This window comes from Limnobacter sp. MED105, assembly GCF_000170915.1.
Taxonomy (GTDB): Bacteria; Pseudomonadota; Gammaproteobacteria; order Burkholderiales; family Burkholderiaceae_B; genus Limnobacter.
Window position 1 is genome coordinate 1 of sequence record NZ_ABCT01000001.1, and the last position, 57296, is coordinate 57296.

Annotated in this window: 55 protein-coding genes (1 of these 55 running past the window's edge); 19 read left to right on the top strand and 36 right to left on the bottom strand. The window is 54.1% G+C overall.

What is annotated here, in order from left to right:
- Positions 1-7 precede the first annotated feature (7 nt).
- Positions 8-736, bottom strand: coding sequence for a heavy metal response regulator transcription factor (locus tag LMED105_RS00005; RefSeq protein WP_050771112.1), 729 nt, complete (start codon positions 734-736; stop codon positions 8-10).
- Positions 737-923: 187 nt separating this feature from the next.
- On the opposite strand from LMED105_RS00005, the gene LMED105_RS00010 reads away from it, so the two are divergent.
- Together LMED105_RS00010 and LMED105_RS00015 are read left to right on the top strand one after the other, a co-directional pair.
- Positions 924-1235, top strand: coding sequence for a hypothetical protein (locus LMED105_RS00010; protein ID WP_008246881.1), 312 nt, complete (start codon positions 924-926; stop codon positions 1233-1235).
- A gap of 110 nt (positions 1236-1345) precedes the next feature.
- The gene (locus LMED105_RS00015) at positions 1346-2671 is read left to right on the top strand and encodes an AarF/ABC1/UbiB kinase family protein (protein WP_008246882.1); all 1326 of its coding nucleotides are present in this window, start codon (positions 1346-1348) and stop codon (positions 2669-2671) included.
- Positions 2672-2697: 26 nt separating this feature from the next.
- On the opposite strand, the gene LMED105_RS00020 is transcribed toward LMED105_RS00015, so the two are convergent.
- The 7 genes from LMED105_RS00020 to LMED105_RS00050 form a co-directional block, all read right to left on the bottom strand.
- Positions 2698-3090, bottom strand: a complete 393-nt coding sequence (locus LMED105_RS00020) for a hypothetical protein (protein ID WP_040512093.1) — start codon at positions 3088-3090, stop codon at positions 2698-2700.
- Between the two features lie 29 nt (positions 3091-3119).
- Entirely contained in the window at positions 3120-6239 is a 3120-nt protein-coding gene (locus LMED105_RS00025) for an efflux RND transporter permease subunit (protein WP_008246884.1), read from the bottom strand.
- A 12-nt stretch (positions 6240-6251) separates the two neighbouring features.
- Positions 6252-7364 (bottom strand): efflux RND transporter periplasmic adaptor subunit, encoded by a 1113-nt coding sequence (locus LMED105_RS00030; protein ID WP_008246885.1) that lies wholly within the window; start codon positions 7362-7364, stop codon positions 6252-6254.
- Between the two features lies 1 nt (position 7365).
- Positions 7366-7941 carry a hypothetical protein gene (locus tag LMED105_RS00035; RefSeq protein WP_008246886.1) on the bottom strand — a complete coding sequence of 192 codons (576 nt, stop codon included), beginning with the start codon at positions 7939-7941 and terminating at the stop codon, positions 7366-7368.
- Complete coding sequence (locus LMED105_RS00040) at positions 7938-9185, bottom strand: TolC family protein (protein WP_232222680.1); 1248 nt, start codon at positions 9183-9185, stop codon at positions 7938-7940. Before LMED105_RS00040 ends, LMED105_RS00035 begins: the two co-directional genes overlap by 4 nt.
- A gap of 85 nt (positions 9186-9270) precedes the next feature.
- Positions 9271-9597, bottom strand: coding sequence for a hypothetical protein (locus LMED105_RS00045; RefSeq protein ID WP_008246895.1), 327 nt, complete (start codon positions 9595-9597; stop codon positions 9271-9273).
- 72 nt (positions 9598-9669) lie between these two features.
- Positions 9670-10449, bottom strand: a complete 780-nt coding sequence (locus LMED105_RS00050; RefSeq protein ID WP_008246896.1) for an MBL fold metallo-hydrolase — start codon at positions 10447-10449, stop codon at positions 9670-9672.
- A gap of 106 nt (positions 10450-10555) precedes the next feature.
- Between LMED105_RS00050 and LMED105_RS00055 the strand changes: the two genes are divergently transcribed.
- A complete protein-coding gene (locus LMED105_RS00055; RefSeq protein ID WP_008246898.1) occupies positions 10556-11512 on the top strand; it encodes a GlxA family transcriptional regulator in 957 nt (318 codons plus the stop codon).
- 12 nt (positions 11513-11524) lie between these two features.
- Here LMED105_RS00055 and LMED105_RS00060 read toward each other — a convergent pair whose 3' ends face one another.
- The 3 genes from LMED105_RS00060 to LMED105_RS00070 are packed head-to-tail and all read right to left on the bottom strand — an operon-like array spanning position 11525 to position 15403.
- Positions 11525-12187 (bottom strand): cation transporter, encoded by a 663-nt coding sequence (locus tag LMED105_RS00060; RefSeq protein WP_008246900.1) that lies wholly within the window; start codon positions 12185-12187, stop codon positions 11525-11527.
- 33 nt (positions 12188-12220) lie between these two features.
- On the bottom strand, positions 12221-13495 hold the full coding sequence (locus tag LMED105_RS00065; RefSeq protein ID WP_008246902.1) for a DsbA family protein: 1275 nt from the start codon (positions 13493-13495) through the stop codon (positions 12221-12223).
- Between the two features lie 33 nt (positions 13496-13528).
- Positions 13529-15403 (bottom strand): radical SAM protein, encoded by a 1875-nt coding sequence (locus LMED105_RS00070; protein ID WP_008246904.1) that lies wholly within the window; start codon positions 15401-15403, stop codon positions 13529-13531.
- 269 nt (positions 15404-15672) lie between these two features.
- Here LMED105_RS00070 and LMED105_RS00075 point away from each other — a divergent pair, with 269 nt between their 5' ends.
- Together LMED105_RS00075 and LMED105_RS00080 are read left to right on the top strand one after the other, a co-directional pair.
- The gene (locus tag LMED105_RS00075) at positions 15673-16050 is read left to right on the top strand and encodes a cupin domain-containing protein (RefSeq protein WP_008246909.1); all 378 of its coding nucleotides are present in this window, start codon (positions 15673-15675) and stop codon (positions 16048-16050) included.
- A 1-nt stretch (position 16051) separates the two neighbouring features.
- Positions 16052-16696 (top strand): trimeric intracellular cation channel family protein, encoded by a 645-nt coding sequence (locus LMED105_RS00080; RefSeq protein WP_008246911.1) that lies wholly within the window; start codon positions 16052-16054, stop codon positions 16694-16696.
- Between the two features lie 9 nt (positions 16697-16705).
- On the opposite strand, the gene LMED105_RS00085 is transcribed toward LMED105_RS00080, so the two are convergent.
- Positions 16706-17197, bottom strand: coding sequence for a flavodoxin family protein (locus LMED105_RS00085; protein WP_008246913.1), 492 nt, complete (start codon positions 17195-17197; stop codon positions 16706-16708).
- A gap of 55 nt (positions 17198-17252) precedes the next feature.
- Positions 17253-17666, bottom strand: a complete 414-nt coding sequence (locus LMED105_RS00090; RefSeq protein WP_008246915.1) for a MerR family transcriptional regulator — start codon at positions 17664-17666, stop codon at positions 17253-17255.
- Positions 17667-17829: 163 nt separating this feature from the next.
- Here LMED105_RS00090 and LMED105_RS00095 point away from each other — a divergent pair, with 163 nt between their 5' ends.
- A complete protein-coding gene (locus tag LMED105_RS00095; RefSeq protein WP_008246916.1) occupies positions 17830-19059 on the top strand; it encodes an NADH:flavin oxidoreductase/NADH oxidase family protein in 1230 nt (409 codons plus the stop codon).
- Between the two features lie 16 nt (positions 19060-19075).
- Here LMED105_RS00095 and LMED105_RS00100 read toward each other — a convergent pair whose 3' ends face one another.
- On the bottom strand, positions 19076-20077 hold the full coding sequence (locus LMED105_RS00100; RefSeq protein ID WP_008246919.1) for a pyridoxamine 5'-phosphate oxidase family protein: 1002 nt from the start codon (positions 20075-20077) through the stop codon (positions 19076-19078).
- An 82-nt stretch (positions 20078-20159) separates the two neighbouring features.
- Here LMED105_RS00100 and LMED105_RS00105 point away from each other — a divergent pair, with 82 nt between their 5' ends.
- Together LMED105_RS00105 and LMED105_RS00110 are read left to right on the top strand one after the other, a co-directional pair.
- Entirely contained in the window at positions 20160-20759 is a 600-nt protein-coding gene (locus LMED105_RS00105; protein WP_008246921.1) for a TetR/AcrR family transcriptional regulator, read from the top strand.
- Positions 20759-22117, top strand: a complete 1359-nt coding sequence (locus LMED105_RS00110; RefSeq protein ID WP_008246922.1) for an FAD-dependent oxidoreductase — start codon at positions 20759-20761, stop codon at positions 22115-22117. Before LMED105_RS00105 ends, LMED105_RS00110 begins: the two co-directional genes overlap by 1 nt.
- 12 nt (positions 22118-22129) lie before the next feature.
- On the opposite strand, the gene dinD is transcribed toward LMED105_RS00110, so the two are convergent.
- The 3 genes from dinD to LMED105_RS00125 form a co-directional block, all read right to left on the bottom strand.
- A complete protein-coding gene (dinD, locus tag LMED105_RS00115) occupies positions 22130-22972 on the bottom strand; it encodes a DNA damage-inducible protein D (RefSeq protein WP_008246923.1) in 843 nt (280 codons plus the stop codon).
- A gap of 17 nt (positions 22973-22989) precedes the next feature.
- Positions 22990-23382 (bottom strand): lysozyme inhibitor LprI family protein, encoded by a 393-nt coding sequence (locus tag LMED105_RS15935; protein ID WP_008246924.1) that lies wholly within the window; start codon positions 23380-23382, stop codon positions 22990-22992.
- Between the two features lie 77 nt (positions 23383-23459).
- The gene (locus LMED105_RS00125; protein ID WP_156799460.1) at positions 23460-23699 is read right to left on the bottom strand and encodes a hypothetical protein; all 240 of its coding nucleotides are present in this window, start codon (positions 23697-23699) and stop codon (positions 23460-23462) included.
- Between the two features lie 161 nt (positions 23700-23860).
- On the opposite strand from LMED105_RS00125, the gene LMED105_RS00130 reads away from it, so the two are divergent.
- Entirely contained in the window at positions 23861-24475 is a 615-nt protein-coding gene (locus LMED105_RS00130; protein ID WP_008246926.1) for an alternative oxidase, read from the top strand.
- 2 nt (positions 24476-24477) lie between these two features.
- Here the strand turns inward: LMED105_RS00130 and LMED105_RS00135 are convergent, their stop codons facing one another.
- Entirely contained in the window at positions 24478-24807 is a 330-nt protein-coding gene (locus tag LMED105_RS00135; protein ID WP_008246927.1) for a DUF2834 domain-containing protein, read from the bottom strand.
- Between the two features lie 71 nt (positions 24808-24878).
- Here LMED105_RS00135 and LMED105_RS00140 point away from each other — a divergent pair, with 71 nt between their 5' ends.
- Entirely contained in the window at positions 24879-25523 is a 645-nt protein-coding gene (locus tag LMED105_RS00140; protein WP_008246928.1) for an MBL fold metallo-hydrolase, read from the top strand.
- Positions 25524-25532: 9 nt separating this feature from the next.
- Entirely contained in the window at positions 25533-26144 is a 612-nt protein-coding gene (locus LMED105_RS00145) for an L-2-amino-thiazoline-4-carboxylic acid hydrolase (protein ID WP_008246930.1), read from the top strand.
- Here LMED105_RS00145 and LMED105_RS00150 read toward each other — a convergent pair.
- Entirely contained in the window at positions 26113-26655 is a 543-nt protein-coding gene (locus LMED105_RS00150; protein ID WP_040512101.1) for an NUDIX hydrolase, read from the bottom strand. The two genes, LMED105_RS00145 and LMED105_RS00150, sit on opposite strands and share 32 nt — an antisense overlap.
- Before the next feature lie 111 nt (positions 26656-26766).
- Here LMED105_RS00150 and LMED105_RS00155 point away from each other — a divergent pair, with 111 nt between their 5' ends.
- On the top strand, positions 26767-27987 hold the full coding sequence (locus LMED105_RS00155) for a cation:proton antiporter (RefSeq protein WP_008246933.1): 1221 nt from the start codon (positions 26767-26769) through the stop codon (positions 27985-27987).
- Positions 27988-27989: 2 nt separating this feature from the next.
- Here LMED105_RS00155 and LMED105_RS00160 read toward each other — a convergent pair whose 3' ends face one another.
- From LMED105_RS00160 to zwf, 3 genes are read right to left on the bottom strand one after another with little or no spacing between them, the layout of a single operon-like run.
- The gene (locus LMED105_RS00160) at positions 27990-28784 is read right to left on the bottom strand and encodes an FRG domain-containing protein (RefSeq protein WP_040512103.1); all 795 of its coding nucleotides are present in this window, start codon (positions 28782-28784) and stop codon (positions 27990-27992) included.
- Positions 28785-28812: 28 nt separating this feature from the next.
- On the bottom strand, positions 28813-31572 hold the full coding sequence (gene ppc, locus LMED105_RS00165; RefSeq protein WP_008246936.1) for a phosphoenolpyruvate carboxylase: 2760 nt from the start codon (positions 31570-31572) through the stop codon (positions 28813-28815).
- Positions 31569-33035, bottom strand: coding sequence for a glucose-6-phosphate dehydrogenase (zwf, locus tag LMED105_RS00170; RefSeq protein ID WP_008246938.1), 1467 nt, complete (start codon positions 33033-33035; stop codon positions 31569-31571). The genes ppc and zwf overlap by 4 nt, the downstream gene beginning before the upstream one ends.
- Before the next feature lie 107 nt (positions 33036-33142).
- Between zwf and edd the strand changes: the two genes are divergently transcribed.
- From edd to LMED105_RS00185, 3 genes are all read left to right on the top strand, one after another.
- Positions 33143-34936 carry a phosphogluconate dehydratase gene (gene edd / locus LMED105_RS00175; protein WP_008246940.1) on the top strand — a complete coding sequence of 598 codons (1794 nt, stop codon included), beginning with the start codon at positions 33143-33145 and terminating at the stop codon, positions 34934-34936.
- 14 nt (positions 34937-34950) lie between these two features.
- Complete coding sequence (locus tag LMED105_RS00180) at positions 34951-35619, top strand: bifunctional 4-hydroxy-2-oxoglutarate aldolase/2-dehydro-3-deoxy-phosphogluconate aldolase (protein ID WP_198006754.1); 669 nt, start codon at positions 34951-34953, stop codon at positions 35617-35619.
- 632 nt (positions 35620-36251) lie between these two features.
- Positions 36252-37538, top strand: coding sequence for an MFS transporter (locus tag LMED105_RS00185; RefSeq protein WP_040511982.1), 1287 nt, complete (start codon positions 36252-36254; stop codon positions 37536-37538).
- A gap of 390 nt (positions 37539-37928) precedes the next feature.
- Here the strand turns inward: LMED105_RS00185 and LMED105_RS00195 are convergent, their stop codons facing one another.
- The 11 genes from LMED105_RS00195 to def form a co-directional block, all read right to left on the bottom strand.
- The gene (locus tag LMED105_RS00195) at positions 37929-38177 is read right to left on the bottom strand and encodes a DUF3567 family protein (protein ID WP_040511986.1); all 249 of its coding nucleotides are present in this window, start codon (positions 38175-38177) and stop codon (positions 37929-37931) included.
- 83 nt (positions 38178-38260) lie between these two features.
- Positions 38261-38668 carry a cobalamin synthesis protein gene (locus tag LMED105_RS00200; RefSeq protein ID WP_008246944.1) on the bottom strand — a complete coding sequence of 136 codons (408 nt, stop codon included), beginning with the start codon at positions 38666-38668 and terminating at the stop codon, positions 38261-38263.
- Positions 38665-40125, bottom strand: coding sequence for a TrkH family potassium uptake protein (locus tag LMED105_RS00205; RefSeq protein ID WP_008246945.1), 1461 nt, complete (start codon positions 40123-40125; stop codon positions 38665-38667). Before LMED105_RS00205 ends, LMED105_RS00200 begins: the two co-directional genes overlap by 4 nt.
- A 15-nt stretch (positions 40126-40140) precedes the next feature.
- The gene (trkA, locus tag LMED105_RS00210; RefSeq protein ID WP_008246946.1) at positions 40141-41517 is read right to left on the bottom strand and encodes a Trk system potassium transporter TrkA; all 1377 of its coding nucleotides are present in this window, start codon (positions 41515-41517) and stop codon (positions 40141-40143) included.
- Positions 41514-42236, bottom strand: coding sequence for a response regulator (locus tag LMED105_RS00215; protein ID WP_008246947.1), 723 nt, complete (start codon positions 42234-42236; stop codon positions 41514-41516). The genes trkA and LMED105_RS00215 overlap by 4 nt, the downstream gene beginning before the upstream one ends.
- 18 nt (positions 42237-42254) lie before the next feature.
- Positions 42255-44528, bottom strand: coding sequence for an ATP-binding protein (locus LMED105_RS00220; RefSeq protein WP_008246948.1), 2274 nt, complete (start codon positions 44526-44528; stop codon positions 42255-42257).
- Complete coding sequence (locus LMED105_RS00225) at positions 44525-45142, bottom strand: DUF4390 domain-containing protein (protein ID WP_040511988.1); 618 nt, start codon at positions 45140-45142, stop codon at positions 44525-44527. Before LMED105_RS00225 ends, LMED105_RS00220 begins: the two co-directional genes overlap by 4 nt.
- Before the next feature lie 9 nt (positions 45143-45151).
- Positions 45152-46519, bottom strand: coding sequence for a 16S rRNA (cytosine(967)-C(5))-methyltransferase RsmB (gene rsmB / locus LMED105_RS00230; RefSeq protein ID WP_008246953.1), 1368 nt, complete (start codon positions 46517-46519; stop codon positions 45152-45154).
- Positions 46516-47373, bottom strand: a complete 858-nt coding sequence (gene htpX, locus LMED105_RS00235) for a zinc metalloprotease HtpX (protein WP_008246956.1) — start codon at positions 47371-47373, stop codon at positions 46516-46518. The genes rsmB and htpX overlap by 4 nt, the downstream gene beginning before the upstream one ends.
- Before the next feature lie 98 nt (positions 47374-47471).
- On the bottom strand, positions 47472-48443 hold the full coding sequence (fmt, locus tag LMED105_RS00240) for a methionyl-tRNA formyltransferase (protein ID WP_040512107.1): 972 nt from the start codon (positions 48441-48443) through the stop codon (positions 47472-47474).
- 26 nt (positions 48444-48469) lie between these two features.
- Entirely contained in the window at positions 48470-48979 is a 510-nt protein-coding gene (gene def / locus LMED105_RS00245) for a peptide deformylase (protein ID WP_008246959.1), read from the bottom strand.
- A 95-nt stretch (positions 48980-49074) separates the two neighbouring features.
- Between def and dprA the strand changes: the two genes are divergently transcribed.
- Together dprA and LMED105_RS00255 are read left to right on the top strand one after the other, a co-directional pair.
- On the top strand, positions 49075-50163 hold the full coding sequence (gene dprA / locus LMED105_RS00250; RefSeq protein WP_008246961.1) for a DNA-processing protein DprA: 1089 nt from the start codon (positions 49075-49077) through the stop codon (positions 50161-50163).
- 122 nt (positions 50164-50285) lie between these two features.
- Positions 50286-52844 carry a DNA topoisomerase III gene (locus LMED105_RS00255; RefSeq protein ID WP_008246963.1) on the top strand — a complete coding sequence of 853 codons (2559 nt, stop codon included), beginning with the start codon at positions 50286-50288 and terminating at the stop codon, positions 52842-52844.
- Positions 52845-52856: 12 nt separating this feature from the next.
- Here LMED105_RS00255 and mnmC read toward each other — a convergent pair whose 3' ends face one another.
- Complete coding sequence (mnmC, locus tag LMED105_RS00260) at positions 52857-53951, bottom strand: FAD-dependent 5-carboxymethylaminomethyl-2-thiouridine(34) oxidoreductase MnmC (RefSeq protein WP_008246965.1); 1095 nt, start codon at positions 53949-53951, stop codon at positions 52857-52859.
- A gap of 110 nt (positions 53952-54061) precedes the next feature.
- Between mnmC and LMED105_RS00265 the strand changes: the two genes are divergently transcribed.
- Positions 54062-54493 carry a YeeE/YedE family protein gene (locus LMED105_RS00265; RefSeq protein WP_008246969.1) on the top strand — a complete coding sequence of 144 codons (432 nt, stop codon included), beginning with the start codon at positions 54062-54064 and terminating at the stop codon, positions 54491-54493.
- 12 nt (positions 54494-54505) lie between these two features.
- Positions 54506-54931: a DUF6691 family protein gene (locus LMED105_RS00270; protein ID WP_008246972.1), complete on the top strand. Its 426-nt coding sequence runs from the start codon at positions 54506-54508 to the stop codon at positions 54929-54931.
- On the opposite strand, the gene LMED105_RS15940 is transcribed toward LMED105_RS00270, so the two are convergent.
- Together LMED105_RS15940 and LMED105_RS00280 are read right to left on the bottom strand one after the other, a co-directional pair.
- On the bottom strand, positions 54914-57121 hold the full coding sequence (locus tag LMED105_RS15940) for a CHASE domain-containing protein (RefSeq protein WP_198006755.1): 2208 nt from the start codon (positions 57119-57121) through the stop codon (positions 54914-54916). The genes LMED105_RS00270 and LMED105_RS15940 overlap by 18 nt on opposite strands.
- An 88-nt stretch (positions 57122-57209) precedes the next feature.
- On the bottom strand, positions 57210-57296 hold the final stretch of the coding sequence (locus LMED105_RS00280; protein ID WP_156799461.1) for an MBL fold metallo-hydrolase. The gene runs 918 nt beyond the window's last position; the window shows 87 of its 1005 coding nt (coding positions 919-1005); its start codon lies off the right edge, out of view — the gene reads right to left on this strand; its stop codon occupies positions 57210-57212.

Sequence of the window (57296 nt, forward strand, 5' to 3'; positions counted from 1 at the left end):
GAACGTCTCACGATGAATAGTCCCCTGCGGTCTGCTCATTGGTCTGCTCAACGGCGCGTTGCTCCAGCACATAGCCCATGCCACGCACCGTGTGCAACAAAGGCTGGTCAAAAGGTTCGTCCATCTTGCTGCGCAAGCGGCGTACCGCCACATCCACCACATTGGTTTCGCTGTCAAAGTGCATGTCCCACACCAATTCAGCCAATTCAGTGCGGGAAAGCACCTCGCCTTTGCGGCGCAGCAGCAACCACAACAGGCTGAACTCTTTCGCGGTCAGGCGCAGGTCTTGCCCGGCACGCTTGGCCTGACGTTTTACAGCATCCAGTTCAAGGTCTGCCAGGCTTAAGTGGCTGCTGTCAGCGGTGGCGCTCGGTTGACCTTGCGCACGGCGCGCCAGTGCATGCACACGGGCCACCAACTCGGAGAATGCAAAAGGCTTGGTGAGGTAATCGTCGGCACCCGCCTGCAAGCCCTTGACGCGGTCTTCAACCATGGAGCGTGCCGTCAGCATCAGTACAGGGATGTTCATGGTTTGGCGCAAGGCAGCCAGCACGCCCAAGCCATCCAGATCGGGCAGCATGCCATCCAGAATAATGAGTTCGTAATGGCCCTCGGTGGCCAGGTGCAAACCATCAATGCCATTGTGGGCAACATCCACCACAAAGCCTTCCGAGCTCAGCCCTTTCTGAAGGTAGCTGGCCAGTTTTTTTTCGTCTTCAATCACCAGAATTTTCATCGAAACTGCACCGCTGTAGCCGAGTCAACACAACCCGCAGTATAGAAGCAGGGCCCATATTTTTAAATTACAAATTTGTAATGTGCCTGTGGGCGCTTGGTAATTCGACCCTGCGTAAAGTACGACTCATGCCAACGCAATACTGCAACGGCAAAATTTGATGAAGTACCTCACAAGGAGATTTACCATGAACGCACGTCAATTGATCGCTACTTCCGTATTGGCCATTTCAGCATCTGTACCAGCCGTGGTCATGGCCAACCCCTCAACACAGCAAGGCGACGGTACCAGCCACGTGGTTGCAGTTGAAAGCCAGCGTAACCAGGCTTCTCGCCAGGCCGTGTTGAATGAATACCAGAAAGCAGTGCAAACCGGCGAATTCAGCCCAGTTGCAGGCGACCCAAGCGAAACAGCGCAAGCCGCAACTTCTACAGCAACACGCGCTGAAGTGCTGAGCAAGATCAACGGTGTAGACCTCACCGAAGGTGATGCCAGCTAATTGTTAAAAACCGGGTAGTTTTCCGGTTTTCAAAGGGCGCCTGTGATTCCCCGCACAGGCGCCTTTTGTTTTAAGATGAAGTTCATCTTTGCTTCAAAGCAGTGCCTCCCATGTCGTCCAGCCAGAAACCTCCCAAGAACAACAACGAATCTGCAGTGCCTTCGGGGCGCTTTGCGCGACTAAGCCGTTTCGGCGCGCTGGCCACCACAGTGGCAGGTTCGGTCGTGAAGAATGGCACCAAACAATTGGCACAGGGCAAACGACCCAAACTAAGCAGCTTGTTGCTAACCCCAAAAAACGCCCTGCGTGTGGCCGATCAACTGGCCCAGCTGCGCGGTGCTGCGATGAAACTGGGTCAATTGGTGTCGATGGACGCAGGCGACATGTTGCCACCGCAACTGGCCGAAATTATGGCCAAGCTGCGCCAAGACGCCAAACACATGCCGCGTAAACAACTGCTGGCTGTGCTTGAGAAAGAGTGGGGCGAGAATTGGGATGAACGCGTGCGTGAATTCAACCTGACCCCAATTGCCGCCGCATCAATTGGGCAAGTGCATGAGGCCATTTCACTCGATGGTGAAAAACTCGCCATCAAAATTCAATACCCCGGTGTTCGCGACAGCATCGACAGCGACATTGACAATGTGGCCACTATTTTGCGCTTCACAGGCTTGGTGCCCAAAACTTTTGATTTGGCTGCATTGCTGGCAGAAGCCAAAAAGCAACTGCATGAGGAGGCGGACTACCTGCGAGAAGCTGAGTACATCGCGAAGTACACCGAAGCATTGGGCGAAGACGAACGGTTCGAAATTCCCACGGTAAATACCGACCTGACCACACACGGTATTTTGGCCATGCGCTATGTGGAAGGCGTGCCGATTGAACAAATGGTCCACGCCACCCAACCAGTTCGGGACAAAATTGCCACCACCATGTTCCAGTTGTTGTTCAAGGAATTGCTGGGCATGCGCCTGATGCAAACCGACCCCAACTTTGCGAACTACCGCTACAACCCCAAAACAGGCCGAGTGGTGTTGCTTGATTTTGGCGCCACCCGTAGTTTTGATGAAGAATTGGTGAACGGATACATCGATGTCATGAAGGCGGCGCAAGCGGGAAGCCGCGAGTTAATGCAAAAAGCGGGCATGCGCATTGGTTACTTCGATTCCACCACAAAACCTTACCACCGCGACCTGGTACTGGACCTCATGGAACTGGCCTGCGAGCCCTATTGCACCGAGGGTTGTTTCGATTTTGGCAACACCGACCTGGCTGCGCGAATTCGCGACAAAGGCTTTGAGCTGGGCGAAGACCGAAAATTCTGGCATGCCCCGCCCATTGACTGCCTGTTCATACACCGCAAACTGGGTGGTCTGTTCTTGCTGGTCACCCGCTTGAAGGCGCGGGTGGATGTTTCAAAAACCGCTGAGTTTTAGACTCTGGGCTGAAGCATGATCCAAACTCAGTTTGTTTTAAATCGGACTGTGGCTTTTTTCTTGTTGGCGAATTCCACTGTAGCTACTGCGGTGTAGCCAGATCCCTTCAAATCCACACCCTCACCCGACAAAAGCGCCCCCTGGCCCGCCAGTGTTCTTTCCATTTTTTGGCCCGCCACTAAAAATACCAATTTGCCTTTGGCCTGAGTCAAATCAACCGGCTTGCCGTGATCACGCACATACAGTTCAGTGGCCTGCGGATTCAACACCAACTCAAACTCCATGTGGCTGCTTTCCACAACCACTCCACCGTGCCTGGGGTCAAGGTCATGCGGAACGCCTTCTTTTGCGTGTGCAACACCTGCGCCCAAAGCAAGGCTGAACATCACCGTCGACACCAACAATTTGGCTGATTTCATCATTGTTCTCCTTCAGTCAATTTCAAATACTAGAAAGCTTGTGCATCGGCCTGTTCCATCAATTTCTCGGCGTCTTTACGCCCAAAAACCCAAAACAATGCTGGGGTTAAAAAGGTGTCTAGCAAAGTGGAACTGATCAAGCCACTAAAAATAACCACCGCCACCGGGTGCAAAATTTCGGTGCCCGGGCGCTCTGCCTCAAACAGCAAAGGCGCCAGGGCAAAGGCAGTGACCAGTGCGGTCATCAACACAGGGCTGAGCCGTTCAAGCGAGCCGCGAAGAATCATGGACTGGGTGAACTGTTCGTGTTCAAACCGCATCAGGTTGATGTAGTGGCTCACCTTCAAAATGCCATTGCGAACTGAAATACCTGCAAGCGTAATGAAACCGATCAACGCCGCCACCGACAAAGGCTGTCCGGATAACCACAAACCAAGAACCGCGCCCACCATGGCCAAAGGAATATTGCCCATGATGATGGCCGACAGGCGAACCGATTGATAACGGCTGTAAAGCACCGCAAACATCAGCACCAGTGAAATGATCGATAGAAAACCCACCAAGCGTGTGGCTTCTTCTTGTGCCTCGAACTGGCCGCCCAAGGTAATGAAATAGCCGTCTGGCAAATTAAAGGCAGTGACTGTAGCCCGAATATCCTCAACCACCTCAGAAAGAGCCCTGCCTTGTGCATTGGCGGAAATCACGATCCGACGTTTCCCGTCGTCCCGGCTGATCTGGTTGGGACCGTCGCTGTCTTCAATCTCTGCCAACACGGACAAAGGTACAGCGCCTTGCGGGGTGGCAATCAGCAAGGTTTTCAATTGCTCAAGACTGCGGTCTTTCTCTGCCAGCTTCAGCACCAGGGCAAAGCGCCGGTTGCCCTCGACCACCTGGGTAATTTTTTCACCCTCCACCAAGGCCTGCAGAGTGTGCAAAATTTCAGAAGTGGACACGCCATATTGCGAGGCCACGTCATAATTCACACGTACTTTGATTTCTGGTGCAAGCACCTGTTTTTCTACCTCAAGGTCGACCAATCCATCAATTTTCGATAGTTGTGCACGCAGGGTTTCAGCAGTACCACGCAAAGTATCCAGGTCTTCGCCAAACACCTTGATTGCGATTTGCGAACGCACCCCAGACAACATGTGATCAATGCGATGTGAAATGGGCTGCCCCACCGCAATCGCGGCTGGCAAGTTCTTGAGTCGTTCGCGGATGTCCGCCTGCAACTCGCCCATGGGGCGAGTCATCTCGCTGGCGGGAATCAAACCAAGGTCAAGTTCTGACACATGCACACCCTCTGCATGCTCATCCAGTTCAGCACGTCCGCTTCGTCGGCCCACATGAGTAATCTCCGGAATATCCTGCAGAAGTAACTCGGCCTGCGTGGCCAACTTCGAGGTTTCTTCCAGGGTTACGCCAGGGTTCAGGCGCATGCCGATCAGCAAGGTGCCCTCGTTGAAGGGTGGAAGAAAAGTTTTTGCGAAAAAGGGTACAGATGCGCCTGCAAGCAACACCGCAATCAGCCCTGCAAACATCGCGGTTTTGGGTTTGTTCAGCACCGTGGCAAGGCTGACCTGGTAGCGCGCCTTTAGCCACTTCAGAATTCGGGTGTCGCCGTGGTCCAGATTCTTGATGCCTGGCAACAGGTAATACGACAGCACGGGCGTGACCGTAACAGACACCACCAAAGACGCCAGCGTGGACACAATAAACGCAATGCCCAAAGGCACAAACAACTTGCCTTCGATGCCGGGCAATGCAAACAATGGAATGAACACCAGCACAATAATGACCGTGGCGTACACAATGCCGGTTCGTACTTCCAGAGATGCTTTGCGTACAAGGCCCACCAGGTCGAAAGCAACACCAGGGTGTTTGGCCCTTTGCTCCTTCAAACGGCGAAGAATGTTTTCGACATCCACCACAGCGTCGTCGACCAAACCACCAATGGCAATGGCCAAACCGCCAAGCGTCATGGTGTTGATGGAAAGTCCAAAATATTCGAACACCAGTGCCGTGATAAAAATGGAAACCGGAATGGCCACCAGTGCGATTACCGTAGGTCGAACCGTGCCCAGAAAGAAGAATAGAACTGCGGCTACAAACACCGACGCACCAATCAATTTGCCTTGCAAGGTCGAAATGGACGACTCAATAAAACTGGCCTGACGAAAGGTAACACGTGGTTTTTCTATGCCCTGGGGCAAGCTGCCTGTCATTGCTTCCATGGCACTTTCAATGCGCTGGGTCAGTGCAATAGTGTCCGCACTGGGCTGCTTCTGAATTCCAAGAATGACAGCGGGTTTGCCTTCATAACCAGCATCGCCCCGCTTAACCGCTGCAGCAAAATTCACTTCAGCCACCTGCCGCAGCAGCACCGGGGTTTGCTTACTCGAGCCCACGACAATGTTGCGTAAATCGTCCAGTGAAGTGGTTCGCCCCAAATGACGAATCAAATACTCGCGACCATTGAGGGACAAAAATCCACCTGAAGTGTTGGATGCAAAACCACTCAAAGCCTGCTGAAGGTTTTCGATGGTAATACCCAGATCGACCATGCGCTGCAAGTTGGGCTGTACCTGAAACTGGCGCACTTCACCACCAATCGGAATGACTTGCGCCACACCCTGAATGGACAACAAGCGAGGGCGAAGCACCCAATCTGCATATTCGCGCACTTCCATCGGTGTGGTTTTACCCAGATCAATCGGAATGGCGATTTGCATGATTTCGCCCATGATTGAGCTGACTGGCCCCATGGTCGGTGCCACACCAGCGGGAATCGACTCCTCCATGCTCGAGAGCCGTTCCGACACCATTTGACGTGCCCGATAAATCTCAGTGTCCCAATTGAAAGTGACATAGATGAAAGACAGGCCCGCACTGGACACTGACCGTATTACCTCTACACCCGGCAAACCATTCAATGCAGTTTCCAGCGGAAAGGTAATCAGTTGCTCCACTTCTTCCGAGGCCATGCCACCCGCCTCGGTGATGACCGTGACCGTGGGCTTGTTCAAATCCGGAAAAACATCCACCGGGGTTTGGCTTAAGGTGAATGCACCGTACAGGGTCAGGATAAATGCACCCAGCAACACCAGCAGCCGGTTTTTCAGACTGCTGTCCAGCAACATTTGAAACATGTCGGCGCTCCCTTATCGAACCTGGTTGATCAAGGTTGAACCCTGAACCACCACACGTTCATCGCCGGTCAGGCCGCTTCGCACCAACACCTCAACGCCGTTCAGCGGCTCGGCCAACACCACCTTGGGCTCGAACAGTTCCGGTTCTTTCTTGACCCATACAATGGTTTGATTGGCCGCGTTTTTAACCACGGCTGCGCTCGGTATGGCAATGCCATTCACCTGGTCAGCCAACTCGCCGTACACTTTCAATAGCTGGCCGGTGGCAAAGCGAATGTTTTCAACATCGCGCGCCTCAAACACAAGGGACAGCGACTGATTTTTGACGCTGCTGGCTGCGCCCACATAATTCAGCTTCAAAGTTTGATTGCCTGCCTGAATTGTGGCGGAGGAAAACGCGGGCACTGCGCCGGGCTCAAACCAATTGGCCTGAACACGCACCACGTTTGGATTCACCACTTCAAACAGCACATCGCCTTCAGAAAAAACCTTGCCAGAAACCGCTGCCGTAGCGGCCAGAATACCTGTGGTGGGCGCACGCAGTTCTTCGCGTGAACTGATACCACTCGACAGGGCAGACACCTGCCCGGTCAAACTGTTGACCTGTGCTTCAGCGGCCTGAATTTCTTTCTTGGGGACAGTTTCAGCCAACTGATTGAGCCGCACCAAACGTTGCTCGGCCAAGGTCAATTCTGATTTCAGCTGTGCAATTTGCGCTTGCTGGCTGCTGCGTTCAAGCGGCGACTGATGCATGTGCACATAACCCAGAAGCTGGTTTTTTTTGACTGGCTCGCCAAGGCGTGGAACACCGGAACTGGCGGGTACAAAATGCCCGCCCAGTATGGTTTGCACCACACCGCCCGATTGCGGATCCATTGCAACCTGCCCGTTCAACTCAATTACTTTTGCCACAGGTTTTACTTGCACCACCTGGGTGCGCAGGCCAAGCTGGCGCTGTGCGGGTTTCGGAAGAAATACTTCACCTGTGGCTTGCCGCTTGGGCGCATCGCCCGGGCTTGCAATGGGTGCTTCATCACCATGGTCATGGCCTGGGCCTGCGACCAATGGCAACGGGCTCAACAAGCCAAGCGCCAATACCGAGAGTACCAACTGTTTGCTCAACATGTTATTTCTCTCCTTTGGACTTCAAACGCACCACGGCAAAACCAATCACGGCCAGGACCAGCAAAGCACCTGCGCCATACAGCAAAGTATCGAACTGATGGGAGTGATCATGCTCCTCGTGGCTGTGCTCGCCATGTTGGTCGAGTAACAGTTCACCCGCGAGAAGATCAATGTTCTCGCCTGCAGACACGGTCATGGCCACAGCCACTGCACCTTCTTCGACCCCCTCGGGCAACTGCGCATCAAATTCGCCTTCACTGTGCAATTCAACGGGCACTTGTTGGCCGTTCAGTTCCAGTTCCACCTTGGCGTTTTGCACGGGGGCATTGGTGGCTGCATGGTCAATGTAAATTTCAAGCATGCGGCCTTTCAAAATGCCGACCGCCTCGAACAGTTCCGATTCCATGACCACGCGGGGCGACGCTTCACCAACTGCAACCGGTGCTTCATCACCATGGTCATGACCCGGGCCTGCGTAAGCTGTCGTGAAGAGGAGCGAGCCGGCAAGCACTGCGGCTGACAATACATTGGTTAAAAATTTGCTCTGTTTCATGACGTTGATCTCAATGTTATTCATGGTAGAAGTCCCAAGGCCTGTTTGTAGGCTGAAACTTTTGCGGCATATTCAATGGCAGATTTCCGAGCCAGTTTCTCGGCCTCAAAGGCCTTTTGCTCGGCAATCAACAACGTGGGCAAATCGGTTTCACCCAGATCGAAGGAATTTTTGTACAACTCGAAGGTTTTTGTGGCCAGCCTGGCTTGCGCTTGAGCCGACGCTTTAATTTGCGCAAACAAGTCCAACTTACTTTCAGCCGCACGACCAAGAGCAACGATTTGCCGCTGGGTTTTTGTCAGTGCCGCTTCGGCAGCAATGCTTTCACTTTCTGCCTGCAATACCCGGCTTTGATATTCCGACGAGTTGCCCAAAGGAATTCGCGTGGACACCACCAAAGATTTCTCGCTGGCCGAGGTGAATGCACCACGGTCGCTGATGATGGCCAAACCCACCTCAGGATTCGCCCGCGCTTGGGTTTGCACCAAATCGATTTGTTGTTGCTGGGCCAACACCTGAAGCTGCGCCAGTTTGATCGCGGGGTGATCCAGCGGTTTCAGCCCATTGGGAATGTCGGTGCTCTCGGTTTGAATCTGTGAAAGCACTGAAACAGGCAAACCGATGGTGGCCGCATAATCTGCACTCACATCACTTAAAGCGCTTTGAGTTCGGGCAAATTCTGCTCGGGTCTGTTCATACAGTGCAGAGGCCTGATAAAAATCGGTTTGGGCCAAGTCGCCGGCCTTCACCCGCTTTTCAACATCAACCATCAACTCTTGCGCTGATTCAAGTCGTGCCTGTGCGATTTCTGCATCAAGGTTCGCCGCCAGGGTATTCCACAGCGTTTGACGAACAAGACCAGCGAGTTCGAGTTTTTTCTGTTCAAGTTGCAACTGCACCAACTCAATTTCGGTGTCTCGCAATGATTGGGTACGCGCCCGCTCATTCCAGTTCCAGATGGGTGCGGACACACCGAGCTCGATTTCTCGCAAGCCCTGGTTGTTGTAGTTCCGGTCCGATCGATACGACCCTTCCAGTGAAAGTGGTTGGGCAGTCAAGGCGCTGGCTGCACTCCTTCTCGCTTTGAATGCTTCAATGCGCTTCAGTGCCGACTGCACTTCTGGATCAATGCTCAAGGCCGATTCAAAGACATCTTGAACCGTCACAGTGGTTTCCGCAGGCATGGCTTGCTGAGTAAACGCAGCAGGAGAAGCGCTTAAAAACAATAAAGCCAGGCAAGTGGACACCACACGATGTGGTGAATTCATGGGGTATTTCTCCAAACAAAACAGCTGAACTGCCCTTTTCAGCCTGCACAAACAGGTCATCAGGGGTAGTTAATTCAAGTTTTGTTCAGACCCACTTCGGGCGTTCTATGCGGTTTGACGAGAAAGATTGAAAGCCGTTGAACTCTTCAGGTGCTTGGTCCAAGGCATTGGGAAGTGTGGCAAAAGTCAACAAACTAGGCAATACGCTCACACTGTATGCATGGCAATGGTGGTGATCACCATCGCAGTTTTGGTCTTGCTGCTTGTTGTTGTCTGGTTCGTGATGTGCGGCGTGGTGATCATGCCCATCGTGGGTATGAAGCACTGCCTCAATCGCAGATTCATGCTCTGCCCCGTGTCCATGATAGGTTTCTACCGCCGCAAGCGCTGCTTGAAGCGGTAATACCAACATGAGAAGGGCGAGAAAAAATCTTTGCATACGTATAAGAGTAGCACAGGCCCTTGAAGGTTCAATTCCATGGCTTCAGTTCAAATCCACAATCTCCCCATCTTGCGGAACTACCAGTCGCTTACTGAGCCCTGCATGCTGTGCAGCAATCAGCAATTGATCCCGAGTCACCGGGCAGTGGCTGATCGCCTCCAGGTGGTTGGCAATTACCGTGCCGCTGGCAGCCCGCGTGAACTCAAGCACATCACTGACACCCATAATAATTTCACCGCCCACATCAAATTGCGCCCCTCCGGCAGGCACCACACTAACTTCCGGCTTTCGGGTCCACAAGAACTCTTGAATGCGGGGTGTGAAAATGGTGTCCCCACTCAGGTAAAGCGAGGGCTCACCCGGAAGCTGAATGAAGTAACCCACCCCGTGTTCCATCAATGAACCCACAAAACCCCGCCCATGCACACACGGCACAGTGCTGATCAAACCGCCCAGAAAAGGGGCCTTCTTGCTGCCTGCATCGGGCGGCAAGGACTGTACATTCAAACCCTTGCCAACCAAATGTGGCGCATCGTGTGCGGTACAAATCACAGGTATTTGACGCTCTCTAAGCCAGGCTTTGCCAAAACGGTCCAGGTGATCAAAGTGGCCTTTCTGGCAATGGGTAATCAAGCAATGGGTCACTCCCAGAAGGGCCAAATCGGCTTGGGGTGGCAAATCCACCGTGGGGTTTCGCAACATGCCGCCAGAAAGTTTGAGCGGCGGCAGTGCGTTCTTCGGAGACAACATGGGATCAACCAACACCCGGTATTCTCCGAATTCCAGAATAATGGTGGCATTGCGCAGTTGCTGAATTTTCATGACTCTTCTCCGGTATGGGATGCTGAATCATGGCAAGAAAACACATTCTCCAGTTATGGCATAGAATGACAACTTTCAGTCATTTTCTGCCACACCCGGAAAACTTATGAAAATTGGACTTTTGCTGTACGACCAATGCATGCCTGCGGGCTTGATGGCATTCAATGACCTGCTACAAGCCAGCAACCGACTGTCGGGCAAACTGCTGTTTGAAACCTGCTTGGTGGGTACCGGCCTGAAACCTGTGCAATGCGCCAATCAAATGGTGTTGACTGCCAACTCACTGCTTCAAGACACGCCACTGGATGTGCTGCTGGTGCCCGGCATGTGGACTGAATCGCCCAGCCAGTTGCCGGAGCTGCTTGCCCAACACGCCAAGCTGATTGAGCAAATTCGACAACTGCCCGATCACACCAAAGTGTGGAGCTACTGCACAGGTGTGTGCTTCCTGGCCGAAAGCGGCCGGCTTCGCCGCCAACGCGCCACAGTCACTTGGTGGCTGGCCAATGCCATGCAAAAAAACTACCCCAACGTGAATTGGCTGATTGACAGCGATTGCGTGGTAACCCCAAAAACCGCCACGGCTGCAGGTGTTCACGGTTACCTGCTTCTTGCGCAGCAATTGATCGAAAAGTCGCTGAGTAAACCCGCGTTTCAGGAGTTCATCAAACTGATGGTGCTACCCAGGCCAGTGCAGCAGCACCCTGCTTTCAGATCGTTTGCCTTTATGGAGCAGGCTGACCCTTTGCTCAGAAAACTGGCAGCGATCGTGGCGCAAATGCCTGCAGAACAGATCACCGTGCAAACACTGGCGGGAAAACTAAATTTGAGCGAACGCACTTTGGCCCGAAAGGTGAGCGCTTTGACTGAAATACCCGTGGCCAGTTATGCCCGGCAGCTGAAACTTCACCAAGTGAGCGAACAACTGATTTGGTCAAGCCTTCCAGTCAACACCATTAGCGAAGAACTGGGCTACAGCGACGAATCGAATTTAAGGCGACAATTCAAACAAGCCACCGGGCTTTCACCGGTTCAATATCGCAAGAAGTACGCTCGAGCCTGACCTTGAATTGAATCAGTGAGAATGACCATGCGAATGTGCAGCACCCGCAGTGGCTTCACCCCGCAACTCAGCCCGCGCCTGTTTGATCACGCTGAACGAGGCCGTTAAACCGAGTGTGGCCATCAGCGTAGCCACCGCAAGATCGGGCCAGGCAGTTTGAGTAACACCCACCAACAATGCAGCGCCCAACACAGCCAGGTTACCGATTGCATCGTTGCGGCTGCACAACCAAACCGAACGCATATTGGAGTCGCCATTGCGGTAGCGGTACTGAATGGCAGCCACACCCACGTTTACACTCAAGGCCATCACACCCACCACACCCATGGTTGCGTAAGAGGGAACCTCGCCATGCAGGGCTGCATAGCCCGCGAAACCCAACACACCCACGCCATACAAACCCATGGACACACCCTTGAGCAAGGCTGCCTTGGCCCGGGTTTGAAGCGCCATGCCCAACACAAACAGGGACAAGGCATAGTTGGCCGCATCGCCACCAAAATCGAGTGAATCGGCAAGTAGCGACACCGAACCAGCCGACCAACTGGCGCCCACTTCAATAAAAAACATCGCGGCGTTCGCGATCAGTGCGATCCACAGCACCTTGCGAAAGCCAGGGTTGTTTGCTGCGGACTTGGCCGCTTGATCGGATGGGCAATGGTTGCAACCGGGCATGATGTGTCCTGGATTGAGTATTTCATAACTGTATTAGAAACCCTGACACAGTGGCAAGGTCAAGGCCCACAACCGGTCTTGCCCCCAAACCACCGTGTTGCCCACTTTGAATGAAGGCACGCCCCAAAGCCCGGCGGCAAACAACTCCTCCCGATTGGCTGTAGCCCGCTCGCGCCAGGCCTCGTGCTGCAAAGCCACCTGTGCGCCTTCCCAGCGCAAGCCAGCGCGTTCTACAATTTTTCTCAGGCCTTTGTCGCTGCCCGCATCAATGCCTTCAGCCCAAACACCTTGCATATAAGAAAGCACAAATTCCTGCCCTTTGCTGTGCTGTTCGGCGAACGGGATTAGGGCCAAACCCCGCTCGGTGGGTTTGCCCACGGGGTCATTCAAGCGACCAAAGGAAATGCCGCGCACATGCGCCTCTCGCGCTGTGTCGTACACAATGTATTCGCGTTTCACTTTGGGAACGGGTAGGCCGCGCATCACCATGGGCAACACAAAACGCAAATTGACTTTTGCGCCAGTCCGCCGACCCAACTCGAAAATGCGAGGGGCCACAATCGCGGAATAGGGGCTGCGAAACGAGAAGAAAAAATCAATGTCGGGCGGGTTGTTCAGCGGCTTGGCGTGCTCAAGGCCGTCGTCTGCGGGAAACAGCAGGGCAATGGCCCCATTGGTTTGCGCACCCAGTGCCTGCAAACGCTGCTCCAGGTGGTACAGGCGGTCAATACCCCAATACCATTCGCCCTCGTAATACAACATGCCGCCCAGGTAGTGCCCAAGCTTTTCTCGCAAAGCGTCGGCTTGTGCAATGTGGGTTTGTACGTCCATTTGCCCGGACGTAAGCTGGGGTTCATCGCTGCCCCACAACCATTGGCCCACCGAGGCGGCCTGCTCAACAAACTGACCGCTTTCAATGGCGGCCACCAAGCTTTGCGTGGCTTGAAGTACACGCGGTGCGGCAGGCTGCTGGCCACAATCCACAAAACTCAAACCATGACGCTGCGCCAGCAAAGCCGCATCCACGCGGCTGTAGGCCACCAGTTTTTCGCGTTCAGGCGCGGCTGAATCGGGCGGCGGGCTGACCACATAGGGCTTCAGTTCAACCTGGTAACGCGCCAGAAAACGTGGCAAAGCCTGGGCCAGCAAATGGCTGTAGGGGTCGTCAACCTGGTGAAAGTAGTAAACCTGGTGGGGGCGGCCCGAGGCCAACCGTGCCTTCTCGGCTTTGGCGCGTTGGGCCAGCAAGGTGCTGCGCGCAAAGCGGTGTTGGGTGATCATGGGCATCAACAGGGTTTTTAAACTCATGGTGCCACCTTTGAAGTTTACATACTGTCAATATTAAGCTGTTTTCACTGGTTTGCCATACAAGGCCTGCTCAATGAAGTTTTTTTGCACCGTGGCGCGGGGTACTTTTTGATCAAACCAGCTGCGCACGTTCTGGTCCAGTCCAATGCCGTGCATGTAGTTGTAAAGCGCGCGGTTCAGGCCTTCGCCCAGTGCGGCGTGATCAACCCCGGTGGGGTCGATAAAACCAATGTCGTTTTTCGCAAAAGTGCCCTGGGGCAGGGGCTTTAGCTGAATGCCGTATTCTTCCGGGTTTTTGCCCACAGGCGAATGCACCGTGCAGGCAAAGCGGTGAAAATACCCCGATTGAATGCAGCCTTCTGCAAACAGCTGGCGCACATATTCCAGCGCATCCACGGTGTCTTGCACGGTTTGGGTGGGGAAGCCATACATCAGGTAGGCATGCACCAACACACCGGCATCGGTAAAGCCTTTGGTTACGCGGGCAACCTGCTCCACCGAAACACCCTTCTTCATCAAGTTCAACAAGCGGTCAGATGCCACTTCAAGCCCACCACTGACTGCAATGCAACCGCTGTCGGCCAGCAACTGGCACAGCTCGGGTGTGAAGGATTTTTCAAACCGAATATTGCCCCACCAGGAAATGGACACATTGCGTGCAATCAATTCTTGCGCCAAGGCCTTCAAGGCTTTGGGGGGCGCGGCTTCATCCACAAAATGAAAACCGGTTTGCCCGGTTTCCGCCACAATTTGTTCAATTCGGTTTACCAGCTCGGTGGCCGTGGCGTTTTCATAGCGGGAAATGTAGTCGAGCGACACATCGCAAAAACTGCATTTTTTCCAATAACAACCATGGGCCACAGTCAGCTTGTTCCAGCGCCCGTCGCTCCACAGCCGGTGCATGGGGTTCAGCATGTCGAGCAGGCTTAGGTAACTGTTCAGGGGCAGGCCGTCCCAAGTGGGGGTGCCCACGTCGCCAAACGGCACATCGGGTTCGGCCCAACTGGTGTACTGCACTTTGCCCTCGGCATTGCGCGTGAAAGTACGCACCAGCCGCTGCGGGCCGCGCTTGCCTTGCAGGTGTTCAATCAAACACAGCAGGGGGCGCTCGCCAGAATCGAGCGTGACAAAATCAACAAAGTCGAACAATCGGGGCTCGGCGAGTTCGCGCAATTCAGTGTTCACATACCCACCGCCCAAACCAATTTTGATGGCCGGGTTTTCGGCCTTCATAGCCTGTGCCATGCGAAGCGCGGCATACACCGCGCCGGGGAAAGGCACGGATAACAACACCAACTGCGGCTGCTGGCGCTTGAATTCTTCCAGGGTCAATTCCACCAAAATTTCATCAATCAAGGTGAAGGGTTGCTGCAAGGCAGTGGCCAGCGGGTCGAAGCTGGGCTGGCTGCCGGCCAGCGATTCCGCGTAGCGCACAAACTCGAAGCGCTCGTCAATTGCGTCGGCAATGACATCGGCCAGGTCGTTCAGGTACAGCGTGGCCAGGTGGCGGGCTTTGTCTTGCGCGCCCAGGGCACCAAAAGCCCAAGCCAGCGGGTCGCCACCTTCCTCGTCCACATACACATCCAGCGATTCAAACCGCGGGCCTTCCGGCAAAAAAGCGCGGCTGTTGATGCGGTGCGCCAAGGTTGAATCACCCCCCTGCAAAAATCGAATGGTGGGGGCAATGGTGGCGCGGTAACGGCTGAACTGGTCCATGAACAGGGCCACACGCTCGGTGACTTCCTCGTACTGTTCAATTTCTGCTGCAATTCTGTCCAGCCCCTCGGGTGAAAACAGCTTCAGCACCAGGCCCAGTGCAATGTCTGCCTGCACAGCATCAATGCCCTGCTTGCGCAGAAAGCCGGTGATGTAGGCGGTTGAAGGATAGGGCGTGTTGAGCTGCGTCATCGGCGGGATGAAGGACAACACACGGAAAGGGGTAGACACGATAAAACCTCGGGCTGAACGTGCCTAGATTCTACACCTTGAAGAAGTAATCGATTCGAGGGTTTTATGCGGCAAAGACTTCGTAAAGCACCACGCTGGCCAACAAGGCCACAGACCACTGCTGAATTGCTTCCCAAAACTTTTTCATGATTCAGGCCCTCGGTTAAAAAATCCAGCAGCCAAGCAGGCTGCGATTACAATAGACACCGGTTTAAAACAAAGTTCAATACATGACCCGCAACCTGACCGTATTTGCCAAGTGCAACACGCCGCTTGAACACGACCGGCCACGCCCGGGCCGGCTGGAAAAGGGCAACCCCCTTCGCAGCACCTGGAACCACTATGAACACCATGGCGTAAGCGCAGGCGTGTGGGCCTGCGAAACCGGCGCTTGGCGAATCGCTTTTGCGCCGGGCAAAGACGAGTTTTTTCATGTGCTGGAAGGGCGCATTCAAATTACGAATGCCGAAGGGCAGGCCGAGCAGTTTGGCCCAGGTGATGCGGGGGTAATACCCGCCGAATTCACCGGTGTATTCGAAGTGCTGGAACCTGTGCGCAAACATTATGTAATCGTTGATCGCGCGGCAATGCAAGCGGTGGATCAATAAGATGGCGGCGCTCAACCCCGGCGAATTCAGCCAGAACATTCAACTGGGCATTGAAGTTGTGGCCACGCTGGCCTTTGCCCTTAGCGGCATACTGGAAGGGGCACGCAAGCGGCTGGATGCCGTGGGTGTGTGCGTGGTGGCATTTCTTGCTGCCTTTGGTGGCGGTACCCTGCGCGACCTGTTGCTCGATGTGCGGCCCTTCTTCTGGGTGAAATACATTGAACTGCTGTGGGCCGTGTTTGTGCTGTGCATTGTGGCCATGCTGTTTATGCGGCAGCGGCATTTCAGGTTCACTGAAAAAGCCATTCTGTGGCCCGATACTTTGGGGCTGGGCCTGTTCACCGCCGCAGGCGTTTTCGCGGCCATTCAGGCCGGCATGCCCAGCCTGGTTGCCGTGTTCATGGGTGTCATTACCGGCGTGTTCGGTGGCGTGCTTCGCGACATTGTGTGCAATGAAATTCCGCAAGCCTTCAAAGACCACCGCCCCTATGCCATTTGCGCTTTTTTCGGCGGCTGGGCCTACATTGGCCTGCGCGAACTGAGTAACCCGGCATATGTGAACATGCTGGGTTGCGTGCTGGTGACTGTGGGTTTGCGCGCATTTGCCGTGTGGAAAAATGTGCGGCTTCCGGAGTGGAGAAGTTAGCTTGGTGGCTTAAAACAAACCCATGGCCAGGCCACTTGCAAATGCAGCGCCCAACTCATGGCAACGCTGTAAATCGGCTCGGTTAATTGTTTTGCTTGCCAGTATTTGTTCGGGCGTTTGTGCGTGGGTGCATACAATGTGTGGCGGCGCCATTTCCGTTAAACGCCACCCCGTGGCAATGCGCTGAATTTGCTTCACAGCGCCCTGCCCGTCGCTGCCGGCGCACACCAACACGGTGTAGGGCCGCCCATTGATTTGATCCAGCGCTGCATAGTAGGTGCGGTCGAAAAAGTCTTTCATCAAACCCGCCATGCTGCCCAAGGTTTCAGGGGCAATGAACACATAGCCGTGCGCATTCAACACATGTTCAGCGGTTGTGTCACTGGCATTCAAAAGCAAGGTACTTGTGTTGGGTTCAGTGCCCGCACCTTCAGCCACCGCCTGGGCCATGGCTTTGGAACCGCCGGTGATGGAGTGATAGGTGATGAGGAGGGTTTTCATGGCTCAAGCACCCAATAGGCGACGAGCAAGATAATCATTCGATACGCTGATTAAGTTAATCAAAGTTCAAAATTCCCATATTTCGCAAAATGCGATCCGCGTTGTCATCGCAATCCATGTCTTCAGGTTTGCTCTCGATCAAATGAATCATGTTTTGCAACTGCGACTTGCCTTGGGCCAACTTCAATTCCATGGCCTCGATGTCGGCCACTTTCTTTTTCAGCATACCCACCAGCTCTTCATGCTTCCAGTGGCTTAAATTACCGGGCATCACCTGCCGTATCTCGTCCAAGGTAAAGCCTGTTTGTTGGGCGTTGGCAATGATGTTCAAGACAGCCACTGCTTCGAGTGGGTACTCACGGTAGCCATTCGACTTTCGGCTTACCGCGGTAATTAAACCCTTCGATTCGTAAAACCGGATGGTTGCCGCGGACAATCCGCTACGCCTGGCCAATTCGCCAATTTTCATGGGGATCGTGTCCTGTCAAAGATACTCGCTTCGTCAGTTTAAGGTTGTAGTGGACTTGAAGGTCAATGAACTCTGATCACCTGTCGTTTTTTTACTCCGGGGTATTGACCCTCAAGTTCACTTTAAGCTTATTGTTTGCTCCATTGCAACCCTGGAGAACAACATGAGCCTCTTCACCACCTTCACGCTACCGAACGGTTTACAGCTTCCCAACCGCTTGGCCAAAGCCGCTATGGAAGAAAATCTGGCCAACTCCGACCAAGCTCCTTCCGAACAATTGATTCGCCTTTACGGCGCGTGGGCTACGGGTGGCGTGGGCTTGATGATCACAGGCAATGTAATGGTTGATCGCCGAGCAATGACTGGCCCCGGCGGCGTGGTACTGGAAAACGACGCCCAAGCTGTGCAGTTTGAACGCTGGGCGAAGGCGGCGAAATCGAATGGTGGGCAAGTGTGGATGCAAATCAACCACCCGGGTCGCCAAATGCCGGCCAATTTGGGGCAGACCACAGTGGCCCCTTCAGAAGTTCCCATGGACTTAGGTAACTTCTCTAAGCAATTTACTCCCCCGCGAGAACTAACAGCCAATGAGATTGAAGACGTCAAAAACCGGTTCATCCATGCTGCGGCATTGGCTGAAAAGTTTGGTTTTGACGGGGTTCAGATTCACGCTGCCCATGGTTATTTGCTCAGCCAGTTCTTGTCACCTATTTCGAACAAGCGCAAAGACCAATGGGGTGGCTCAATCGAAAACCGGGCACGCTTGTTGGTTAATGTAGTGAAAGGTATTCGGGCCGCAGTGCGGCCCCAGTTTGCAGTGGCAGTAAAAATAAACTCGGCAGACTTTCAACGCGGCGGCTTTAGCGAAGACGATGCCAAGGCCGTTGTTAAAATGCTTAATCCGCTTGGGCTAGACTTGATTGAATTATCCGGCGGCAGCTACGAAGCACCCGCCATGCAGGGCAGCGCACGCGATGGTCGCACTCTGGCACGCGAGGCTTACTTTCTTGAATTTGCCAAAGATATTGCCACGGTGGCCACTGTGCCCATCATGGTGACAGGAGGTATACGCCGACAGGCGGTGGCTGAACAGGTGTTGGCCACTGAAGGCATCAGCCTGGTGGGTATCGCCACTGCATTGGCGCTGAACCCGAATTTGCCTGATGAGTGGAAACAGGGTCAAGCCAGCGTGCCCGAATTGCGCACCATTAAGTGGAACAACAAGGTGCTGGCCTCGCTGGCTTATATGGCCATGGTGAAATACCAATTGAACAGGGTCAGCCAGGGCCGTGATCCCAATGCACAGGTAAGCCCGGCATTTGCATTGCTACAACAGCAAGTTGGTACGTTCTTCAGGACCAGACAGTACAGAAAGTGGATGATGCAGGAGTAAATCCACAACCCAACAATCAATACAAATTGTGTTTGTAATCCAACTGCAGCCCCTTCTCCATAGCACCCGGCAGCGACACCGCTGCCCGCGCTATCTTGGCCTGCAAAGAACCTTCCTTGCTTTGCTTGATATGCGCTTTGAAAATTTCGGAAGGCACCAAATCCTCGGGCTTTTGTTGGGCGGGCCACAACGCAGAACTCACAATCGCCCCACTTGTAATCATCTGCATTGAAGTTGGCTTGATGCGTGTAACAAGCAGCGGCTTCTTGCCCTGCACCTCAAATTGCGCTAGCAGGGCCTCATCATCGCAAAGTTCAGCCGTGCCTTTCACCTCCAGCATGGCGGCGCAACCGGGTACCAATACCAGCAAGGAAACCTCAGGCTGCTCAAGAATATTGCGGAAGCTGTCGATTCGTCGATTGCCGGGGCGATCCGCAAAATAAACAAATCCATCGCCCTGTTGAATCAGGAAATTTTCTGGATCGCCTTTGGGGCTTACATCGGCCTGCCCATTTCGATTGATACTGCCCAGCACCAAAAAACTGGCCCGCTTGATGAACTGCGAAATTTCTCCCGGTGCTTCGCCGATGTACGTAGGCAGCCAAAAATCTGATCGCCTGAATGACTTGGCGCAGTGCAGGTAACACTCTTCCACCTGCAGGCTAAGCAGCCCACCTGCAACACCAGAAACCTTGCCATTCACGCGCAGTGTTTCTTCCATGCCGCTGACCATGAAGAGCGCGCCGAATGACACATCGGGTTTAACCAAATCACCGTTGTCCAGTGCTGCCACAGGCACTGACAATTGCCCAGATTCGATCACCGACACGAAGCCTTGTGCGCCACCAGCGGCCGTTACATGAATATCACCGGGCTGGCCAAAAGCCAGGAATCCAAAACTGGAATAAGACAACCACCGCAAGGCATGCTCGTCCACATAGTCGATCACTTTAAGGTCTCGAGGCGCGGGCAACTTGCCCACTCGCTTTTGAACCTGCTCGATGGTGGTCAGCTTCATACTCAAACCCCTTCATAAACATTTGACTTAAACGATCGTTTAACTTAATCTTTGGCCGATCATAGCAGCAAACTTCTGAATCATGCAACGAGTCGCCCTTCAAGACAAACGCGAAAATCTTCAACAGGCCTTGCTTCGTGTAATCGCCCGTGACGGCATAGAGCAAGCCACAGTTCGCAACATCGCCGCTGAAGCGAACATTAACCCGGCCGCGATCAGTTATGCGTTTGCCGGAAAAGACGAACTCATGATGTCCCTGCACCTGGCTTTGCAAGCCGACGTTCATGATGTGATTACTCAAGCAGTAAAAGCCTGCAGCACCATTGAAGAAGCCATTGCCAAAATGGCGAAAGCGTATTTTGAACACACGGTGCGCGACCCCGATCGCCAACGCGCCCACATGGAGCTGACCTTGTCTGCATTGGCCCGTGTTGAATCACGTGAGATCGCCAAAATGCAGTACGAGGGCTATATCAAACAACTGGTTGACGCAGTAAGCCAGCTCGACGACGGCTGTATTTCCAAGGCAGACATCACAGCAATTGCGCGCCTGGGCCTGGCCATCATGGACGGCGTCATTATTCAGTACCTGAGTACGCACAATCTGTCTGCCTGCAAAAAAACCCTGAATTTGGGAATCGCCCTGCTGGTCAACCATTGCAAACTGCTCAAGGAACAATAGTGGACGCAACGCTTGATGCGGTCGTGATCGGTGCTGGCTTCAGCGGTTTGAATGCAGCACGCATTCTTCGTGGCGAAGGCAAAAACATCGTGGTGCTGGAGGCGCGCGACCGGGTTGGCGGGCGCACAAAGCACGGCCAAATTGCCAGGCTTGACATTGACTTGGGCGGCATGTGGCTGGCGCCAAGCCAGGTTCGACTCGCCGAATTGGCAGACCGCATGAATGTGGGGCGCTACCCCACCTACCTTGCAGGCAAATCAGTGCTGACCATGGCAGGAAAAACAGGCTTGGTGAACGGGGAAGACTTCACCGAGTTTCTGACTATTCAGGAGAAAATTCAGGCCTACCTGCTGCTGCGAAAAATCAACCACCTGCTGTCTGCTCTGGATGAAGTCGACCCCTGGGGCAGCCCACAATCAAAGAAACTCGATTCGACTTCGGTCGAGATCTGGCTTTGTGAAGCCACACAATCCGAGCGACTTCGTTCGCTGATCCGCGTTATTTGTGCATCCCTTTTCTGCGCCGAAACCTCACAAATTTCACTGCTCTTCTTCCTGAACTACCTGAAAGGTGGTGGTGGGCTGGAATCCATGATTTCTGCGGACACCGGGGGAGGACAAAACCTGTTGTTTCACGGGGGCGTGCACCAAATAGCCAGAAACATGGCGCAGGAACTGGGTTCAGCCTTGCGCTTGAATGAACCTGTGCATTCGATTGATGTAAGCAATGGCATCGCGGTGGTGAACACACAGTCCGCTCAATTTTGGGCAAAGCGAGTGATTGTCGCAGTGCCCCCTACATTGACCAACAAAATCAATTTCAACCCACCCTTGCCCAGTGCACAAACTGCACTGCACACGCGACTCAGCATGGGCAGCGTCATCAAGTTCTGGATTGCTTACCCGACGCCGTTTTGGCGACAGCAAGGGTTCAACGGCAGCATTGTTCGCGACGACCGCCCAGCCTCCCCCTGTTTTGATGTTTCTCCTCCGAATAGTGAACTCGGCTTGATTGCAGGTTTTTTCGAGGCCGACCATGCCATACACGCAGGCGACTCAAACACATTGCATCGCCGCGAAACCGTCATCGCGATGTTGGCAGCGCATTTCGGTGAACAGGCACTCAAACCTTTGGACTACATCGATGTGGATTGGTCTCGAGAGGAATGGTCCAAAGGCTGTTATGGCGCATTTGCGCCGCCCGGGGTAATGTCGCATTACGGCAGTTCGATTCGAACACCACACCGTTCGATTCACTGGGCGGGCACAGAAACCGCCACCCAATGGGCAGGCTACATCGAAGGTGCACTTCAAGCAGGCGAACGGGCTGCGCAAGAAGTGTTGCGGGGGCTTTCTTGAAAACTTGCCATATTATTCTTCCAGCGCATCAGGATTCTCAATCGCATTCTTCTCAGCAGAGGTAAGGCGTCGTTCTACTTTCTTCACATCTTCGGCAGGCGGTAAGCTTTCAGGCCGAATACCCCGACTGAGAAGAGTTTTTCGGACTGCCTCGTTGTTGGTTACGTGTTCTTGCGAGATTTGTTGTTCATGCCCCATGGCCTGCTCACGGGCGTTATGAATGGTAATTTCGGTAGCGAAGTCTTTTGCCTTCAAAATAATGGTGGGTGCGAAATCAGCCAGTGGGCAATTATCAGGCACTTTCCATTGGGCTTTCATTGCTTTGGTATTTTTACCAAACAACGCGGTGTCTCCCTTGCTTCGTATCAGCGCAAAATTTTCGCTGCCGCCAGTTTGTTCATAAATAATGTCCGACAACTCTTTCTCTGTTGCAGATAATTTTTTGCGTGCGGTAACTCGTTCCACCTCCAACAGTCTTTGCTCTATCAACTCAGCCTTTCTGGTTTGAATTGCAAAGTAAGTTTGCGCAAACGCAATTTCCTGTTTTTGCGGATCGCCATTCTGAGCAATCAAGTAGCAGGCGTATCTTGTCAACATGATGTCACTGATCTCACGCTGGCTTCCTGAGCCAAGTTCAACCATTTTCCTGACATCGGCAAAATGGTTGATGACATCGTGACCGGACACGTCACAAGCAGTCTTAGCTTTTGAAATGACATTTAAAAAGTTATCCCACTTGCTATAACCCAATAAATGCTGAACATCTCGGGCTAACCAATACTCAACCCCATTCTCAGTTGACTGGGCATGACCTTCAAAGCTTTCTGTCAGGTTGTGAATCAAGTCGTTTTTCATTCTTTTCCCTATCTCTTTCACCGTTTACTTCCTGTGCATACATCACCCTCAACAACCGGTTCAAGCCATTGCTTCAATGTGGTGATTCGTTCCTGAGTTAAACCCAGCCGCGTGATGCATTGGCACATCGGCAAAACCGAACCATAGTCGATAAAACGCTGTGAGGGAAACTGCATGAGCGATTCGGCATCCACGTATTGCACCCACTGTTTTTGACTATTGTTCAGTGCTGTCAGAAATACCGAATCGTCGCGTTTCCTCTGCTTAATCTGAAGCAGCGTACCTTCCATCTCTGCATTTGCACTTTTGAGCTGTGTACAAAACTCCTCTTCAACGGTGCTGCTTGCGAAGGCCCAAGATGGCACCGAGAAAAATCCGAGAAAAACAAGCTTGAACATCAACTTATTCATTTACCTTTCCTTCAAACAAGTCAGCCTCTCTTAGTCTGCGTCTGGTAAGACCCGACAATATTTTCCCCCCAGCGCGGTCATATCGCTTCATACATGCAGGTAGCATGCCCAACATCGAGAAAAAATAATTCATCACCACTTGATTTGGATATTCCTTTCGCGAACTGCTTTTCGTTCTCTCTTCCATCACATAGACCGCGATGAACCAAGTGTCCCCAACCGACGGTGCAATGCCCAGCTCCATCAGTGTCATACAGTTTGGCTCGAAACTGCTCAAAATCCTGAATCAACTTTTTACCTTTATCGCCCAACTTCATAAATTCCCCCCTCAAAATTGCCAGTATCCAAATTCCTCTGTCAAAGGCAAAAATGAGGTCCCGCCTGCCATTCCGGGGGCTATCCCACACTTCCCAATCAGCGTAGACTGATTTACAAAATAATCAAAAAAGTTGTCAACACACCTCAGGAAGTAGAGCCCATGGACACAATGCCTCAAGAACCCACACCCAAAGACTTCTCGGACAAGTTCGCCAAGTCGCTGACCATGTTTTTTCGCTGGTTCGCCGACACTTTCTTTGCCAAACGCTACGGTCACCGGGCGGTCATTCTGGAAACAGTGGCGGGTGTACCGGGCATGGTGGCTGGCATGTGGATTCACCTGAAAAGCTTGCGGAAAATGAAAACCGGCTACGGCCCCACCATTCGAACCCTGCTTGAAGAGGCCGAGAACGAACGCATGCATTTGATGATTTTCATTGAAATTGCAAAGCCCAGCGTGGGCGAGCGGCTGTTGGTGTTGTTTGCCCAGCTGGTGTTTTGGCACTTCTATTTCATACTGTATGTGTTCTTCCCGAAAACTGCGCACCGCATGGTGGGCTACTTCGAGAACCAGGCAGTGGTCAGTTACACCGACTACCTGGCGGAAATTGATGCAGGGCGAATTGAAAACATTGCTGCACCAAAAATTGCAATCGACTATTACAAACTACCCGCTGACGCGAAGTTGCGCGATGTGGTCATTGCCGTGAGAAATGACGAACAAGGCCACGCCGACGTGAATCATGAAATGGCCGATCATCCGCTGCTGGTATAGCCTCAGCCAATCGCCTTCTCCTGATTCAAGCGAATCAGAAGGTACACAGCAAACCCGGTGGCAACACCGGGCACCACGCCCAGCAGCAAGGCAACCCAGCCATGGCGTATGCCTTTCACCTTCGCCTCGTACATCACCCACACGGCCAACACAGCCCAGGTGAAGAAAATGTCCATGGCATAACCTGACGCATAGGGGTTTACAAACCCACCGGCGAATGCGCCCACAATGTCGGGGTTCTCGATAAACGGCGGAATACATACCAAGGCAAAGGCCACTGCAAAAGCCACAGCCAGCACAATCAGGAATCTGCGATACGCCTGTGTTCCCATAAAATTCGAGCCCCTTTCTTAGTCATCACGATTTCACTACTATATCCCCACCGCATTCAACCACACGCCACATGCTTCGTTACCACACCATTCCCGTTACGCCATTTGCTCAAAATTGTTCAATCGTGTGGTGCAGTGAAACCAACAAGGCCGCAATTATCGACCCCGGCGGCGACCTGGACCAACTCACCAAAGCAATCGCGGACCGCAATCTTGAACTGCAGGCCATTTGGCTGACCCATGCGCACATCGACCATGCCGGTGGCGTGGCCGAGCTGGCGGCGAAATTGAACTTGCCCATCATCGGGCCGCACGAAGGCGACCAGTTCTGGATTGATCGCCTGGCCGACCAAAGTCGCATGTTCAACTTTCCATTGAGTAAACCTTTCACACCCAACCGCTGGCTGGCCGATGGCGACACAGTACAAATTGGCAATTGCACCCTGAATGTGCGCCACTGCCCTGGCCACACGCCGGGCCATGTGGTGTTTCACTCCGAGGAGGCCAAACGTGCATTTGTGGGCGATGTTTTATTCGTGGGCAGCATGGGCCGAACCGACTTTCCCGGTGGCGACCATGAAACCCTGATCGACAGCATCCGCAACCGCTTGTGGCCCATGGGCAACGACACCGTGTTTATTCCAGGCCACGGGCCAGAGGGAAGCTTTGGCCAGGAACGCCGAAGCAACCCGTATGTGCGCGACCTTCAGTTTTAAAGCATCGCCATGAGCCCGTTCAATGCGCTCTTGTTTTACCTTCCAAACCATGCCTTTGCCAGGCAAGCCAAACCTGCAGTGTCTGCCGAACTTTGGCAAACTGCGCAATGCATTCAACAAAGCATTCAACACACACGCCCACCACACACGCTGGGCTTGGGCCTGATCATTCGCTACATGGAATGGGATGTGGCCTTGTACCGCGCAGCGCTTGAACAAGGCATGCCCCCCGCCAAAGCAGGCCTGCTGATTGAAACCATCAACTGGCAAGTGTTTGGTCCACCCATTGAATTGGGGTTCAAATTGTCGCGCTTGCGCAGTGCAAAGGTCCTGGTTCGCGCACGCTGGCTCACCGACCTGATGTTCGCAGTGATGTTCACCAAACCGTTTGCACGAACTGTGCGACGCGACAGTAATGCAGTGGTCTTCGATGTCACCCTTTGCCCGCTGGCCAACTACTTCAAAAGCCAGGGTGTACCGGAACTAACCCGCCATGCAGCATGCAGCCTGGACCACCAAATGGCTGCCCAATGGGGCTTGCAGCTGCAGCGCACGCAAACCATTGCGCAAGAACACCCGCTGTGCGACTTCAGGTTTGTGCCACCCAAAACGCCCCGATAATCGTTTTCACATCACTCACTTCACCTGCCTTGATTTGCCGCATCAACTCGGCAGGTTCAACCAGCACCACGTCCAGAAATTCATTGTGGTCCAGCTGTCTTTCTTTCAGGGTCAAGCCACGCGCCACATACAGTTCAATTTTCTCGGTGGAATAAGAAATGACCGGGTGAATGGTGGTGATGTATTCAAGCGTTTGTGCCACATAACCGGTTTCTTCCAACAATTCTCTATGCGCTGTGGCAGCAGGGTCTTCACCGGGATCAATTTTGCCGGCCGGGAACTCCAGAAACACACGGTGTAAGGGGTAGCGAAATTGCCGCTCCATCACAAAGCGGCCATCGTCCAGAATCGGGATAATGGCCACAGCACCGGGGTGTACCGTGTACTCGCGCACCGACTGTTCGCCATTGGGCAGGCTCACGATGTCTTGGTGCACCTTCATCAAATGCCCGTCAAACACACGTGTGCTGGTGATACAGGTTTCTTCCAGATGCTTTTCAGAATTGGACATACACGCCACTTCAAGTAATTCAAACACCACATTTGAACACATTGAGTTCTCAGCGTTAACCCTAGGCCTGCCGGTGGTAAACTCAATCGCCTTCCTTTTGTAAATTTCCCCATGTCCCTGCTGTCCAGCTTGCTATTGCTCATTGTGGTTGCCCGCTTGTTCGGCCGCCTGTTTGCACGCTACAACCAGCCCGAGCTGATCGGTGAAATTCTGGCCGGGGTATTGCTGGGCCCTGCCATTCTCGGCTTGATTGAACCCAACAAAGCCTTGGCAGGCGTCACTGAATTGGCCGTGTTCCTGATTATTCTGAATGCGGGCCTTGAAATGCGTTTTTCCGACATTGTGGGCGCCATGAAAGGGCGCGGACTCATGCTGGCTGCCATCAGTTTTTTCATTCCGTTCGGTGGCGGTGTGTTGGTGGCGGCAGCTTTCGAGCAAGACATCATGCGCATGATCTTTTTGGGCCTGTGTATTTCAATTACAGCGCTGCCTGTGGCCGTGAAGTTAATGGACAGTCTTGGAATTTTACACACACCCATTGCCAGGTTTTCGCTGGCCACCGCGGTGGTAAACGACGTAGCTGCCCTGTTTATTTTGGGCATTGTGTTGAACTTGCCTGAAACATTGACTCTAGGTGATGCCAGCGCGGCTGTTGGCATTGCCACCCTGAAACTGATTGCCATGGGTATGGTGGTAGTGGGGCTGAACCAATTACTGAACTGGCTTGAAAAACGGAACATCAACGTGCAGGCCTTGCCTGAATCGATGATCAAGGTATTTGGTCCGGAAGCCCTGTTTGGCATCGTCATTGTGTTTGTGCTGGTGTTTGGCACCATCAGCGAGGCCCTTGGCTTTCACTTTGTGATTGGCGCTTTTTTTGGCGCGCTGTTTCTCGACAAAAAACACTTCATCGCCTCGCGCTACAAAGACCTGCAAGGTACGCTGGGGTCGATTACCAACGGGTTTCTGGGCCCAATCTTTTTCGCGTATCTGGGGCTGGAACTACAACTGGTCAGCTTAAGTGAATGGAACTTCCCGCTGGTGGTTATTGTGGTGTCAATTGTCACCAAACTGTTTGCAGGCTGGTTGGGTGGTTTAATGGTGGGCATGGACCACCGGGAATCACTGGGCCTGGGGGCTGTGCTTAACGGCCGTGGCGTGATGGAACTGGTTGTGGCTGGCATTGCCTACCAAAACGGCTTTATCGGCCCCACCATGTTCTCAACCCTGGTATTGATGGGCATAGTCACTACCTTCCTGACACCTATTTTCTTCAAGCAGGTGTACCGGGGCAACAAGCTCGAAGAATATCGCCAGGAAAGCCGTAGCTGATTTCACTCCGCTTTTTTTACCGCCATGGCGTGCCCAGGCCAGGTTATTTCAAGTTCATAGGCAATTGACCGCGACAGTCCGTCCAGGTCTGGGAACAGCGTGGCGTGGGTGATGTTCATTCGGTAAAGCGCCAACATGGCTTCCTTGCGAAGGCTGGCGGGCAGAACAAATTTGCGAATCATCGCAGGGCCCGTCTCATAGTGCTGAATGATTTCGTCGATCGGCTTGTCCAGCACACCGGGCACCACGAAAGTACCCGACTGCGCCACCAATCGCCCGTCCATTCGATCGGGCTCACCCACCCACATGATGTCGTTGGTGTTCGATGCAAAATAACGCTCAAAATTACCCTGAATTCGCGGATCAATCATGTCACGGTGCAGGGTGGCATTGTTGCTGGGTGTGGCCATCCACAAACGGGGCGTGTCCAGCGCAAATACCGCCGAATTTTTAACCGCCCTTTCCAGCGCAAAAAATGCAGCGACGAAAGGCGATTTGGTGAAATCGAGCATGCGCGTAGGCGCACCGTGATGCTGCATCAGTGCAAGGCATCGAACATCGTCATCCAGCACGCTGGCATCGGGCAAATAATTGTGCGCTTTGCGACGGAAAATCCGGAAGGCGCGCTCTTCCCGTGAACGCCAGGTGGCTTTGTCGGGCACATAGTTGTGCAAGTAGCGGGACAAAGAACTTAGCAAAGACCAGTCCGCATCCTGCAAACCCCGAAAAGCCCAACCATCGCACTCAGAAGTCAAGGCAACGAATTCGTTCCAGTTGGTAATTTGTAGGGTGTCCAAAATCAACTCCTCAACTGTATCTGCCGACTCAACCGCTGTTTCTCAAGCCGGTGGCAATGCCGTTGATCGACAAATGCACGCCACGGGCCACGCGTTCATCCAGTTCGCCCTGGCGGTGCCTGCGCAGCAACTCCACCTGCACATGGTTCAGCGGGTCAACATACGGGAAACGCGCTTCAATGGAACGTTTCAGCAAGGGGTTATCGGAAAGCAGTTCTTCCTGCCCGGTCAGCCACAACAATCCCTCCACGGCGCGGGCGTGTTCTGCGGCAATGCGGCCAAATACTTTCTCGCGCAATTCAGCATCTTCCACCATGGCTGCGTAACGCGATGCAATGGCCATGTCGGCCTTGGCCAGCACCATGTTCAATGTAGACAGCATGGTGTTGAAGAATGGCCATTGTTTGGCCATGGCTTGCAGGTCAAGCAATTCCGCTTCAGTCAAACTGCTGCGCAACGTAGCCACCGCTATGCCAAAACCATACCAGCCTGGCAGCATGACACGGCTTTGCGCCCAACTGAACACCCATGGAATGGCACGTAAATCTTCAATGGTCCAATTGGCTTTGCGTGAAGCAGGGCGGCTGCCAATGTTCAAACTGGCAATCTCGGATATCACCGTAGACTGTTTGAAGTACTCCAGAAAACCATCGGTGTTGTACACCAAATCACGATAGGCATTGAAGGCATGGTTCGACAACTTCGCCATCAGTTCCAGGTACTTGCTTGGCACTTCACGGGTCAGTTCGGTGTGCTCGGAAACCATCAGGTTTGCAGACACCAACACCTCCAGGTTGCGCCTGCCCAGCGATTCAATGCCGTACTTGGCGGCGATCACTTCGCCTTGTTCGGTCAGGCGAATTCGGCCGTCGACCGCACCCGGTGGCTGACCCAAAATGGCGTGGTAACTGGAACCGCCACCACGACCCACAGAACCACCCCGGCCGTGGAACAGGCGAATTTTAATACCGTGTTTTGCAAACACATCCACCAAACCAATTTCGGCCTGGTACAGGCTCCAACCGGAAGTGACAAAACCACCGTCCTTGTTGCTGTCTGAGTAGCCCAGCATCACCTCCTGCACATGCCCGCGAGAGGCCACCAAAGCTCGGTACTCGGCAATGTCAAACAGTGTCGCCATGATTGCAGGGGCAGCCTGCAGGTCTTCAATGGTTTCAAACAGCGGCACAATGTTCACCGCCAATTCACCTGTGGCCACATTGAGTAAATGGGCTTCTTTCAACAACACCGCCAGCTCAAGCAAATCACTTACCGACGCTGTTTTGGAAATAATGCAGTTTTGAATGGCCGACACACCCAGCACCTGATGCGCCAATTTGGCTTTTCTGAAAATTGCCATTTCAGAATGCGTGCGTTCGCTGTACTGCAAAGAATCGCTGAACAACAAACGGGGGGTGCGCAACTCGGCACACAACAAAGCCACGCGCTCAGCCTCGCTGCTGGCCAAATAATCGGTTTTCCCCAAGGTGGATTGCTTAAGCAGGTCGGCCACCACCGCTTCGAACACATCGCTGTTCTGACGCAAATCGAGCGCCATCAGCGAGAAACCAAATACCTTCACTTTGCGGGCCAACAGAGCCAGTCGCCCTTCGGCAATCCGCTGCATGCCGTTCTCGCTCAGTGCGCTGAACAGGGTATTCAAATCGGACAGCAAACCGGCAGGGCTTGAATAGGCCTGGGCCGTGCACTCACCTTGGACTGCTTGTTGCAAAGTGGCTTGAAGCCGGTTGCGGATCGCCACGCAGGCACGGCGCAAGGTTTCGTCCATGCGGTGGGCTGAGTCTTCGCCCGATGTATTGGCCAAATCCGTTAATGGCGGGTTGGGCTTCAAGAAATAATCTGTAACGCTAAATTCGCGTATCAGGCAATTCACCTCGGCCAGGTAATGCTCCAGCACTTTACTGCTTTGAATTTTCAAAGTCGTGTCCAGCACCTGCGCAGTCACAAACGGGTTGCCATCGCGGTCGCCACCAATCCACGAGCCCACGGTCAGCACCTTGCCCAGCGGGTCTTCGTTCACCGGCAAAAAGTTATCGGTACTGGGCAAGCTCAACAGGCTTTGCAACTTGCGGTACACCTGCGGCACCTGGGCAAAAAAAGTGGAATCGAAATAGGCCAGTGCGTTATTCACCTCGTCTATGACACTCAACTTGTTTCGGCGCAGCAGGCGGGTTTGAAACAGGCGCTGTACAGCTGCTTTCAGCTCATCACGCCAGGCATTGGCCTCCTCAAGCGTCAATTGAATTTCATCGCGGTGGCGAATCAACGCAATGATGCTTTGCTGTGCATCCAGCACACTCTTGCGCTGTACCTCGGTGGGGTGCGCAGTCAACACCGGCACCGATTCGGTTTTCTTCAAACGCGCAAGCACAGCGTCGCGATTCACGCCGACACGGCTCAACTCGGCAATCGTGTAATCCAGGCTGGCCTCACGCGCGGGCATTCCGGCCAACTCATGCTGGCGGTTGCGGCGAATCAAATGGCAGTCCTCGGCAATGTTGCTCAACATTGAGAAAATCGAGAATGAGCGAATCAGCGAAATGGTTTCATCTTGAGTCAAGGCCTCAAGTCGCGCTTCCAGTTTGGTGCGCGCTGCATTGTCATCAAACCGGCGGTACTGCACCGACAACTGGCGCACTTCTTCAATGGCCGCAAACACGGGCAAGCCCTGTTGCTCGGCAATTATTTCGCCCAACAAGGCGCCCAGCAGGCGAATGTCGTCGCGCAGTTGAGAGTCTTTTTCTTCATCGTTTAATTGCTTGTTCACAATCCATCCTCTGACCAAATTGCACCGGCCCGCATCGCCATGGCAGTGGCCGCTGAGGGGCCATACGTGCCGCTGGTGTAAGGCACAGGTTCCATGCTGTGGCTTTTCAAGTCATTCAAAATGCGGTCGACAAATTGCCACTGTGTTTGTACCTCATCCCGGCGCAAAAACAAGCCCAAGCGACCACGCAAAATATCGGTGATCAAACGCTCGTAAGCATCGCGCACAGGAATGCGCCAGGTGTTGAAAAAATCAAGGTCCAGTGACACCGGCTTCAAGCGTTCACGTTCACCCGGCGTTTTTGCGAGCAACTTCAGTTCAAGTTTGTCCTCGGGTTGCAGGTGAATCACCAACTGGTTACCCACCCACTGGCCACCCACGGGTTCGAACAAAGGCTTGGGCACATCGCGAAACTGAATCACGATTTCCGCGAAGCGGCGCGGCATCCGTTTGCCGGTTCGCACTAAAAACGGCACGCCTGCCCAGCGCCAGGTTTGCACTTCGGTGCGAAACGACACATAGGTTTCGGTGGTGGAATTTGCAGCCACTCCTTTCTCGTCGCGGTACTTGGGCACAGGCTGGCCTTTCACATAGCCCTCGCCATACTGGCCCACCACAATTTCCGGAATTCCGGTGACCTGCGGCACTTTCAGTGATCGCAACACCTTCAGCTTTTCATCGCGCAGGGAATTTGCTTCCAGGCTGACTGGTGGTTCCATGGCCACCGTGGCCAGCAACTGCAGCATGTGGCTTTGAACCATGTCGCGCAGCGCACCGGCATGTTCGTAAAAACCGGCGCGGTCTTCCACACCCAGGTCTTCAGCCACGGTAATTTGTACATGGGCCACATGTTCGCGGGTCAACAATGGTTCGAAAATCCGATTGCCCAAACGCAGTGCCAACAAATTCTGTACCGCCTGTTTGCCCAGGTAATGATCGATTCGATAAACCTGTGATTCATCCAGTTTGGCGGCCACGGCTTCTTCAATCAGTGCTGATTCTTTGGCATTGAAACCCAAGGGTTTTTCTAGAACCAAGCGAAGCCTGGACGGATCCCGCACGGTAGGAATGCAATTGATCAAATCAATGAATCGCGAAGAAGGCAGGGCAGCGTAATGCACCACAGGTTCGGGGCTGCCGGTCACTGCATTGGCCATGGCTCTGCACGATTCGGGCGTGCCCAGCACCACTTGCAAGGTGTGCAGATACGGCAGCAAAGCCGGAATCGATTCCCGTGCTGCTTCATCGCCCGCAGCTTTCAGAAACGAATCGACTTGAGCCAAAGCCTCTTCAGGGCTCAGGGCTTCGCGTTGTGCAAAAATGATTCTGGATTCCGCAGAAAAGTATCCCGATTTTGCCAAGTGTCCCAGTGCGGGAATAATTTTACGCTTGGCCAAATCGCCGCCTGCCCCATGCAACACAAAGGTGAAAGCGCCAACGGGCAAGGGGGAATTGTCGGTCATTTTAGGTTCCAGATCAGTTGATCAAGTTAGTTACATTAATTGCTAGTTTTTTGTAATTATGTTACAAACACTGCACATTCACAAGTTATCTTCTCGAGGTTTGCGCCATGGCAACTACTTTGAACCCCACATTGCAGGCGCTTCGCGAACGCATTGAACAACGTTCCAAAGCCACGCGCGCAGCCTACTTGAATAGCCTGCCACATGGCCCACAAAACCGCACTGCTGTGGGTTGTGCCAACCTGGCCCACACCACCGCAATTTACCCAAGCAGTACCAAGCGTGTTATCTCATTACACAAGTCACCGCACTTGGGCATTGTGACTGCATACAATGACATGTTGTCGGCCCATCAGCCATTTGCGGTTTACCCTGAATTAATTTCACAACACGCGCGCGCACTGGGTGCCACCACCCAAGTGGCAGGCGGTACACCGGCCATGTGCGATGGTGTAACCCAAGGTCGGGAAGGCATGGAACTGTCGCTTTTTTCACGCGATGTCATTGCACTTTCCGCCTGTGTCGGTCTTTCACACGATGTATTCGACGGCGCTATTTTGCTGGGCGTTTGCGACAAAATTGCACCTGGTTTGTTGATTGGCGCGTTGGGCTTTGGCCACCTGCCCTTTGTATTTATCCCCGCCGGGCCCATGGAAACAGGTCTGTCCAATTCCGAGAAAGCCAAAACCCGACAATTGGCCGCGCAAGGCAAGGCCACGCGCGAAGACCTGCTGCAGTCCGAGGAAAAGGCTTACCACAGCCCGGGTACCTGCACGTTTTACGGCACGGCCAATTCCAATCAGCTGATGCTCGATTTCATGGGCTTGCAGTTTCCGGGCGGCGCGTTCGAACTACCCAGCAGCCCACAGCGCAAGGCGCTGATCGGTGAAAGCGTGCGCGCGCTTGAAAGCGCCACGCGCAACCCTGCCTTGAAGTTGGGCACACTGGTTGATTCCCGCTGCCTGATGAACGCACTGGTCGGCCTGATGGCCTCGGGTGGTTCAACCAACCACACCATTCACTGGGTGAGCGTGGCCCGCGCGGCAGGCTATTTGATCGACTGGACCGACCTTGAAACCATTTCCAGCGTCACCCCCCTGCTTACCCGCGTGTACCCCAACGGCACCGAAGATGTCAATGCATTTCAGGCTGCAGGCGGCACTGCCGGCTTGCTGGCCACACTGATTGACGGCGGCTTTGTAGACGGTGAAGCCCCCACCGTGTGGGGCACCACCATGGCCAACACGCTCGCTGAAGTGCTGCCCACGGCAGAAACCTTTTCAACACGCACACCCGGCGCATCGCGCAACCTTGATGTGCTGCGCCCCTACACCAACCCCTTCCAGCCCGACGGCGGCATTCGCCTGATGAAAGGTAACCTGGGTCGCGGTGTATGCAAGGTATCGGCTGTGAAACAGGAACACCGATTTGTAGAGGCGCCTTGCCGCGTGTTCACCGACCAACACCAAGTGATTGATGCGTTCAACAACGGCGAACTGACCGAGGCCGTGGTGGTTGTACTGGCCCACCAAGGCCCGCGTGCCAACGGCATGCCCGAGCTGCACAAGCTCACGCCCATTCTTGGTATTCTGCAAGACCAAGGCCTGCCCGTTGCCTTGGTGACCGATGGCCGAATGAGCGGCGCTTCTGGCAAGGTGTTGTCGGCCATTCATGTGTGCCCGGAAGCCAAAGCCGACGGCCCTATTTCACGACTTCGCGATGGCGATGTGGTACGGGTGGATGCGAATGAAGGCGTGCTGCACACCACGGCCGATTTGAGCCTGCGCGAACCCATGCCCACACCCGCGCAAGCAGTCAGCCACGGCCGCGGATATTTCCAGGTGTGGAGAAACACAGTGAGCAGTGCCGAGGAAGGCGCAAGCAACCTGTTCCCCCAATGAAACAAGGACAAGCCATGAACACGCAACCCTCCCCCGACACTCGAGCCGAACGCACCCGCAACTGGTTACAACAAGGTGTTTTGCCGGTGGTGGTGATTCCCAATGTAAAACAGGGTTTGGAAATCGCCGAAGGCTTGTGTGCGGGCGGTATTACACAAATTGAAATTACGCTGCGCACCCCCGAGGCGCTGCAAGCCTTGGGTGAAATAGCCAAACGCTTTCCCGACATGAATGTGTCTGCCGGCACGGTGCTGACACCAGCGCAGTTTGATCGAGCCGCTGACCTGGGGGCAACGCTGTTCATTTCGCCTGGCCTAACGGAAGTGCTGGCCGAGCATGCCTTGAACAAGGGATATGCCTGGGTGCCGGGTGTGGCCACTGCATCGGAAATGATGCGTGGGCTTGAACTGGGGTTTGAATTGCTGAAATTTTTCCCGGCCATGGCGGCTGGTGGCCCCAAAGCCCTTGCTGGCATTACAGCGCCATTGGCCGCGGCACGCGTTGTGCCCACAGGTGGCGTAACACTTGAAAACCTGCCGCAGTGGCGTGAAATCAAGGCCGTGCAAGCGGTGGGCGGCACATGGCTGACTGCGGGGCTGGACGGGGTGGCCAATGTAGCCAAGGTGGTTGAGCAGCGCGCGGCGCTGGCCATGGCGGCGTGGAACAACACGGTGCTGGTTTAATCGGCTTGGGTTCAGCTCTCTCGCAGCTTTCTTAATCGCCCAATTGGCTTGGGTTCCGATCTCTCGCCAGAAAACCTGATTGTCCCTTTTTGAGATTCACCCTGACTCACCTCGCTCGGCAAAAGAGCGGGCCGAGTCTCGGTGCCGGCCTGCGGCCGACCGTGGCGGATGAATTCAAACGGGCAGGTTTTCTTGAAGGCGAGGCGATCGAAACACCGCCGCCGATTGGGCGATGAAATCAGCCGTGAGTCGCGTTGTAGTGGAGAAACGCTGCTCGGGAGACCTAGGAACCGAACTAGCAGATGTGCGCACTCTGCGGGTTTGAGCCAACTCGGCAGTGGGATTGCTTGTTCAGCACTTAAAGAAAACCGCCCCGTTTGAACCAAGGCTTCAATGCTCGCCAAATGGCGACACCCAAGACCCGACCATCTGTTTTGTCGGGCTTGGGTGAATTGAATGCCTTGCTTCAAAAAGGGACTAAGCGGTTTTCTGTGCGGAATCGAGCAACCCCGACGAGGTGGTGACAACTTGGCAACCACGACGAGTTGAGCAAAGAACCCCTCGGGTTACACCCAAGTGGCACAAGCGCGCCCACATGCGACACTGCTTGAAGTCACCACAAGAACAAAACCATGTCACCCAATCACCTTTCCCCGCCGCCCCTGCGGATGTCGTTCATTATCTGGGGCCTGGCTGCTGCTTTTTACCTGTTCGGTTTTTTCCAGCGCGTTACACCCGGCGTACTTACCGAAGAACTTAGCACCACATTTGACCTCAGCCGCGCAGCGCTGGGGAACCTGTCTGCGTTTTACTTCTACTTTTACGCCGCCATGCAAATACCCGTCGGCCTGCTGGTCGATCGAATCGGTCCCCGCAAAATTTTGACTGCGGGCTGCATACTCGGCGGTGTTGGCGCGCTGATGTTCGGCTTTGCGCCCACTCTGGGTTGGGCCGCAGTGGGTCGTGGCCTGGTCGGTGGTTCAGTTGCAGTGGCTTGGGTTTCCATGCTGATGTTGGTGGCCCAGTGGTTTTCGCCAGCGCGTTTTGCCAGCATGTCGGGCGTTAGCCTGGCCGTGGGCACCATGGGTGCGGTACTGGCCGGCGTGCCCTTGCGTGCGCTTTCTGATTTGTTTGGCTGGCGCATGGTGATGGGTGCCAGCGGAATTATTGCGGTGGTTCTGGGCTTACTCATCTGGATTTACGTACGCGACATGCCCTCACAACGCGGCTACAAAAACCACGTCGCCAAACGCCCCGCGCATGAAGTCACCTTGCCTTTGCTCACCGCCTTGGGCCACACACTTCGCTTTCCCGCCGTGTGGTTGATTTTCTGGATTCCCAGTGGCGTGTGCGGCGCCATTCTTACGTTCACCGGCCTGTGGGGCGTGCCCTACCTGACCACCTGGCATGGGCTCAGCGTGAAAGAGGCCTCACTGATCATCACCGGCATGCTGATCGCGTTTGCCGCCGGTAGCCTGTTTTTTGGAGCACTTTCCGACAAACTCAAACAACGCAAGTTGCCCTATTTTTTGGGTGCAATTTTTTCCATCAGCGGCTTCATTGTTCTGGGTATTCAACCTGAACTTCCGATTGCACTTGTTTCCGTTTTACTTTGGGCCACGGCCTTTGGTGGTGGCTCCATGGTGCTGAGCTTCGGTTACGTCAAAGAGTCCGTACCGCACCATTTGGGCGCAACCGCAGTGGGTATTGTGAACCTGGGTGTGATGGTCGGCCCACTGGTGCAGCAACCCGTGCTGGGTGCAATTCTTGACCACTATGCGGCTGCAGAAAACATCACCGGCGCCTACTCAAAAGCCGGCATGACCGTGTGCATGCTGGTGCTGGCGGTGTGGGTAGGCACATCAATTGTCAGTTTGATGTTGAGCCGCGAAACTCACGCAAAGCCCAGATTCGCGTGATCATCCCAGCCACCTCGACAGCGGATTTGCCTGTTTCGCACATTCAAGAGAACCGCCCCGTGTGAATTGATTCGCAGCGTTCGGCTGCAAGCCGACACCGAGACTCGGCCATGTCTTTTGCCGAGCTCGGTGAGCAAGAATTAATTCAAAAAGGGAAACAGCGGTTTTCTGTGCGGAATCAGGCAATCCCGTCGAGGTGGTGTTGCTTCGGCAATCCCGTTGAGGTGGTGTTGCTTCGGCAATCCCGTTGAGGGGGCGTAGCTTCGGCAATCCCGTTGAGGGGGCGTAGCTTCGGCAATCCCATCGAGGTGGCGATACTTCAGAAACAAGGGGGCTTTGAAAACCAAGCCGAGCGCAAATGTCTCGGCCATGGATTTTTCAACTCAAGATTTAATGCAACGTAACCGGGTGTTGCATCCAGGGTTTGTAGCTTTCGATAAAAGCTTCAATGTCGTCGATATCGGGTTCTTGGGCGGCAAGGTATTTCACCTCTTCGCGGAATTTTTCAGCCGCATCGCCCTGCAAAAACAGCTCGCGCTGATTGTTCTTGTCCACGATTTCAATGCCAAGGCTGGGTTGCCCCTCGCTCATGACCAAATCCACCACGCAGTAAAAGGGGCTATCAATCATCATTAACATCGCAAACCTCCGAATAATACTTTCAGGTTGAATATGGTGATCTATCTAGCAATTTCAAGGCCACGCCTTGGGCGTCTAACCCCTTACGCAACTTCCTCCACAAGAGTTATATCGGCAAACCAGTCATTCCATTGAGGCTCTTTCAATAACTTTAACACTTGTTCAGGATGACTTTGGCTTTCCAGTTCGACTAACAATACATTGGGTTGGTTCAATCTTAAGGTACGAGCAAGGTGTGTAGACAGCACCAGTTTGGAGGAACAACACAAACACCCCGGGCTGAGTCGAAGCACATGGATACCGCGTGCTTTGCGCGCAGCATCGGTTTCAAACATGTTTGCTTGCGCCTCGACAGAGGCCACTGAGAAATATTCCGTGCTACCCATCAGGGTGAGCTTTCCGGCACCAGCATGATCGTTCAACAGCTGCTCGATGCGCTGCGCCCGCAATTCGGGGTTGCGGCCAGACACCAGGAAAACCTGCGTTTTCATTTGCGCCAGAAGGCTGGGGTGAACAGCACCAGAATGGTGAACATTTCCAGGCGACCCAGCAGCATGGCAAACGAGTACACCCAGGTCTGGAAATCACCAAGACCGGCAAAATTGGAAGCAGGGCCCAATTCACCCAAGGCAGGGCCCAAACAATTGATCATGGCGATCGTGCCGGTCAGGGCAGCGATCGGCTCCAGGCCGGTGAACATCTGAATCATCGTGATCAGAATAATGCTCATGCCGTACATCAACATGAATGCAAGTACCCCGGAGATCACCTGTGAATTAACCGCGCTGCCGCGAATGCGAACCGGATTCACGGCGCGCGGATGCAAAATTCTGGAAAGCTCGCCCACCGCATGCTGAAACAAAATAACGGCACGCAGCATTTTGATACCACCGCCTGTAGAGCCCGCTGCTGTGGCAAAAATACTCAGGAAAATCATCAACAGCGGCGCAAACAAAGGCCATTGGCCGTAATCGGTGTTTGCAAAACCAGTGGTGGTGGCCACCGACACCACATTGAACAAACTGAATCGGAACGCTTCGCTGAAAGTGGTGTACTGCTGATGGGCCAGCAAATAAACGGTAATGAACAACACCGACGCCAGCATCAGCAACAAGAACCATTTGGCCTCAGGGCAGGTTGAGTAGGGTCGAAAAGACTTCCCGCGCCACGCCAAAAAGTGAATCGAAAAATTGATGCCCGCAATCAACATGAAAGTGACCGCGACCATTTCAACCGCAGCAGAATCAAAATAGGCGTAGCTTGCGTCGTGCGAAGAAAATCCGGACAGCGACATCGTTGTACCCGCGTGCATGAAGGCATCCAGCCAGGTCATGCCCGCCAACTTGTAACTGATGGCGCAAGCCAGTGACAACACAAAGTAAACCAGATACAACGACTTCGCAGTTTCTGTAATACGGGGGGTCAGTTTGCTGTCTTTCATCGGCCCAGGCGTTTCGGCCTTGAACACCTGCGAGCCACCCACACCCAGCAAAGGCAAAATAGCGACCGCCAGCACCAGAATGCCCATGCCGCCCATCCAGGCCAACAAGGATCTCCAGATATTGATGCTGGCGGGCATGGTGTCCAGTCCCGTCAGTACGGTGGCACCCGTGGTGGTAAGCGCCGACACCATTTCAAAGTAAGCATCGGTCAAACTCAGATCGGGGAAAAAAATCATCAACGGAATGGTCGAGAACGCAGGCAGACCAGCCCACACCATGGACACCAACAGAAAGCCATCACGCGGCTGCAGTTCCCGTTTGAACTTGCGGGTCAACAAATGTGAGCCTACGCCCACGGAGAAAGTCAGAAGAAAACCAGTCGCAAATGCGTGGACAGTAGGTTCGTCGGTGATAAAAGCGTAGGCGAGTGGCACCAGAAATGCCACCGAAAACAGAGCAACCGCAAACCCCAGAACCGTGACAACTGGAAAAAATGAATTCCTCATGCTGCACGCGCCACGTTAGATGAACCCCACGCCGACCTGGAACAGTTTCTCGACCTGCGGCACCAGTTTGCGGTTTTCTACGAAAGTAATGATGTGGTCTTCGGCCTCAATCACCGTGTCGTGGTGCGCCATGATCACTTTGTCACCACGCACAATTGCGCCAATCACGGCACCCTTGGGCATGTCGATTTTTTCAATGGCCCGGCCCACCACTTTCGACGATTTCGAATCGCCATGCGCAATGGTTTCAATCGCTTCGGCCACGCCACGGCGCAGGCGGTGCACAGCCACCACATCACCCCGGCGAATGTGTTTGAGCAATTCACTGAGTGTGGCATTTGAAGGCGCCAGTGCAATGTCGATTTGTCCGCCTTGCACCAGTTCGGCGTACACCTTGCGCTGAATCAGCGCGATCACCCGGCGTGCGCCCATGCGTTTGGCCAACAGGGACGACATGATGTTGTTTTCATCGTCATTGGTCAGCGCGATGAAGGTGTCCACATCCTGCACATTTTCTTCGGCCAGCAAATCTTCATCGGTGGCATCGCCATACAACACCAAGGTGCGCGAGCCCAGCTGATTCGCCAGGTCTTCGCAACGCTTGCGATCGGCATCAATCACCTTGACCTGGTAATTTTCTTCAAGACTTTTCGCCAGGCGCAAACCAATGTTGCCACCACCGGCAATCATCACTTTGGTAACTGGTTTCGACATGCGGCGAAGTTCCGACATCACCGTGCGTACATGCTCAGTGGCCGACAGGCAAAACACCTCGTCGCCCGGCTGAATCATGGTGTAACCCTCTACGGCCACAGGCTGGTTTTCGCGAAACAAAGCCACAATTCGTACATCTACTTTGGGCAGGTGCTTTCGAATGTCTTCGATGGGGTGGGAAACCAAGGGCCCACCCGCGTAAGCACGCACGGAAACCAAAGTGACTTTGCCATCGGCGAAATCGAGAACCTGCAGAGCATCGGGAAATTCAATCAGGCGCTCAATGTGGTTGGTCACGCTTTGCTCGGGGCAAATCACGTGGTCCACATTGAAACCCTCGTCACCGTGCAACTGGGCCTGTTCCATCATTTCAGGCGAGCGCACACGGGCAATTCGGCGGGGCACATTGAACATCAGTGCAGCCATTCGGCAGGCCACCAAATTGGTTTCGTCGCTACGGGTTACCGCCACCAACATGTCGGCGTCTTCGGCACCGGCCTGTTTCAGCACGCGCGGCAAAGCACCATTGCCGGCAATGGTGCGCAAATCGTAGCGGTCTTGAAGATCCGCCAGTACTTTGGGGTCCGGGTCGATCAGGGTGATGTCGTTGTGTTCGGACACCAGGCTTTCAGCGAGGCTGGCCCCCACACGCCCGGCGCCGACGATGATGATTTTCATGCGATATTCTTGCGCGCAGTGCGGCCCACTTCCACACCCAGCTGCTTGAGTTTGCGATACAAATGCGTGCGCTCAATGCCAGTGCGTTCGGCCAGGCGCGTCATGCTGCCGTTTTCCAGGCGCAAGTGGTATTCAAAATAAATTCGTTCGAATGAATCACGGGCATCGCGCAGCTGTGCATCCAGATCGAGTGTGGACAATTCCGCCAAGGCTTGGCCCAAGGGGCTGGAATCAGGCGCGGCAGCCACACCACTGTTTGTTGAAATCGAGGAACCACTGCTTGAGTTGGCAACGCCACCCACGCCATTTGATTTGGGCTGAGACTGCATCAAAGCACGTGCTGACTGCACCATTTTGCCGCGGGCAAGGCCCTTTTCTACGGCACCCAACAACTTTTGCAATGAAATGGGTTTTTCCAGAAAATCGAGCGCACCAATGCGTGTGGCTTCAACTGCGGTGTCGATTGTGGCGTGACCACTCATCATGATGACAGGCATGGTCAACAGGCCTTTCACAGACCATTCTTTCAGCAAGGTGACACCATCGGTGTCGGGCATCCAGATGTCGAGCAGCACCAAGTCGGGCTGCTCTTGGTCACGTAGTGCGCGTGCCTGACCTGCATTTTCTGCAAGCAGCACAGCATGCCCTTCGTCGCCGAGAATCTCGGACAAAAGTTCTCGAATTCCAATTTCGTCATCAACAACGAGAATGGTCGCCATGGTTAGAGAGTTCCTTCTTTATGCGGCCTGACTATGTTCGGCATTGTTCAAGGTGTCTTGCAATACGGGGAAAGTGAGTTCCACCGCCGCACCGACAACCCGCCCTTGTGCATCTACCCTGTTTCGAATGGCTATTCGCGCCTTGTGTTCATCTGCAATTTTTCTAACGATTGCCAGACCCAAACCGGTGCCTTTGGTTTTCGTGGTGATGTAAGGCTCGAAGGCCTTGGCCAGCAGGTCGGGATTGAACCCCGGCCCGTTGTCCGCCACCACAAGCTTCACGCCCACCAACTGTTCCTGTTCGCCTTCCGGCGCTTTCAAACCTTCGGTACGCACTTCCACTTTGGGTTGATCGCAATCGACACATGCGTCTAATGCATTTTGCAACAAATTATGAATCACTTGGCGCAACTGAGACGAATCTCCGGCCACCAGCGGTAATTTTTCAGTCAATTTTGGAATGAAGCGGTTTTCCGCCTGTTCCTCGATGCCCACATGCACATCGTACAGTGCCAACACATCGACCACCAAGTCATTCAAATCCAGTGGCTTCAAATCAGCTGGTGGCAAACGCGCATAGTCTCGAAAATCGTTAACCAACCGTTTCAACGATTCCACCTGGTTGACGATGGTACGCGTGGCTCGCTGCAAAATTCCCGATTCGGGTTCTTGCAGCTTGTCAGCCAGCTTCATTTGCAAGCGTTCTGCAGAAAGCTGAATCGGCGTCAGCGGATTTTTAATTTCATGCGCAAGGCGGCGAGCCACCTCGCCCCAGGCTGCCGTGCGCTGTGCAGAAATCAAAGCAGTAATATCGTCGCATACCAGCACGTAACCCGCCTTTTCACCGGGCAAGCGCGAGCCTCGCACCAGAATCGATTTTGAGCTTTGTGAATCAAAGGCACGCGGAATTTCCAGCTGCTTTTGCCAAATACCGCTTTCTTCGCCCTCATTGCCCTGGTTGTCGGCCACGCTGGCGCGCACGGCCATGGCAAAGCCCTCCAGGCCAGGCATGTCATCCAGAGGGTGGCCTTGGTTTTCTGCCAGTGAACGATCAAAAATTCGCAATGCGCCGTCGTTGTACATTTTCAGGCGCAGCTTGTGGTCCAGCACCAGCACACCGGCCGACAAACTGGTCAGCAAACTTTGCAGGAAATCGTTGTTGGCCGCGAGCTGATTTTGGTTGGCCTGCAATCGGCGCTGCGCTTCCGACAGTTGCCGGGTCATGGTGTTGAATGAATCGACCAACTCCCGCAATTCATCATCCGCATTCACAGGCTGCATGGTTTTGAAGTTGCCACTGGCCAGGGCCTTGGTACCCTCGGCAAGCCACAACAAAGGAGAGGACAATCTTGATGAAAGCCAGAATGCCGCTGCAACCGACACAAACACCGTGAGCAACAAGGCCAAGGTCAGCGTGATGCCATAAATTTTTCGCAAGCCCGAGCGCGACAACTGCAATTCCTGATAATCGCGGTACACGCTTTGCACCGCATTGGCCCGCTGCGAAAGTGTTGTGGGCACGGGGTGCATAATTTGTACATAGCGCTGACCCAAATCAAAACTGGTCAAAGGCGGCGCAATGGGCACCACCACACGCATGTACAAGCGCCCATCGGGGTCATCGGGATCGGGTTCGATTTGCTGGAAAGGGCGTGTCATCAGCGCTTGGCGCAACATCACCTGCGTGGGCAGGCTGGGCAACAGGCTGTCTAGCTGACCACCGGAACTGCCCAAAATCTGCCCGGTTTCTGTCAGCAAAGTGAGTTCTTGTACATTGGCCGCATCGCGAAGCCGGGGCAGTTCCAGCAGTTGTTCGCTGGGTGTCGCACGCGAAAGCTCGATGGAAATGGACTGCCCTTTCAAAGCCAGTTCATTGATCAAACTGTCCAGCGCGGTTTGGCCCAGATTCAAACCCGATTCCAGTGCACCATCTACACGCACGTCAAACCAGCTGTCGATACTTTTTGCGAGAAATTGCACCGAGACCAGGTACAGCACAAAGCCGGGGATGAGACCCATCAACGCAAACGACAGCGACATGCGCAACATGAGCCGCGAGCCAAAAACACCCGCACGGTACCGGCGCACCATCCGCACAATCAGCAAAGCCAGAATACTGAACAAGCCTGCAGCAATAATGCCGTTCAAGGTGATCAGCAAAGGGTAATTGCTTTCAAAAAAATCGGTGTTCGAGGAGGCCGAAGCCAAAAGAAACAGCAACACCCCACCCAGGCTGCCCAGAATCAGCAGCGTGTAACGCAGCCACCGGGTATTCTCCAGCCAGGGATTCATTTCCAGGCCTCGCGTTTGGGCGTGAACTCGAAAGTGAGCCACTCAGAGGACAAATCCCATTCGCTGTTGACCAAAGCACTGATTTGGAATGGCTTGGGCAATTCAGTCAACAGCAGGCGAAAACGCACTTGCGCCGTGTAGGGCTGGCCAATTTCAATTCGATCACGTGGAATGACTGCCCAGTCGCGCACCTTGGTCATGTGCTGCATGGCGTCTTCGAGCGTGGGGGTGTTGTAGGTGTTGTTGGGGGTTACTACGCGGTAAGTGCGGGTCAGGGCGTTGTAAGACAAATTAAGCGGGTAAGTGGTACTGACCACTTCTTCGTCTACCCAGTACCAACGCGAGCGCATCAGTTGAAAATCGACCGTGAATTGCAAAGGCAGGCCGCGGTCAACGGCTTCGCGTAATTTGTAGCCCAACTCAATTTCAAATTCTGCGGCCAGGTTCCATGCGGCGGCCGCGGGAGGTTTGCTGGGTTCCAGCTTGACAGCGGTTACACGCGTTGACGAATCAAGCTGGGCCAACCCCAAGGTCAGAACGCACATCAGCACGAGGCCCAACAGGCCATGCAAAGCACGTGTCCATGACGAGGGATGGGCCTGGCTAAATTTCAAGGCACATCCTCAAGAGGTTAGGGATTTTTCAAACTTGGCGTAAAAGAACCCGTCGGGAGATGCATCAAAGCCTTGATCGGGGTTAGCCGGTGCAACTGGTAACACCCAACCAGGCGCATTTTGCGCCAGGGCATCGGAATGATTGTCGAGAAATGCTTTTGCCAACAGGGGCCCCTCTTCAGGAAAGATGGAACAGGTCACCAGCAAAAGTGTACCGCCCGGCTTTAGGGTAGACCACAGGGCATTCAGTATTTTGTGTTGAATCTGCGACAACTTGGCAATATCGTCCGGTCTGCGCAACCACGGAATATCGGGATGGCGGCGAACCACGCCAGAACCCGTGCAAGGCACGTCGGCCAAAATACCATCGAAAGGCACACCGTCCCACCAAGTATCGAGCAGCTCGGCTTGCGCCACTTTCAGGCGCAAATCCCATTGCCCATTCAGGGTGGGGGCAATGCGGCGAATGTTGTCTTCGACACGGCCCAAGCGCTGCGGGCTGGAATCAAGGGCCACCAGTTCAATGTCGGCCAACTCGAGCAAGTGCCCGGTTTTTCCACCCGGTGCAGCACAGGCGTCCAGAATACGCTGACCATTTTGTGGATTCAGCAACTGCGAGGCCAACTGGGCTGCGCTGTCTTGTACCGACACCTGGCCCAAATCAAAACCGGGCAAAGCAGATACTGGCACCGGCTTGGCCAGCAACACCGCCTGCTCACCAATCACACTGGCTTGCATGCCTGCTGCATTCAGTTGCTCGGCATAAGCCGACGCTGAACTACTGCGCGTGTTAACGCGCACCACCAAAGGCGGGTGACTTTGCGCCTGCGCCAACATTGTTTCCCAGTGTTGCGGATGGCTGGCTTTCAGTTTTTCAATCCACCAAGCAGGCAAGTTGTGCTGCGCCAGCGGATCTTCCATGGCCTTGTTTCGCCAAGTGTTTGAGTCGCGCAAAAAATTGCGCAAGCAGGCATTGGCCAAGCCCTTGGCACGTGCAAACTGCTCGCTGCCGGTGCAGGCGTACACCATCTGGTCTACCACGGTGTGCGCGGGATACTTGGGGTTTTTATCGTCCCAAAGCAAACCAAAACCCAGTGCCATCAATTCATTCAGGGGCTCGGGGTTCAGCAACGTTTTGCCGCTGATCAAGCGGGTTAGCACTTGCCCACGGCCCAGGTTGCGCATGCCGAAGTAAGCCAGGTCTTGAATGGCACCCAAGGCTTGCGGGGTTTTGACACCCTTGGTTTCAGCGGCCAGGGCTTGGTCCAGTGAGCGACCCTCTCGCAAAACCCGGGTCATGACTGCCGCAGCCTTGAGCAGGGCAAATGCCAAACTGGCTTCGGTCAGTTTGGGCGGCGTGCTGTGAACCGGCTTCAACGTGGACCGCCAGTGCGGGCCATTTCCATGAGGCGGGCAATTCGTTCTTCAGTGGGGGGGTGAGTCGAAAACAGGCCGGCTATGCCTTGGCCTGACAGCGGATTCATGATCATCATTTGAGCGGTTTCCGGGTGCGCTTCAGTGGTACGGAACGGAATGCCCTTGGCATACCGTTGAATTTTATCCAGCGCGCTGGCCAAAGCTGCCGGGTCGCCACAAATTTCTGCGCCGCCACGGTCTGCCTCGTATTCACGAGCGCGGGAAATTGACATTTGGATTAACGATGCCGCCAAAGGCGCCAGAATGGCCAAGGCAATGCTGGCAATCGGGTTCATCGGCTGGCCGTTTTCATCACGGCCCCCAAAAAACAGGGCAAAGTTGGCCAGGGCCGAGATTGCACCGGCCATAGTGGCCGAGATGGTTGAAATCAGAATGTCGCGGTGCTTCACGTGGGCCAACTCATGCGCCATGACACCCCGCAGTTCGCGCGCAGAAAGCACCTGTAAAATTCCGGTGGTTGCGGCCACCGCAGCATTGTCGGGGTTACGCCCGGTTGCAAAGGCATTGGGGGCGCTGTCGTTGATCAGGTACACGCGCGGCATGGGCATGTCCGCACGCTGCGCGAGCTCAGCCACCATGTTATAAAACTCGGGGGCATTGCTGGCATCTACCTCTTTGGCCTTGTACATGCGCAAAACCATTTTGTCGGAAAACCAGTACGCACCAAAATTCATGACCAGTGCAAAGCCCAAGGCCAGCAACATGCCACCACGGCCACCCAACATGCCGCCCAGCACCACGAACAGGGCGGTGATGGCCGCCATCAGCATGAAGGTTTTCATCCAGTTAAACATGATCTTGTTCATCCCGGCCGATTCGCGGCCTGTTGATTCGACAACTTGAAAATAAGGCTTTTTCGTGCAATTTCAAGATTAACGCGTGCCAACCTAGCCTAGTTGGAGGCCGATTCGCCCAATTGGTTTCCGGCCTGCAAGCCCAATGCCTGTGCCACTTGCTGGGCGGGTTGGCGCTTACTGCCGGCTTTTTGAAGGGTTCGAATGCGCAACACCCCCTGTCCGCATTGCACTTCAATTCCTGAGCTATCCACCGACAACACCTCGCCCGGTTGACCCATCAAGCCGGCCAAGACAACAGTTTCAGGGTCAAAGCACTTCAAGGGCTCACTGCCCCACACTGTGTTTGCACCAGGAAAAGGATCGAAGGCACGCAGTGTACGCTGAAGTTCAACTGCACTGCGATGCCAGTTGATCACGCCTTCCGCTTTTGTGATTTTCTCGGCATAGGTCACCCCTACTTCAGGTTGTGGAACCAAGGGCAGTGTTCCTGACGCAAGCGAATCCAGCGCCTCGACCAACAAATCACCGCCCAGGTCGGCCAATTTGTCGTGCAGGGTGGTGGTGGTGTCGGTGTGTTCTATCGGCAATGAACGCCACAGGCGCACAGGGCCCGTGTCGAGCCCGGCTTCCATTTGCATGATGCACACGCCGGTTTCAGCATCGCCCGCCTCGATACAACGCTGAATGGGCGCAGCGCCACGCCAGCGCGGCAGCAAGCTGCCATGTATGTTCAGGCAACCCAAGCGCGGGGCATCCAGCACGGTTTGCGGCAAAATAAGCCCGTAAGCCGCCACGATTAACACGTCCAGTGTTTGACCATGCGCTGCTGTTTTCAAAGCATTCAGCGCGTGCTCGGCCTCCTCGCCTTTTTTCAAGCTGGCGGGTTGTAATACAGGCAAGCCGTGTTCAAGTGCCAGTTGTTTCACTGGGGAAGCCTGCAACTTCATGCCTCGGCCGGCAGGGCGGTCGGGTTGCGTTAGCACCAGGTGCACAGGGTAACCGGCAGCAATCAGCTTCGCCAGCGCAACCCGAGCAAACTCGGGCGTGCCGGCGAAACCCACATTCAGGGTTCGATTCATGGGGGATTGGGCGATCAAGCGGTTTGAAGCTTGTCTTGCTTCTTCATCTTGGTTTTGATGCGGGTTTGCTTCAACTGCGAGAGGTATTCAACAAAGACCTTGCCATTGAGGTGGTCAATTTCATGCTGAATACACACAGCCAGCAATTCATCGCAATCAATTTCAAACCACTCACCCTTCACGTTTTGGGCGCGCACCTTCACCGTGTCAGGGCGCTCAACCTTCTCGTAAATACCGGGCACCGACAAACAACCTTCCTCGTACACCTTGCATTCTTTGCTGGCGTCGATGATCTCGGGATTGATGAATACGGTGAGGCCCGATTTGTCATCGGTGACATCGATCACGATGATTCGTTTGTGCACGTTCACCTGCGTGGCAGCGAGGCCAACGCCTGGCGCGTCGTACATGGTTTCTGCCATGTCCTGAGTGAGCTTGACAAGCGCGTCATCAAACTGGGTGACAGGGGTGGCAACCGTTTTCAAGCGCGGATCCGGATAACGCAAAATTGGGAGTAAAGCCATGCTTTCAAAAAACCTTCACAGTCAACACTAAAAGGATATACCTTCTGTGGCAAAAATAGTTCGCAAATTCCATCACTTGTCGATTGGCCCCTTGCATGAGTGAGCTGCTCAACGCCATGAACCTGGCGTACAACACCACGATCAAGGCACGAGCCCGCTACGAACTGGCGCAAAAAGGCCCTGGCTGCAGTTTACCCGCCCCATGCGAAGCTGTTCGACTTTGGCATGCACTGGCCAGCACTTGGTTGTTGCAAAGCAACAAAAGGTTCTGGGTGAGCATTCTTGGTCCCGGCTATCCGCAAAGCCTGCTTGCATTGAAAGACCCACCCCTGATTCTGTTCGGCGAAGGCCGTCAGGATTTGCTGAAAACCCGGGGTATCGCGATTGTAGGCAGCAGAAATGCCACACGCACCGGATTGAGCAACGCACAAGGTTTTGGCAAGGCTTTTGCACAAGCCCAATGGGTTGTTGTCAGTGGCCTGGCAGAGGGTATCGACGGTGCGGCACACGCCGGGGCACTTCAAGCCTTGGGGGCCACCATTGCCGTGCTGGGTTGCGGACCCGACGAAATTTACCCACCGCATCATGCTGGTCTTAAAGCGCAAATTGTGGGGCAGGGCGGGTTGGTGTTGTCGGAGTATCCACCGGGTACCGCGCCGCAAGCTGGTTTTTTTCCACGTCGAAACCGCATTATTGCAGGCCTGGCCGATGCGCTGCTGGTGGTTGAGGCGGCCATGCGATCAGGTTCTCTAATTACTGCCCGGGTTGCCAGTGAACTGGGGCGCCCGGTAGGGGCCATTCCCGGCTCTATCCACAGCAGCCAGAGCAAAGGCTGTCACGACATGATCAAAAAAGGAGCCTTGCTGGTAGAAACAGCCCAAGAATTGATGGAAGAGGCCAAGGCCAGCTTGCCGGCGTACAAACTTGCCAGCGTGTTGCAAGAAGATGACAGCGATTGCCACACTGAAATGACCTGCACCATAGACACTGACGCTGAACCCGACGAAGAGCTGGGCCGGGTATTGCAATACCTGGGGCACGACCCTGTGCACACGGACACACTGGCCCGACAATTGGGTTTGGGCACGGAAGACACCTTGGCTGCGCTGACCGAACTGGAGCTGCTGGGGCTGGTACTCAGTGAAAGCGGTAACCGCTGGGTGCGTTCAAATGGTGTATTTTAAAAAAAGGCTGTTGGAACAACAGAATTGAAGATTCTAGAGAAAGCCTTGATTTGTTGAAGGACTGACACTTACACTTCGGCGCACAAGGCCTTGAAATTACATACACCGACGAGTTGGACTAATTGAGTAGCGAAAACCCCAAAAAACTGATCATCGCGGAAAAACCCTCCGTGGCCGCCGACATTGCGCGCTCCATCGGTGGTTTCACCAAACACGACGATTACTTTGAAAGCGACGAGTACGTGCTGTCGTCGGCCGTTGGCCATTTGGTGGAAATCAAGGCGCCCGACGAGTTTGAAGTGAAGCGCGGCAAATGGAGTTTTGCCAACCTGCCCGTGCTGCCAACCCACTTTGACCTGAACCCGATTGCGAAAACCGAGTCGCGCCTGAAGGTGCTGAACAAACTGATCAAGCGCAAAGATGTGGTTGGCCTGATCAACGCTTGTGATGCGGGCCGCGAGGGTGAACTGATTTTCCGCCTGATTGCGCAATACGCAAAAAGCAGCAAACCGGTTGAACGCCTTTGGCTTCAATCAATGACACCCGCAGCCATCCGCCAGGCCTTTGAAAACCTGCGCAGCGACGCCGACATGATGCCACTGGCCGATGCTGCCCGCTGCCGCTCGGAAGCTGACTGGCTGGTGGGTATCAACGGCACACGCGCCATGACTGCTTTTAATAGCAAGGAAGGCGGCTTTTACCTGACCACGGTGGGTCGGGTTCAAACCCCCACCCTGGCCATTGTTGTAGAGCGTGAAGAAAAAATCCGCAAGTTTGTGCCACGCACTTACTTCGAGATTCGCGCCAGTTTTGGCGCACAGGCCGGTGCTTACGAAGGCAAGTGGTTTGACCGCGACTTTAAAAAAGCAGAAGACCCTGAGCAGCGCGCAGACCGCCTGTGGGACGAAGCCAAAGCCAAAGCCATTGTGGCTGCCTGTGATGGCAAGCCCGGCACGGTGGAAGAAGAAAGCAAACCCACCACCCAAATTGCACCCCAGTTGTTCGACTTGACCAGCCTGCAACGCGAGGCCAACAGCCGTTTCGGTTTTTCAGCCAAAAACACCTTGGGCCTGGCCCAGGCGCTGTATGAAAAACACAAGGTGCTGACTTACCCACGTACTGATTCAAAAGCATTGCCCGAAGATTACATGGGCACCGTCAATCAAACCCTGAAAAGCTTTGTGGGTTTGGATCACGGCCACATTGCTGGCGCTTACGGCCAGTTTTGTGAACAGATTCTGAAAAACAACTGGGTTAAACCCAACAAACGGGTGTTCGACAACAGCAAGATTTCGGATCACTTTGCGATTATTCCAACCCTGCAAGTGCCCAAAAACTTGAGCGAACCCGAGGCCAAGTTGTATGACCTGGTAGTCAAGCGTTTCCTGGCCGTGTTTTTCCCGCCTGCGGAATTCAATGTCACCACGCGCATTACCACCGTCGAGGGTCATCCATTTAAAACCGAGGGCAAGGTGCTGGTGAAGCCGGGCTGGCTGGCCATTTACGGCCGTGCTGCAGCTGCCGCTGGCGATGACAGCCTGGTGGCAGTTGACGCAGGAGAAAAGGTCAGCACCGACGAAATCGATGTACACACGCTGAGTACCAAACCACCTGCACGCTACAGTGAAGCCACGTTGCTCTCCGCCATGGAAGGCGCAGGCAAGCTGGTGGAAGAAGAAGAACTGCGCGATGCCATGGGCACAAAGGGCTTGGGCACGCCAGCCACACGCGCGGCAACCATTGAAGGTTTGATCAATGAAAAGTATCTGGTGCGTGAAGAACGCGCTTTGGTGCCAACCGCCAAGGCATTCCAGCTGCTGACCCTGCTGCGAGGCCTGGACGTTGAAGAATTGACCATGCCTGAGTTGACTGGCGAGTGGGAGTACAAACTTTCCCTGATGGAGAAGGGCGAACTCTCTCGCGAACAGTTCATGCAGGAAATCGCCAAGATTACGCAAAACATTGTTGATCGCGCGAAAAACTACACGGAAGAAACCATTCCCGGCGACTACGCCACCTTGATTACGCCTTGCCCGAACTGTGGCAGCGTGGTGAAAGAAAATTACCGCCGCTTTGCCTGCACGAAGTGCGAGTTCTCGATTTCGAAAGTACCGGGCGGCCGCCAGTTCGAAGTGGCCGAGGTGGAAAAGCTGTTGCAAGACCGAGAATTGCCGATGCTCGATGGTTTCCGCAGCAAAATGGGGCGTCCATTTGCCGCTGTATTGAAGTTGAATGACGAACACAAGCTGGAGTTTGACTTTGGTCAAGCCAAAGACGATGACAACGGCGAGCCAGTCGACTTCTCGGGTGAAACCCGCTTGGGTCCTTGCCCCAAGTGCGCATCCAATGTGTATGAGCAGGCCACCAGCTATGTGTGCGAAAAATCGGTGGGGCCGAGCAAAAGCTGTGACTTCCGTTCAGGCAAAGTGATTTTGCAGCAACCGATTGACCGCGAACAAATGGAAAAGCTGTTGCTCGACGGTAAAACCGATTTGCTGACTCGCTTTGTGTCCTCGAAAACCCGCCGTGCATTCAAGGCGTTTTTGGTCAAGAAACCCGATGGTGCAATCGGCTTTGAATTCGAAGCGAAAGCCGAGAAAAAGCCTGGTGCAAGCAAAGGCAAAACTGCTGCCAAGCCAGCAGCAAAAGCCAAAGCCAAGGCCACCAAAGAAGCATCTTGAGCCGCTATGGAATTACGCCTTCGCAGCGCGGGGCGTAATTTTTCCCAACAGTTTCGATTCGATTGGCCTGCCCATGCAGTGACCAGCCACAATTGCCCCACCCAAAGCAGCCCACAACAAACCACGAGACCCAAAGCCTGTGCTCATGAACACGCCCGGCATGTGCGGTACGGGCCCAATGGCAGGCAGGCGATCGTGCCACACCGATCGCACTGCGCAGCGGTGATCAAGCAAATCTCCAAGTGGTAACTCAGGAAATGCCGCCTTGAACCGGGCGATATTCAACTCATCGGCCTCGGCGGTGGGGTTCAAGTGCAACACTGGCCGCTCGTAAGTTGCCCCCAGCACCAACCAGTCTTCGGCCGCAGGGGCAATGGCGTAACTTTCACCCGACAACACCACACCGGGTTTCACTGTGCACCTCAGTTTGCTGATTTGCCCTTTGACGGTGTTTGCGCGGGCCCCATGGATCGGTGCCAATTCAAGTGCATGTTCAGCCGCGCACACCACCACTGCCGAATGTTGTTGCCGCAAGGGGTTTATATCGGCAATGGCGCAGTTGTAATGGGGGTGAAGCAACTCTCCACAGGCCTGCAAATTGGCCTGTACCCAACGGGCGGGTTTCACCCAGCCACCTTGCGGGAAAAACAGACCGCTCAAGGGAGTGGGCAAGAACGCATTGGGCTGCGCCCAACGCACCAGTGTTTGCGGAAAATTCAATAACGCCAGTGTCTCGCGCGCGCGGTCTGCCTCTTCAGGCGGCACAGTTTGCAAATGGCCAGGGGTGTCCCAATCCACACCTTTTTCAAGCAAACCCTGCGCAGTCAAATCCGCGAGCGCCCGCAAGGTGTGCTCAAAACCCAAACGTGTCAATTGCGACAAAGGCGAATCGCCACGGGTAATGTGGGGGTGAAACGCGCCCACCCAGTTACCGGAAGCACCCGCCGCGGGGCCGCTGGCTGAATCATAGAGGTGCACCGGCACACCCAGCTTACAAAGCGCCAGTGCCACGCTGCTGCCCGCAATACCCGCACCGATCACTGCAACTGTAGGTGAGAGTGAAGTTTGGATGGGTGCGGCCTGGGACGCTTTATCCGAAGAAGACATGGGTTGTGTGGGCAACAAGACAGACGCCGCATTGTAACTCACACCCGGTCTGGTGATTATTTTTTGCGCATGCTAATATGAGCGAGTAATCATATTCAATTGGATGCACCATGTTCACTGTCAATTGGGAAGCTTTTACGCCCTACCCGGCTTTGTTCGGCGGGCTGTTGATTGGTCTGTCTGCGGTCATGCTGATTCTGTTGACTGGCCGTGTGGCAGGTATCAGCGGCATCGTGGGGGGGTTGTTAAAACCACAGCATGGTGAAACATTGTGGCGACTGACTTTTGTGCTGGGCATGGCCGCAGCACCCTGGCTGTACCAGGCCATGGTGGGAAGTTTTGAATTTGAAAGCCCGCGTGGCACTGTCGCCCTGATTGTTGCAGGGTTGTTGGTGGGGTATGGCACACGGCTTGGATCGGGCTGTACCAGCGGACACGGCGTATGCGGGCTTTCACGGCTGTCACTGCGCTCGCTGGTAGCAACTGGCGTTTTCATGGTCACCGGTTTCGTGGTGGCCTCTCTGCTTATGCATGCAATTTAAGGGGCGCACATCGTGAAAAACAGCAACACGGGTTTTGCCGTGGTCAGCGGTATTGCAGGCCTGGTTTTTGGCTGGGGCTTGATCATCTCGGGCATGGCCAATCCAGCCAAGGTGATCGGTTTTCTGGACCTTTCCATGCCCTGGGACCCCTCACTCATGTTTGTGATGGGCGGCGCAATTGCCTTGGGCTTGCCAGGATTTTTATTGGCCAAGCGGCTGAAGAACAGCCTGATGGGCATGCCCATGAATTTGCCCACCCACACCCAAATCGACAAAAAACTACTCTTGGGCGCGGTGCTGTTTGGTGCAGGTTGGGGTATTGGCGGTTTTTGCCCTGGCCCGGCAGTAGTGGCCGCAGCAAGCCTGGCCACCGATGGACTTATTTTTATTGCTGCAATGCTGGTGGGCATGTTTGCGTTTTCAGTGCGCACCCAATAACTGCCGAGCCAGTACTTGCCGCAGCTTTGGCACATCCACAGGTTTGCTTAAAAACTCGTTCATACCTGCATCCATGCAGGCCTTTTCATCTTCCTGAAGCGCACCTGCAGTCAAAGCCACAATGGGCAAACGACTGACAGGACCAGGCAGTTGGCGAATAGCAATGGCGGCATCAATACCGTTCATCACAGGCATGTGAATATCCATCAACACCAGGTCAATCGATGAATCTGCACGCACCGCCTCAACGGCCATTTGGCCGTTGTCGACCAACAACACATCTGCTTGCATTTTTGAGAGCAAAGCCTTGATCACGTGTTGATTCAACTTGTTGTCTTCAACCACCAGTATCTTCTTGCCCAGAAGCGACAAGGTCCCTGGGGGTAAAACAGCCGCAGTCGAGTCAACTTGGGCAAATACGGTTTTAACCTGCAAAGTGAAGCCAAACACGCTGCCGGCCTGCGGCACAGAGGCCACAAACAGTTCGCCGCCCATTAACTCGGTCAATCGCTTGCAAATCGCCAAACCCAAGCCACTTCCACCAAAGCGACGGGTCGCCGTGTTGTCGGCCTGCTCAAAGGGACGGGTTAAACGTTCAAACTCACTGACATCGAAGCCGATGCCCTGGTCGTGCACCTCGGTTCGAATCACAGCGCCCTGAGTGTCCAGCCGATCTGCCTGTACTTTCACGCGCACCACGCCGCTGTCCGAAAACTTGATCGCATTGTTCAATAAATTCGACAACACTTGGCCATAACGCGCCGGGTCGCCATTGACCAGCAGGGGGGTCATGGCATCAATTTCAAGTTCAAGATCCAAGCCTTTGTGCTGCGCCTTTGCAGTAAACAGGCGTAAGGTTCTGCGCACTCGTTCATGCAAATCAAATTCAACGCTCTCGATCTTGATTGAGCCTGCCTCAATCTGCGAGAAGCTCAGCACGTCTTCAACCATACCGAGCAGTTGTTCCGAAGCCTCTCTGACCTGTTTCACATATTCTTTGGACTGAGGGTCTCTAACCTGATCGCCCAGTAGCGAGTTGAAACCCAGAATCGCATTCAGCGGCGTTCGAATTTCATGGCTCATATTGGCCAGAAACTGGCTTTTTTCCTTGCTGGCACTCTCACGTTTTCGCTGTTGTACAAACGCGTAAATTGTCAGAAAGAGCAGTACGTTGATCACGCCACCAGCCAACAAAATCAGATTGGGCAAGGCATTGTGAACATTCTGGTCAAAGTCCGGGGTACTTTCAAACCGGGCGGTCCAGGTTCGTCCCGACAACTCGATGGGGACGATCACAGCATGGGTGTGATCAAATGGTTGAGCTTGCGGCGGCGTATTTTCAACACTCAAGCCAGAGTCATAAATCAAAGATTCCGGCACCTGGTTTTCAGTGTCATATAACTGAAAGTTCAAGGGTATCTTTTCATTGCCCAACACGTTCCGCATTAAATCAGAAGCAATGAAGGGGCTGTACACAAAGCCTCGAATGGCCTGCCGGCGTGAATTAACGGAACTTAGATCCACACCTTTGGTGTACACAGGCAAATAAATCAGAAAGCCTTGCGCCGGGTGGCTTTCGTCTCCCTGCTTTAGCTGCACCAAACCCGATACAGTGGGCTGTCCGGTGTCCATGGCACGGCGCATCGCTTCGCGCCGCGTGGGCTCGGAAAACATGTCATACCCAAACGCACGCTGGTTACGTTCGTCAAAAGGTTCTATCAAGGTGATCGGGAAATACACCTCGCGCTCACCAGCGGGCGTCACCGAGTAGTCGGGGAATCCCTCAGCGCGAACACGGTTTTCATAGTGCTGTAACGCTTCTGGCTCTACACGTTCTGCGAAAGCAAAACCCTGCACCCCGGGCAACTCGCGCTGCAGGTCAAGCGAGGCGACGTAAACGCGCCAATGTTCCCGATTCACAGTAGTGTGAGCGTCAAAAAAAGCCACGCCGCCGCGCAACATTTGTTCGTATTGGTGTATCCGGCTCTGAATGCGCTCTTGGGCGTCGCGAACCTCAAATGAAAATCTGTCGTTGGCCCGTTTTTCAATGGCCTGGCTGGACAATACCCAACCAAGGGCGGTGATGACGATAGAAAGCACCAACACCAACCATGCTGTGACCTCGTTGTGAAACAGATCCGCAAAGTTTTTCTTGTTGACTTCCGTGTGCAGACTACTGGGGTTTGGCATAAATTGCTTACAGTTCAGCGAATGGCGCTGGAAATACATGCCACGCTGCATGCGGTTTTAGTATGCACGTAAACGCCCAAAACTGTGATCAAAAATTGACCATTTGCCACGCATCCAACACATGAAGGGTTACCCGATCGCGTTCTGAAAACATGTTTAACAATTCAAGGGACCT

Coding starts and splice junctions, on each gene's coding strand:
- LMED105_RS00030 (WP_008246885.1), bottom strand. CDS start 7,364: ATGTTGAGCAAACAGTTGGTACTCTCGGTATTGGCGCTTGGCTTGTTG.
- LMED105_RS00185 (WP_040511982.1), top strand. CDS start 36,252: ATGTCACCCAATCACCTTTCCCCGCCGCCCCTGCGGATGTCGTTCATT.
- LMED105_RS00085 (WP_008246913.1), bottom strand. CDS start 17,197: ATGAAAACCCTCCTCATCACCTATCACTCCATCACCGGCGGTTCCAAA.
- LMED105_RS15935 (WP_008246924.1), bottom strand. CDS start 23,382: ATGAATAAGTTGATGTTCAAGCTTGTTTTTCTCGGATTTTTCTCGGTG.
- LMED105_RS00020 (WP_040512093.1), bottom strand. CDS start 3,090: ATGAAATCAGCCAAATTGTTGGTGTCGACGGTGATGTTCAGCCTTGCT.
- LMED105_RS00055 (WP_008246898.1), top strand. CDS start 10,556: ATGAAAATTGGACTTTTGCTGTACGACCAATGCATGCCTGCGGGCTTG.
- LMED105_RS00065 (WP_008246902.1), bottom strand. CDS start 13,495: ATGAGTTTAAAAACCCTGTTGATGCCCATGATCACCCAACACCGCTTT.
- LMED105_RS00135 (WP_008246927.1), bottom strand. CDS start 24,807: ATGGGAACACAGGCGTATCGCAGATTCCTGATTGTGCTGGCTGTGGCT.
- LMED105_RS00095 (WP_008246916.1), top strand. CDS start 17,830: ATGAGCCTCTTCACCACCTTCACGCTACCGAACGGTTTACAGCTTCCC.
- LMED105_RS00105 (WP_008246921.1), top strand. CDS start 20,160: ATGCAACGAGTCGCCCTTCAAGACAAACGCGAAAATCTTCAACAGGCC.
- dinD (WP_008246923.1), bottom strand. CDS start 22,972: ATGAAAAACGACTTGATTCACAACCTGACAGAAAGCTTTGAAGGTCAT.
- LMED105_RS00090 (WP_008246915.1), bottom strand. CDS start 17,666: ATGAAAATTGGCGAATTGGCCAGGCGTAGCGGATTGTCCGCGGCAACC.
- LMED105_RS00215 (WP_008246947.1), bottom strand. CDS start 42,236: ATGGCGACCATTCTCGTTGTTGATGACGAAATTGGAATTCGAGAACTT.
- zwf (WP_008246938.1), bottom strand. CDS start 33,035: ATGACCGACAATTCCCCCTTGCCCGTTGGCGCTTTCACCTTTGTGTTG.
- trkA (WP_008246946.1), bottom strand. CDS start 41,517: ATGAAAATCATCATCGTCGGCGCCGGGCGTGTGGGGGCCAGCCTCGCT.
- def (WP_008246959.1), bottom strand. CDS start 48,979: ATGGCTTTACTCCCAATTTTGCGTTATCCGGATCCGCGCTTGAAAACG.
- LMED105_RS00040 (WP_232222680.1), bottom strand. CDS start 9,185: ATGAATTCACCACATCGTGTGGTGTCCACTTGCCTGGCTTTATTGTTT.
- LMED105_RS00130 (WP_008246926.1), top strand. CDS start 23,861: ATGGACACAATGCCTCAAGAACCCACACCCAAAGACTTCTCGGACAAG.
- LMED105_RS00080 (WP_008246911.1), top strand. CDS start 16,052: ATGGCGGCGCTCAACCCCGGCGAATTCAGCCAGAACATTCAACTGGGC.
- LMED105_RS00195 (WP_040511986.1), bottom strand. CDS start 38,177: ATGTTAATGATGATTGATAGCCCCTTTTACTGCGTGGTGGATTTGGTC.
- LMED105_RS00050 (WP_008246896.1), bottom strand. CDS start 10,449: ATGAAAATTCAGCAACTGCGCAATGCCACCATTATTCTGGAATTCGGA.
- LMED105_RS00005 (WP_050771112.1), bottom strand. CDS start 736: ATGAAAATTCTGGTGATTGAAGACGAAAAAAAACTGGCCAGCTACCTT.
- LMED105_RS00015 (WP_008246882.1), top strand. CDS start 1,346: ATGTCGTCCAGCCAGAAACCTCCCAAGAACAACAACGAATCTGCAGTG.
- LMED105_RS00205 (WP_008246945.1), bottom strand. CDS start 40,125: ATGAGGAATTCATTTTTTCCAGTTGTCACGGTTCTGGGGTTTGCGGTT.
- LMED105_RS00045 (WP_008246895.1), bottom strand. CDS start 9,597: ATGTTGGTATTACCGCTTCAAGCAGCGCTTGCGGCGGTAGAAACCTAT.
- dprA (WP_008246961.1), top strand. CDS start 49,075: ATGAGTGAGCTGCTCAACGCCATGAACCTGGCGTACAACACCACGATC.
- LMED105_RS15940 (WP_198006755.1), bottom strand. CDS start 57,121: ATGCCAAACCCCAGTAGTCTGCACACGGAAGTCAACAAGAAAAACTTT.
- LMED105_RS00265 (WP_008246969.1), top strand. CDS start 54,062: ATGTTCACTGTCAATTGGGAAGCTTTTACGCCCTACCCGGCTTTGTTC.
- LMED105_RS00125 (WP_156799460.1), bottom strand. CDS start 23,699: ATGAAGTTGGGCGATAAAGGTAAAAAGTTGATTCAGGATTTTGAGCAG.
- LMED105_RS00070 (WP_008246904.1), bottom strand. CDS start 15,403: ATGACGCAGCTCAACACGCCCTATCCTTCAACCGCCTACATCACCGGC.
- LMED105_RS00100 (WP_008246919.1), bottom strand. CDS start 20,077: ATGAAGCTGACCACCATCGAGCAGGTTCAAAAGCGAGTGGGCAAGTTG.
- LMED105_RS00180 (WP_198006754.1), top strand. CDS start 34,951: ATGAACACGCAACCCTCCCCCGACACTCGAGCCGAACGCACCCGCAAC.
- LMED105_RS00140 (WP_008246928.1), top strand. CDS start 24,879: ATGCTTCGTTACCACACCATTCCCGTTACGCCATTTGCTCAAAATTGT.
- LMED105_RS00060 (WP_008246900.1), bottom strand. CDS start 12,187: ATGCCCGGTTGCAACCATTGCCCATCCGATCAAGCGGCCAAGTCCGCA.
- LMED105_RS00075 (WP_008246909.1), top strand. CDS start 15,673: ATGACCCGCAACCTGACCGTATTTGCCAAGTGCAACACGCCGCTTGAA.
- LMED105_RS00220 (WP_008246948.1), bottom strand. CDS start 44,528: ATGAATCCCTGGCTGGAGAATACCCGGTGGCTGCGTTACACGCTGCTG.
- htpX (WP_008246956.1), bottom strand. CDS start 47,373: ATGTTTAACTGGATGAAAACCTTCATGCTGATGGCGGCCATCACCGCC.
- LMED105_RS00150 (WP_040512101.1), bottom strand. CDS start 26,655: ATGTCCAATTCTGAAAAGCATCTGGAAGAAACCTGTATCACCAGCACA.
- LMED105_RS00010 (WP_008246881.1), top strand. CDS start 924: ATGAACGCACGTCAATTGATCGCTACTTCCGTATTGGCCATTTCAGCA.
- LMED105_RS00035 (WP_008246886.1), bottom strand. CDS start 7,941: ATGAATAACATTGAGATCAACGTCATGAAACAGAGCAAATTTTTAACC.
- mnmC (WP_008246965.1), bottom strand. CDS start 53,951: ATGTCTTCTTCGGATAAAGCGTCCCAGGCCGCACCCATCCAAACTTCA.
- LMED105_RS00145 (WP_008246930.1), top strand. CDS start 25,533: ATGAGCCCGTTCAATGCGCTCTTGTTTTACCTTCCAAACCATGCCTTT.
- edd (WP_008246940.1), top strand. CDS start 33,143: ATGGCAACTACTTTGAACCCCACATTGCAGGCGCTTCGCGAACGCATT.
- LMED105_RS00155 (WP_008246933.1), top strand. CDS start 26,767: ATGTCCCTGCTGTCCAGCTTGCTATTGCTCATTGTGGTTGCCCGCTTG.
- LMED105_RS00025 (WP_008246884.1), bottom strand. CDS start 6,239: ATGTTTCAAATGTTGCTGGACAGCAGTCTGAAAAACCGGCTGCTGGTG.
- LMED105_RS00200 (WP_008246944.1), bottom strand. CDS start 38,668: ATGAAAACGCAGGTTTTCCTGGTGTCTGGCCGCAACCCCGAATTGCGG.